We start from the raw sequence: 57,671 nt of genomic DNA on the forward strand, positions 1-57,671 counted from the left end.
TTTTTGCTATAAGGAATAATTGCCAAAAATCGATTGGGAATATTTGCAATTAACAATTTACTGTTATCTTCATTTTCCGCTTTACAGTATATTCCTTTCAGCAATTTGATAATCTTTTCAAGACAATCATTTTCGTCTTCAAAAGTTTTATAAAGCCATCTTTTTTCTATTAAAGGTTGCCCTCTCAAATTAGGATAAATTACAATATCAGGTCCAAGTTGGTCTATCAGAGGCTCTAAGCACTTATATGTAAGGTAAGAAAGAATGTAACTTCCTGCCCATAAATCTTGAGTTTTACGTGCTGTTGCAATAAAGCTTTGAACAGGACCAATAGTAAAAATTAAAAATGTTGGGATACTACCTACTAAATCTCCCGAGGAAAGTTTATCAACATCTACAATGGCTGTTGTGATAGCACTTGTCTGAACTAAATGGTTGTAAATTGAATGAGAAGGTATTCTACTATCTGCTGGGTGGATATTTACCCATTTGAATAAATCGGGAACATACAGCCAGAGAAGTAAAAAGGCTAATTTTGCTTTATCATCATTACAGGTTAGCACAGAACAAATATTTCCCAATAATTTGAAAAATTCTTCAAGTTCTTGATGCTTATTTTCAAAATCTTTACAAATCACATTTTCTTCAAGCTTTTCTATATAAATATTTCGAAAACAAATATCTTTATGGTCTCTAATTTTTTCTGTTTTACTTTTAAGTTTTTCACTTAATACTTCATTCATCGGGTAAGAAATTCTATCTGCAATTTTAATGATTGGTAATAATTCCTCTATACATTCTCCAGGAAGAATATAATTAAGAAATTTTTCTGCTACTATTTCGTGGATTGCTTCTTTGTGATTTTTGTTTTTTGGGCAAGTAAATTTATCTATATTGAGCTGAGCTTTAGTGTTGGGATCATCATTATCAAAGCTAAGTATCCATTGCTTATCGAGAGGGTCATGCAAGAAGGCTTTCAGTTTTAATTTCCATATGCTCATTTTGATCACCTTTCAAGCTTTAGATAAATTTCAACATGTTTGGACAGACAAAGAAAGATTTTGTATAATTATATCATATATGTGAAATAAATCAACAGAAATTATTTTACATAAAAGGGAGGATTAAGAATGAAGTTAATATATCAATTAGGTCGTTTGGATACTAATATGGAGCAACAAAAGTTTAAAATTGGTAAAGATAATGAAGATTATACTGAAAAAGCCGAGCTGAGCTCTCTTTTTTTAAAAAAGTATTTCAAAGAGAAGAACAATGATGAAGTAAAGGTAATACTTCTCTACCCAGTTAGTTTACCTTTTAATCCTAATTTGATTAGAGATAATTCTAAACTACATGAAATATCTAAAAAAAAGATTGAAGAGATTTGGGAAAGAGAGGATGAATACTTTAATAATCCATATAACTATTTTGAAAGTTATTTTCCTTATTGTAATGAGAAAGATGACTTTAGAATTATTCATTCGTTGGGTAGCTATTCATATGGTAAAAAAAGAGATGATGCTAAAAAAGTTCAATTTGATACCACTTATGGAGACATTGTGCTTGAGATTTTTCTTGACATGATAAAAAGATACCTCAAAATGAATAATTCGATTTCAGAAATTTACATTGATATTTCAAGTGGTCACAATATTTACATTTCCGCAATGCTTGAGGCGTTTAGGCATTTTGCTACATTTACAAGTTTAAGACACTGGGTAGATAAAAGAAAAAGGCCAAAATTTTTCATCACAATCTGTGACCCTATTTTACCTGGAAGTGAAAATATCTATCAGGTGTATATTGAAGAGCAGAGATTTAATGTTTTTTTGGAGTCTCCTATAAAAAGGTGGGAGTTTGAAGATATAAAAAGTGAGAATTTTGAAGACATGAAAAAGATGTTATTTGATAAGCAGACCTGTGAACTTCTGGTAGCTGTTTTAGAAAGATTTCTAATGACTTTTAGTGCTATAAAAAACAATATACCTCTTTATCTATTTGATACTTATACTATTATTGATGAACCAGATGAAATTCAGAAGTTACTGGATGAAATAATTGAATACTTGCATGTTGAAATAGCAAAAAACTACAAAAATTCGCCGAAATTAGACAAAAATAAATGGATTAAAATAATAAATACTCTTGGATTTTATTTAGGGATAATTGATGTGATAAATCATGCAAACATTTTAAAATATAAAAAACAAAAAGGTGTTAAAAAAGATGATATAAAGAATATAATGAAGAATATATATAATAAATTTGGTCTTACTAATAACATTGATATTCTATCTGTTGAACTAGATAAACTTAGTCCTCCAGACAGAAGAATAGCCGCAGATATCTTGAGGAGCAATTTTAGGAACCTTCTTAATAGAAAAAATAGAGATAGAATACAACGTAATTTTTTTGCTCACTGTGGCCTCGAAGAAAATTTTGTTATTGTAAATGAAGAAAATGGAGATATTTATGTAGAATACATAGATGATTTGCCCGAATTAAGAGAAATGGTGGGAAAGATGCTTCTTGAACGAATATAAAAAAGCGGAGCAGATGTTAACTCTAAAGCTGTGTTACATCTTTCTTTCCTGCTCTTATAATGTCTAACTCTTTTGTGTTTTAATTTTTTAAATAACATTTTAATAAGCATTAGCGTTGTTAAATATAAAAAGCGTATCACTTTTAATAGCAATATTGTAAAAGTAATGGCAATATGATATTATTAAATGGTAATTAATACAGCAAAATTTGTAGATAACACAAAAAGTCGAATTTTGTCGAAAAATGAAAGAAAGTAAAAGTAAAAAAGAGGGGTGAAACGGATAAGATGATAGAATTGTTATTCATGCTGGGTATTTTACTTATTTTGGTTTATCTTTTATTAAAACTTATAGGGCTCAGAGTTATTCCAAACGACAAAGTGGGTATTGTTGAAAAGTGGTGGTCTTTCAAAGGTTCGCTGAATGAGCAGATTATAGCCTTGAGGGGTGAAGCAGGGTTTCAGCCAGAGGTTTTAAGAGGTGGTATTCATTTTAGGACTCCGCTTATGTACAAAGTCCACATTGTTCCACTTGTTACAATTCCACAAGGGCAAATTGGTTATGTTTTTGCAAGGGATGGTAAACCCCTTGAACCTACCCAGACGCTTGGCAAAGTGATTCCGGAATGTAATAATTTCCAAGATGTCAGGGCTTTTTTGGAAAATGGCGGGCAAAGAGGTCCGCAGCGGGCGATCCTTCGTGAAGGAACATATGCATTTAACCTTGCGCAGTTTATAGTTATCACAGAAGATAAGATTTACTATCTTCCAATGGGTAACAAAGAAGAAAAAGAGATGATAGAAAAGATGGTCCAGACTTTAAAGTCGCGAAATGCTTTCAGACCAATTGTGATAACAGAAGATAAGGTTGGTATTGTAACAGTTCATGATGGACCATCACTTCCAAGTGGAGACATAGTTGCACCAACTGTTGGGGATGACCCATCCAATCCTGAGACATACCATAATAACTTCCAGGACCCAGAAAAGTTTTTGAAAGCAGGAGGGTTCCGTGGAAGGCAGCTTCAAGTTCTTGTTGAGGGAACATATTTTATAAACCGGTTGTTTGCAACTGTAGAGCTTATAGACAAAACGGTCATTGAAGTTGGATATGTCGGAGTTGTTGTATCGTATGTAGGACCAAAAGGGCAGGATACATCAGGTGAGGACTACAAACATGGTGAGCTTGTTGAAAGGGGATTTAGAGGTGTGTGGAAAGATCCTCTGATGCCTGGCAAATATGCGTTTAACACATATGCTGGAAAGATTGTAAAAGTGCCAACAACAAATATCATACTAAAATGGATAAGTAACCAGACAGGCACTCACCGCTATGATGAGAATCTTAAAGAGGTAAGTCTTATCACCAAAGATGCATTTGAACCATCGCTGCCGCTGGCAGTTGTTCTTCACATAGATTACAGAAAAGCTCCGCTTGTTGTGCAGAGGTTTGGAGATTTGAAAATGCTGGTTGAACAGACTCTTGATCCGATGGTATCTGCATACTTTAAAAACATAGGGCAAAGGAAGACGCTTATTGAGCTAATTCAGCAGAGAGATGAGATTCAAAAGATAGCATCAGAAGAGATGAAAGAAAGGTTTGCGCATTATAATTTAGAGCTTGAAGAGGTTTTGATTGGAACACCTATGTCATCTCCAAACGATAACAAGATAGATGCAATTTTAGAACAGCTTCGAGACAGACAAATTGCCCTTGAGCAGATAGAGACATACTCACGCCAGCAAAAAGCGGCAGAAAAGGAAAGAGAGCTCAGAGAGGCTGAGGCAAGGGCTGCTCAACAAAAACTTCTTACAGAGTCTGAGATAAACATTCAGATTCAGACAAACCAGGGTAAAGCAGAGTATCAGCGTTCTATTCAAGAAGCTCAGAAGATAAAAGCTTTGGCAGAGGCAGAAGCAGAGAAAGAAGCACGAATTGGTATTGGACGGGCAATTGCCATAGAAGAGCAGGTAAAAGCATACGGCGGACCTCAATATCAAGTTCTGCAGGATGTCATGGGCAAATTTACGCAGGCTTTAGAAAAGACAGGCATAGATATTGTTCCAGAAACTGTTGTTGCAATGGGCGAGAAGGCTTCTTCTGCATCTTTCAATGCGTTTGAAATGCTATTAACTTTGCTTTTGACAAAAGAACTTGGTGTTGAGTTCAAAGGAAAAGAGACAGAGGATGAGAATGTCAAAAAGATAAAGCAGGAGATACTAAATTCAATACTTCTTGCAAAGGAAAGTGATAAGAAGGAGAAAACTGAAGAGATTTCTCAGGATTCACAACAGCAAAATGCTGTATCTTAAGCTTTAAGATTTTAAATACCCGATCCATGAAAAGTGCGGCTCTGGGAAGGAAGATTTTATAATATGTGCCAGAGCCGCTTTGCTTTTCAGAAAAAGCCACTACAAATTTTAAATTTTGTATGCTAAAATAATTTCATATAAATTGCAAACGTTTGCTCAAAATAAGCTATGGGTATAAATTAATTAGAAGCAAACTGAAAAAGGGGAGAAATAAGAAAGATGTCAGCATTAAAAGAGCTTGTTGAGATTCTGAATAATAAAGCAAAAGAGTGGGATGGAAAAAACGATTTCAGAATACCAAAGTTGTGGGACAGTTTTGGCTATGATGGGCTTGAGAAAAAAGAAAACAATGATGGCACAATATCAGTAAACCCTTATAAGTTTGTTGCAAGGGCTGTAGAAAAAGCAATTTTGCCTTATCAAAAGGAAGGAGTTGACTATCTTCAGTCGCTTTCAAAGATATTATCTCAAGACAGAAGCGTATCTAAAAAACCATATAGTAACTGGATTGAAAAGAGCAGCGTATATGGTATGCAAATAAGAACATTTTCTGCATGGGACCATGACTGTGATAGAAAACTTGAACTTGAAAATGCTTTTGGACTGAAGGATACAGGGACGTTTATAAAAACAATTGCACTTTTGCCGCTTATAAAAAAGATGGGTTTTGATGCTATCTATACCCTTCCAATTACAAAAAACAGCACAAAGTATAAAAAAGGTGAGATGGGTTCACCGTATGCAGTCAAAAACTTTTTTGAACTTGACCCTGTTCTTTATGATCCTATGGCAGACCAGCTTTCGATAGATGAACAGTTCAAGGCTTTGATTGAGGCATGCCATATTCTTGGAATAAGATTTATAATTGATATTATTCCAAGAACATCTGCCAGAGATTCAGATTTTATTCTGGAACACCCGGACTGGTTTTATTGGATTAAAATAGATGATTTAGAAGATTACGGACCACCAAAATTAACTTTGATAAAAGAGTTTACAAAAGCAAATGAAGAAAACATTGAGCTTATATACAAAGACCCGGCTGTGCTAAAGCACATAAGAAAGTTTGTTCAATCACCTGAAAAATACGCACCTGAAAAGTGGCAGAGTATAAAAGAAAGGTGTGAAAAAGACAAGAACCTTGACTTTTTTGAACTGATAGAAAAAGAGATAGGTCTTACCACTGCCCCGGCTTTTTCAGACTGTCTGAACGACCCGCAACCTCCATGGACAGATGTAACATATTTGAGACTTTATCTTGACCATCCTGTTCAATCTGCAAAGTATATCGACAGCGATCAACCACCATATATTTTGTTTGATATTATAAGAGGCAATATATTCAAAGGAAGAAAACCAAACAGTGAACTCTGGGAAAAGATTTCAAATATCATTGTTCACTATCAGAAAAACTTTGGAATAGATGGTGCAAGGATTGATATGGGGCATGCTCTTCCCAAAGAACTGGAGGATATGATAATTTCAAATGCCAGAAAAGAAGATCCACAATTTTGTTTTATTGCAGAAGAACTTTCAATGGATGCACATAAAAAAGCTAAAAAGTCAGGCTATGACATGATTATTGGTGACCTTTGGGCAAGAGAACCACGATACTATCAAGGGACTATGAAGAAGATTTTAGACATACTTGTTCAGCTTGAAGTTCCTGTTTTTGCAGCATGTGAGATTCCAGACAGTCCGCGTGCAGCTTCAAGGCTTGGAGGCAGGGATTTTTCTCGTTTTGCCACAGTATTGAATTTCTTTTTACCCAACAGCGTGCCTTTTGTCACGTGCGGGCAGGAAGTTTATGAACTTCAACCTATGAACTTGGGACTTGACCCACAACCAGATGGCAGGTTTTTACTTCCAAAATCAGACCCTCTTTATGGGAAACTTGCCTTTTTTGATAAGTACGCTCTTCACTGGACAAACCAGGGTGCTGATGAGATGATAAACTTAATTCAAACTGCAGCAGATTTGAAAAAGAGGTTTTCACAGTTTATATCAAAAGAGAACTTTTTCAAAATACCATATAATGGAAAAATGATACTGTCATTTGGCTACAAACTTATTTCAGAATCTGAAAATGAGTATTTTGTTATAGTTGCAAATTCCGACAATTTAAGAAAGAAAACTGCTAAATTGAATCTTTTTAAATCAGGTATTTTTAATGCCCAGCGAGCAGAAAATATTGATTGTCTGTTCAGTTTGAAAGGAGAGGTTGATTATCATTACTCTTATCCGAATCTGATTGTTAATTTAAATCCACTTGATATAAAAATTTTTTATTTCAAAATAGAAAATTAACCTTTCCATGCGTATATAATGGAGTAAAATTAAAATATAAACTTTATAAATTTTTGTGCATGGAAAGGAGATAAAAATGAAAAAATATATTTTTGTTTTCCCGGCGGTAGATTTAAAGCTCTGACAATGAGCTATGATGACGGGAAAAAACAGGACAGAAAACTTGTAGAAATATTCAATAAGTATGGTATTAAGGCAACTTTTAACATCAATGCAGGACTTTTGGGTAAAGATGATAGAATCGCAGCCGAGGAAATTGCAAACCTCTATCAAGGACATGAGGTTGCAGCTCATACATTTAACCATCCAACAATTGCAAGGTGTCCTCATGATCAAGTAGTACAGCAAATAATAGAAGACAGAAAGATATTAGAAGACATTGTGGGCTATCCAGTGAGAGGACTTGCTTACCCAAATGGGTCGTATTCCCCTGATATAAAAAGCTTTCTTCCTTACTGTGGAATTGAATATGCAAGGATTGTTGGAAATAGTAATGATTTTTCAATTCCAGTTGATTTTTATGAGTGGAAGGCAACCTGTCACCATAATCATAATCTTTTAAAACTTGCAGAGCAGTTTTTAAACTTTTATAAGAAGCAATATCTGTATCTTTTTTATGTCTGGGGACACAGCTATGAGTTTGACAATGACAACAACTGGGATTTAATTGAAGAGTTTTGCAAAATGGTTGGGAACCATCCAGATATCTGGTATGCAACTAATATCGAAATTGTTGACTACATAAATGCTTTTCGTAATCTTAAATTTTCTGCAAAGGGTGACTTTGTTTTCAACCCATCTGCAATCGACGTTTGGATTTCAGTAGATGATAAGATTGTCAAGGTTGATGGTGGGAAGATAACAAGGCTTTGAAATTATCCGAATAATAATATTAATACAAAGGGCTGAGGTTTTTGCCACAGCCCTGATTTTTTTATCTTATGAAATTAGTTCTTACCTTTTCTTCTTTTTCAGGTGCCACTATTTTTCCTTTTCCATTTTCAATAAGTTTCAAAAGCCATGCCATGTTTTTGCCAAGCACTCTCATAATCTGAACACCTTCTTCATCTTGCAAAACTTCACCTGGCAGAGTGCCGTGAATAATGTTCCAGTAGTTTGATGATGCAATCAGCATCTCTGCATAGTTTAGGTATTGCATAAGCTGCAAAAAAGCTTGTGTTCCACCAGAACGTCTTACTGCAACCAGAGCTGCACCTACTTTGTGGCGCAACAAATTTCCATTTGCACCAGAGACATAAAAGGCTCTGTCCAAAAATGCTTTCAGTGTAGCTGAAATTGAAGAGTAGTGAACAGGAGAACCCAAGATTATTCCATCTGCGTTTTTCATAAGCCCAATCCACTCGTTTACCTCATCATCAATTACGCATTTTTCGTTTTTGTTTTTTGCACACATACCGCAGGCAAGACAACCCTGAATCAATTTATCACCAACATGAACAATTTCAACCTCTATTCCTTCTTTCTCTAACTCATTTGCTACTATTTTAATAGCATGATATGTATTTCCTTCTTTTCGCGGGCTCCCATTGAATGCAACAACTTTCACTTTTAAATCACCTCATGCTCATAGTCTCAATCTTTTAAATATCACTATACTCCTTTGTCTTTTAGCAGTCAATATTCTTCTTCACTTTTCACAATATCATCTTATCATGTATGTGCAAATCAAACAAATTTAAACAAGAAGGCATATATTTTTTGTAAAAGGTGCTTGACAGGGTAGTTTTCATGTTTTATAATGAAATTAATCGCAAATGAGCATAAATGATTAAATTCATTCATCAAAATGAGCACAAACGAAAGGTGAATAAAATGTTTGCAGAGGAAAGAAAAAGCAAAATAGCGCAGATGATAAAAAGTGGGCAGAGCGTTAAGGTTTCAGAGCTTGCAAAGTTGTTTGGTGTATCAGAGTCTACTATAAGAAGAGATTTGGCTGAACTTGAAACTCTGGGTGTAATAAAGAGGACTCATGGAGGGGCTGTTAACAATTTTCTAACCTCTTTTGAGCCTTCATTTGCAGAGAAAGAAGACAAGTTTGCAAAAGAAAAGGAGTACATAGGGAAGCTTGCAGCAAGCTTTATTCACGATGGTGACACCATCATCCTTGATTCTGGAACAACAACCCAATACATTGCACGAAACATAAATGCAAAAAATATAACTATAATAACCAACTCAGTAAATATAGCATACGAACTTTCGAACAATGAAAATGTTGAAGTGATTGTAACAGGAGGAGTTATAAGAACAAAAACAAAAGCTCTTGTTGGAGACATAACGCAAAGCATACTCAGACAATTTAGGGTTGACAAGGCTTTTGTGGCAGCAAACGGAGTGTCGATAGAATTTGGAGTTACAACGCCAAGCCATGTTGAAGCTGCTATAAAAAGAGCAATGATAGAAAATGCAAAAGAGGTGTTTTTGGTTGCAGACAGTTCAAAATTTGGTCAGGTTACTTTTTCACTCATATGTCCTGTACAAAGGTTTGATTATATTATAACTGATAAAATGGATGAAGAAAAAAAATCTGAATATGAAAAACTGGGTGTGAAGGTCATAACGTAAAATTTTAGATTTTGAGGTGGGATAAAATTGATTTATACGATTACCCTAAACCCAGCAATGGATATGACAGTATACATCGATGTTTTAAAAAAAGGTCAAGTAAATAGAAGCCATTATTGTTTGATGGATGCTGGTGGTAAAGGTATTAATGTCTCAAAGGTTATAAAAGCACTGGGTGGGCAGTCAATCGCTCTTGGTTTTTTAGGAAATGACAACAAGGATTGGTTTTTGAAATATTTAAAAGACATGCAAATTGATTTTGATTTCATTTTTGTAGATGGACTTACACGAACAAACATCAAGATTGTTGAGACAGCGCAAAAGGTTTATACCGACCTCAATCAAAATGGTTTTGAAGTGAAGAAGAAAGACATAAGTCTTTTGTTTGAAAAAATAGATAGGATAGCAAAAACTGATGACATCTTTGTGCTCTCAGGAAGCCTCCCGCCAGGTGCAGATGAAGATGTGTATGTAGAGCTTATAAGAATGCTAAAACAAAAAGGTGCAAAGGTTATATTTGATGCTGACGGAAAAGCACTTGAAAGGGGGATTATAGGAAAACCAGATGTTATAAAGCCCAATATCCATGAGTTTAAGTGTCTTTTTGATGTTGATGAAAATGATTTAAATTCTATTGTAAATTCAGCAAGAAAGCTCATAGAAAATGGGATAAAAAAAGTTTTGATTTCAATGGGAGCAAAGGGTGCAGTTTTTGTCACAGAAAACTTGGCATTGTTTGCAAAAGCAGCTGAGGCTAAAGTAAAAAGCACAACAGGTGCAGGTGATTCAATGGTTGCAGCTATTTCTTATGGGCTTTCACAAAATATGGATGATATATCTATTTTTAAACTTTCTTTAGCATGTGCAGCAGCAAAAGTTTCAAAAGAAGGTGTGAAGCCACCTGAGAAAAATAAGATTGAAGAGTTTTTGGAAAAAACAAAATTAGAAAGGCTGGGAGAATAAAAATGGATGTAAAAGCTTTGTTTTCACCATCACGAATGAGTTTTGATTTGCAGGCAAAAACAAAAAAGCAGTTATCGAAGAGCTCATCAAGCTTCTTTATAATGATGGAAAAATATCAGATAAAGAAAAGTTTAAAAAAGCGGTTATGAAACGTGAAGAAGAATTTTCGACAGGTATAGGTATGGGCATTGCAATTCCTCATGGGAAAGATAGCTCAGTTTTAGAACCTTGTGTTGCATTTGGAGTTTCAAAAAAGTTTGTTTTTTTAAATATACATTGCCTTAGCTTTTTCTTTTCAAAATAATTAAAATGTGGTATTTTAAATATATAAGTTATTTTACAGTAAGGAGGAGAATTTTGAGTTTATTTAAAGATTTTTTGAAAGATTCCTTTTTGTTTACTAAAAAGTATTATGGCTATGTATTTGGTATCATAGCTCTATCATTTATTTTTCTTCTCATATCATTTGTAATTTTACTTATAGTTGGTATTTTACTTGCATTGATTATGGGCGTTGATATGTCAACAATTTCTTTATTAAATGATGTTGAAGTTTTTCGTTTTTTAAGTAGCAAATTTGTTTTATACCTAATTTTGATGGTAATAATTTTTATCATATGGATATTTTTAATTTTGGTTTTTATCCAGTACCCTTTTATGAAAACCTTTATTGAAATTACAAGAGATAGAGATGCAAACAAAAGTGCTTTTAAAATTTTCTTTGATACTATGAAAGAGAAAAATTTTTCGATAGCTTTGAAAATGATTGCGCTTGGATTTTTACTGGCACTCATTTTTGGTGCTATCTTTGGAATAGGTATTTTATGTATTGTTTTTGGCATAGCTTTGAAAAACCTTGTAGGACGTATATTATTGCTCATAGTTGGTGTTATTGGCATTTTGCTGGGGATTTATATATTGTTAAGATTGATGTTTGCCAATATGATTTTGATAGACAGAGATACAGGAGTTGTGACAAGTATTAAAGAAAGCGCAAGGCTTACAAAAGGCAAAGTTATATTTGTTTTAGCAGTACTAATTTATAACTCACTTATATCGGCAGTTTTCCAAATACCGGTGTATATTTTTGATACAATGTTCAACCAAAATTATCAATATAATATATTCTTTATTGTTTTAAGTTTGGCAGGATTTATTTTTTACCTTGTAGCAATTCCTTATCTTATTGTATTAAATTACCTACCATATAATGTTTTAAATGTACATTCTGCAAATATTCAAAATGGTTCGGAAAAATCTGATGATTACATCCTTGGATGATGAATTTAAATTTTGAGTTTTAAAGAATGAACTAAAAAGAGCTGTACGTTTCTCTTTTGTGCAGCTCTTTTTTGCATTCTCTATAGAATAAAACTTAAGTTTTAATTTTTTTGCAGTCTAAATTGCAATGTTAAATGTAACGTTTTTTAGAAGGAATTGAGAATTGAAAATTGATTATAACAACAATCATGTATGATATTAGTTGCCAACATATTCCAGCTTCTCTGCAGTAAGAGTGGAACTTTTATTTTGTATATTCTTTTTTTAGATAATACACTCTACACCTCTACTGTAAGTATTTCTAACATCTTTAAAATAATCTATTGCTTTAAAAGAAAATGATTGCAAGTTTTATTTTGAAGTTTTAAAATTAAAGTTGTTTTTTATAAATTCAAAAGAAAATTAAAATCAGTATGACAAATTTCGACAATCTACAAAATGGGTATTAATAAATTAGGAAAAGAAAATTAGTTAAGAGGGATAAAATATGAGTACAGAAAAATTTTTAAAAGATGAACTAATAAGTGTCATAATTCCCTGTTATAATGAAGCACAAAATATTGAACAAACCCTTAAAGAAATTTACGAATATTTCGACGAGTCTGTACCCGAATATGAAGTAATTGTAGTAGTTGAAAAAAGTACTGATAATACCTTAGAAATAGTAAACTTATCAAAAAACCAAAGAACAATTGTATTAGAGAATGCCAAAAAATTTGGTAAGGGATATAGCTTAAAAAAAGGTATATATTTTGCAAAAGGACAATACATACTTACTTGTGACGCAGATCTTCCTGTGGATATAAAAAAATATTTTCTTCCTATGTTAGAACTACTAAAGAAAAATGAAAAGGTCGGTGCAGTTTTTGCAACTGCCTTGGCTATAAAAACATGCAGGAAGGAGAGAGGTTTTGTAAGAAGTATTGTTTCACTGATATTTTTTGTTTTGAGACAGTTGTTTTTACAATTACCTGTGAGTGACACACAATTGGGTTTTAAACTGTTTAGAGCAGATGTGCTAAGAAAATGCTGTGAAAAAGTTAATGAGAATGGATTTTTGTTTGATTTGCTATTAACAGATTTGATGTTAAATGCAGGATATCAAATTGAAGAAATAAATGTAAAAGTTGTAGAAAGAAAAATCAAATCTTCTGTTTCTGTCGCTGAAATAATAAAAACTACTTATAAGTTTTGCAAGTATGTATTGTTTACGCGATCAAAATTACTTAGAGAATGTACAGATAAAGTTATGATAAATGATAAAAATAAAAGCGTAAAAGCATCAAGTATCTGAACATTATAGGTGGGGATAAAGTGAACGAGCGGAAAAAAGAAATTGTATATATTGTTCTTGACTTATTCATTGCTGCCATTCCATTTTTGTACATTACCTATCTCTATAGGTTAGGGGTTGCAAATTTGGAAAGTTTGAAGGAGGTAGTATTTGCTAATTCGCTTTTGAGTACTGTTTTTTATATTTCCAACATTGTTATGTTTCTCAAAATAGAATATAATGTCAGTTTTTGTACAACTTTTAAAGTAATAAGCATAATTTCATTAATTTTGGGAATTATATTGTATATCTTATATCCATCTTATGGATGGGCAATAAGTATACTTTTGTTAATAGACAGTTTTGTTATTTTTCTAAGAGGAACTATGTTGATTGAGAGAAATTACATAAAAGGGGCTTTAATTAATTTTTTGTTGCACACAAGTAGGTTTGGGATATTAATATTGTTTCCTTTAAATGGACTTTTGACAAGATGGATTGTATCAAATATCGGTGGATATTTGCTGGTATTGGCAGCGTATTCATATTTGATAAAATGGATTTTGAAAGGAGAAAACAAGAATAGCTTTGCAAACATAAACATTAATGAAATTAGAGAAAGAGCTTATTATTTATTTTTTGTGATGATGATTTTCGTAATTCAAAATATTGATCTATTAGCATTAAAGGGAATGAACTTTTATAACTCGCTTGTTTTAACAAGGCCGTGGGGAACAGTTACTTATGTTGTTACAGTATCGATTGGAAATCTTGTTTTGATTAATAAAAAAACATATCCCTATTGGATTTATCTAACTGTGGCATGGGCTGGAATTTTCATTGGTTATATTTCATTGGGGGGATATATAAATTACTATCTTTTCAAAATTCCATATTCATTTAATTTGAGTATATTACCAATTTTATTTTACCTTTTAATGGCTACAATATTATTTGTAAATTACTCAAATTACATAAAAAAGAAACAATTAATAATTGAACCATTGTGTTTATTCATATTAATTGGAAGTTTAAAAAATAAAGTTTCATTGGTGAGAGAATTAAAATTTGAGGTATTAATTTTGATTTTAATATTTTTAATAATTTTTCACGTGTTTATGACTTTTTTATATTCAACTTATAGTAAGTGTAAAGAAAAATATAAAATAACAAGTTAAATATTGCGAGGGGAAGAAATGAAGACTATTTTAGTGTTAACACAAAGGGATATATATCATAAAAAAGCTGGTGGTGCAGAAAGATACTTATTTAATGTGCTAAAAGGTTTGAGTAATCATTACAAAATCACGTGTCTATGTCAAAATGATGGTACTCAGAAAGATTATGAAGTGTATGATAATATAACGTTTATTCGGTTTAAAACTAATTTAATTAGCCTAATTTTCAAAGCAATGTTCTATTATAAAAAAAATAAGGAAAGTATTGATTTAGTAATTGACCATACAAACACGCATCAGTTTTTCACTTTTTTATACGTTGCGAAAAATAAGAGATTATTAATAGTTCATCAGCTTGCACTTGAGATTTGGGAATATTATTTTCCAATGTGCATTGGTAAGGTGTTCAAATTGCTCGAAAAACTCCTTTGGCGTCTTTCATCTGGAATGGCAGTAACAGTTAGCCAGTCAACCAAAGGGGATCTGCAGAGGTTTGGGTTTAAAGAAGAATTTATATGGGTTATAAAAAATTCAATAAGGCACAAGTACATTTCACTTCCACCGGCAGAGAAAGAAGACTATCTTGTTAGTATAGGAAGATTAGTCCCGTATAAAAGGTTTGAGGATGCGATTTATTTAGCAAAGAAGCTTAATAGAAGAATATATATTATAGGAGAAGGGCAAGAGAGATATAAAAGAAGATTAAAGAATTATACAAAGAAAATTAAAGCGGATGTGGTTTTCACTGGATATGTTACTGAGGAGAGAAAACAAGAAATAGTAGAGAAAGCCTATATGCACATTTTTCCGTCTATTAGAGAAGGATGGGGGCTTGTGATAAGCGAAGCTGCTAACTTAGGGACACCTTCCTTAGTATACCCTGTTCCTGGCTGCCTGGATGCAACAAATTACGGAAAAGCTGGTTTTGTGACAAAGAGGATAGGGAAGGATTATTTGTTGGAAAAGTTTCTAAGTATTGATAGGGAAGAATATGAAAGGATGAGAATTTGTGCATTTGAATTTGCTTCACAGCTAAACTATAATAAACAATGTGAAGAGTTTCTACAGGTTATACAAAGCATAATAGAAAATACATAAAGGGTTGGAGCAATTATGAAGCTGGGAATTTTAATAACAACATATAATGATGGAGATATTATCTTAAGATGTTTAGATTCTATCTATGACCAACTTGACAATTTAAATTTTCCAGTTTACGTTGTATGTGTTGATGATGGTTCAGATTCACCTCTTGCATATCCTCATTTTGATATTCTAAGGACTGAGCACAGGGGAAGAAGCTACGCAAGGATTGAGGGTCTGAAAAAAATTTTGGCTGAAAATTGCACACATTTCTTATTTTTAGATAGCGATATGGTCCTTCCACCTGGCTTTCTCAAAAAGTTGCAGACAGTGGTGGAAAATTATGACATTGATGCCTTCATTATCCCTGAAGTGGCTTTTAGTAGTTATAACAATTTTTGGACAAAAGTTAAAGTCTTTGAGAGGAACTTATATAAAGTAAATTATTGTAAAGAGAGCGGGAATATTGAAGCAGCCAGGTTATGGAAGTTATTTTCTTTTCCGGGGTTTGTTGAGGGGTTGGAAGCATTTGAAGAGATTCAGCCAACAATATTGGGTATTAAAAAAGGTTTAAAGATTATAAAGACCGAGGAGATTTTTATCTATCATGATGAAAAGAAGGTAACCTTACGAGATTTATTGAGGAAGAAAAATAGCTACTTTTGTTGTATGCTTGAATCAGGCAAATGTTCAAAATGGGATATAATAAAGAGGTATTATTTCTTCCGTCCCCATCTTTACCATAAGGAAAATTTAAAAAAATACATAAGACATCCTGTTTTAACAATTGGAGTTATATTGATGTACCTTGTATTGACACTAAATTTTCTTTGGGTGAGTATATCCCAAAATTTTATTAAAAAAAGGAATGATGAAGAAATGAGAAGAAGAGAGAGGAATATTCTATATAAGATAAAAAGAAAGAAGTTTTTGACAAAAACAATTTTAGTTGCCATAATTATAGGAAGTCTTATATTATTAGGGTGGAATACCGTTGTAAAATCAAGCAGTTGGTTTAAATCCATAATTATAGAGAACATGGACTACAACTATGGGAAAGATTCAAATAGTATCCAGCCTTATGCACCTAAAAAAACACATCCTAAAGGAAATTGAGCTGACATTTTTTAAAAGCAAATGAACGAGGGATAAGGATAAAATGAAACAAGAAGAGGTATTTCAAAGGCAAAGGAAGTTAGCAAAGGCTATTTCATTGCTTGCTGTAATAGCAATCATCCTGATAGATACAAAGAATATTTGGTTGAATAATGGCTTTATTATCTTCAGTGATCTTGACTTTAGTGGAATTAACGACAAAAGGTATATTGAAAGAATATGGGGGGTATTCAATCGACATTTTTCTTCAACTAATTTCTTCAATTTATCTCGTTTGTTTTTTATAATACCTTTTTATGTATTAAATTTTCTGTTGTCATTTTTTTATAACCAGGCAATGCTTAAGTTGATAATTTTATTTTGTTTGCTAATATCTGGCATAGGTATGTTCCTATTATGTGAATATCTATTGATAAAAACTCTCAAGGGTTTTCCCGATTATGTGCATTATTTTGGATTAATAATACCGAGTGTGTATTATGCATTAAATCCATGGGTTATATTCAGAATTCAGCATATATTTCTTTTGAGTGGGTACAGTGTATTTCCGCTTATAATAAAAGAATTTTTGAGGTTATTCGAAATAAAGATTTTTAACTTTCAAAAGGATATTGAAGAATATCAACAAAGAAGAAGAGTTACAAAAGAGCATATTATTATAGATGAGAAAATAAATCTTAGAGACTTCTTCAAAATAGTTTTGTACTCCATGATTGGTTCTGCAGCTATTCACTATTTTTTCTTCTACATCATTTTTCTTACTATACTATTTATAGGGATTATACTAAGAATATGGAAACTGAATAGGTATTCTAAAGCTATACTTTTGTTTTACACAAGAAAATACTTTACAATGATTATTTTGATGATAGTTGGAAATCTGTATTGGTTTTTGACATATTCGATAGCGCTATTATTTGTCAATATTGAACCTCAAAATGTGAATGTAGTTGATACACTTCAGTTATTTTCACGAAATAGTTCTGTACAGAATGTTCTATATTTAATTTCCTACTGGCTTCCATTTTTTAACTTAGAAATGTTTTTAGACAATATGTTTTGGATTGCTGGAGGAGTCTTCCTTCTCATAATTGCATACATAATATTTTATCGCTTTGGGTGGCATTTTTATGTAAGACTTTTCACTATAGTAACAAGTTTGGTAATTTTACTTTCTTTAGGAACAAATGTTGACCCCTTAGCTGATGTATATGTTAAGGTAGTAACAAACATTCCGGTAATAGGTCATCTCTTTAGAGATCCTAACAAAATTGTAGGTATACTGGCTTGTTTTTTAGCTATAATCCTGGGTTTTGGAGTAGACAGAATAGTATTTTTCCTGTTAAATGCAGGCTTTGGCAGAAAATTTGCAGTAGCTTTTGTTTTAGTCATGTTGCTTTGTTTCTATTACTATCAAAGACCAGTTAAAATTTTCTACATCGATAATTATTACAAGGGTGTGCCAATTCCTAAAGAATATAAAGAAATAAGCAAGTATTATACAAAAGATGGTAAAATATTGTGGATACCTACTATGGACAATATGGTACTTTTGAATGGCATATCTGCTTATAAATGGAATGTGAACAATGAAATGCCTGGTTCAATGAAGGCGGTTGGGGATTTTCATGTATATGCTTCTTCCAAAAATACAATATTTCAACATGAAAACAATGTAGGAACAGTTTCCTATTTTTATTCTTATTTACAGCATCTATTGGATAAAGGTGGAACTGACAAAATAGGCAGATTATTAGAGCTTACAGGTTTCAATCAAGTGGCTTATCACAGAGATGTCCAAAATCAAGAAGAAAGACAAAAATTTAATCTTTTTGTTCTGGAAAAACAAAAAGGAGTTAAGCTAAGAAAGAAATTAGGGTTTATTTATCTTTACGATGTAGAGAAGAATCCAAATAACACAAAATTGGATATTTACAATACCAAAGGATTAAACCATTTTATTCAGCTCTTTGATTTTGAAAATATATTAGGAACAAAAGGATATAACATAGTCTGGTCTCAGGGGAAAAGAGAAGAGTTTGACCTTAGAAAGGTAAACTTAGTGGTAGGCGATAGTAGATTTGATATTTTTCAACAGATTATCCCTGAGAAATATATAATTTCACTGTTTGACAAAATAAACACAGGAAATCCGTATGTAGGCTGGGCTAAGTCAATGTGCAAAGAGTCAGACTGGTTTTGGATTCACAAAGTAAACAGTTTAAATCGTCTGCCCTGGGATTATGATTATGGTAAGGGATTCATATTCACGTATACACCCTATACAGTGGAACTTCCTCCATATAAGTTAAATAAAAATGTTGGGGAGGTTATTCTCAACTCCAATGATATTGTGAAAACAGATTTTTTTGAAATTGACAAAGAGGAGACAAATTTTAAACTCGAGATTACAAAAGATGTAATGGGCAATAGCATCTTAGCAGCGGAAGTTGCCCCAAAAAAATTTATTGGTAATGTTTTCTGGAAAATTGCAAGGTCAAAACTTATGTCAATAAAACCTGGGTTTATAAGTCTTCGAGCAGTAGTTTCCGGTGTAAATGCTGGAAAAGTTCATTTTAAGCTCAAATTTTTCAATCAGAACATGAATGAATTAGGAGTGGTTTATGGTAGTGTTCCTGGAGAAGTAGCTGAATTTAATAAAGCACTTATAACTGCTAATGCTGTTGTACCACCTGCAACAAAGTATATGAGGGTGGAGCTTTGGTTACTTGAGGATCAAAAAACTCCGGTATATTTTTGGATTCATGACTTTGAGTTGAGATATTTTTCGAGCATTTCATCCAATGAACTGAGAATAAAAGTTCCTTCATATATTAAAGGGGAATACCATCTTTACGTGAGAGCTTTAGTGAATGAGAATGGTGGAAAGGTTAAAATCAATGATACCAAAATAAATTTAAAAGGTGATGAGAACCAGTTTAAATGGTTGTATGTTGGTAAATATACCAGAGACACAATTATTATAAAACCAGAAGAAGGGTTTGTACTTTTGAACCTTCTTTGTGTTTTACCTGATTGGTTACATAAAGAAATTCAAAACATGGATTTGAAGAGTAAACAAGCAATAGTGTTGTTTAGCAATGAATTTACATTAGAAAAAGGTTATAAAATTAAAAATTTGGAAAATTATTATCTTCATCCAAACTTTGTTGACAGTCAGTTAGACATAATAACTGAAGGGATTTATACTAAGAAAATAGATATATTAAGAAATGATCACTATAAATTATATTTTATAGGAAATATTACAAATAAAGTAGCAATAACATTGAAAAATAAAGACAATAAAGTTATGAGATTTGGATATTTGAAGTTTTTAAAACTAATTAACAATAACTTTAATGGTATAAGATTTTATGTTTCTAACAAGCCTTATTCGTATTTTTTGAATATTGAAAAAGAAGGAAATCCAAAATGGAATTCACAATTATACTATATTGATCTTGGTTTTCTGAAAAAGGGGCAATATATTTTGGAAATAAAGGTTGAAAATGGATTAAAATCTTTAACAGAACCTAATGATATCCATGTTTTACATCCAGAAGAGGTTAAGGTTAATTTAAAAGTGGATGACACTCTTTATATATTAATTTCAAATATTCTTCAAGAAGCTGTGACAACTAAGAAGAAAGAAAATAAAATTTTTAGCAGCAAGTATTCAGATATATACTCTGATAGAATTAAATACTGGCTAATTTATGGAACAAAACAAATAGAGTCAAGGAAAAATGAATTATACTATGTAGACTTTGATATTAAAACAAAAGGAATGGCAGAAGTTAGTGCTAAGATTTTATTTATGGATAAGAATAAAGTACTTTATGATAGTCAATATATAGACATATTTAACAATAAAGGACAAAGTATATTTTCAGCCAAAAAAGATGGTTTTGTGCAGATAGTGTTTTTTGTACGTAGTAATGGTAAAGAAGATGGTATGTTTGAATTGAAACAAATTAGATTTATAGAGATAAGCGAAATGAACAAATTCTCCTCGGTAGTGATTTTACCAAGTAATATACAAAAAGGTAGCAAATTGAATATATTGAATGAAGCTTATAATCCTCTATGGGAAAACAATGGTGAAAAAGCAAAACAAGTAAATATTTTCTTAAATGGTTTTTATAATCAAAGCAACAAATATACATTTGGGCAAAAAACACAGATGGCTTATGTGTTTGGTTTATTAGTATCAATTATATATATTGCAATGAATTTGTGGTTACTATTAATAAGGAGAAAATAAATACACTATTAAATATGCTTGTATACATGTATTAGAAAGTTAATTATTCAACAAGCTATTACGATAAAGAAAAGAGATATGTTGCCACCAATTCTCTTCCAGATTGTAAAATAATATTAAGTATGAGCTTAATAAAACATAACATACTCAAAAGAAAAGTGATTTGTTATCTCAAGAGTTGTATCTGTTTATCCTTTCCTTTGTGACTATAAGAGAATTTGGGAGATGGATTTAGCAAAAGATGCTTATGAAGAAATAAAAACATATTTCAGATTTAGAGACCCTCTGCACGAAAGAGAAGAAGAAATTTTTACAAAACTGGGTTACATAGATGTTCAGCACCTTGCAAAGTGGATAAAAGCAGAGGTTTTAATGGTGACAGGATTAATAAACACAATCTGCCTACCAACTACCTAGTTTGCAGTTTACAACAAGATACAATCCAAAAAACAAATGCTCATCTACCCTGACTTTGGCCATGAGACTATATTTGGGCTAAATGATAAGATTTTTATGTATTTTATGGAGATGCTAAAATGAATCAATTTCAAAAAAGATTAAAAACAAATGGCTGGGGTGCAGCTTAAGAAAAACTTGCCTCAGTCTTTTTTGTTTTCTAAAGTAGTATTTTATGGTATAATTATGACAAAATGAGGCTATAAAATGATTGTTTTGAAGCTTTTATATAAAAAGGGTGGTAGGGTTGAGATATATATTGTCGGTAAAAGACCTCTACATGGACTATGGGCAGGGTAATGTCCTCAATGGTATTAGCTTTGATGTAGAACCTGGCCAGATTGTGGGTTATATTGGACCAAATGGTGCGGGCAAAAGTACTACTATAAAGATATTCTTAGGAATTATTCCAAATTACACAGGCAAGGTAGAGATTTTTGGAGAGGACATTAGAAACAAGTATCTTTATAAAAAAAGGATTGGGTATGTCCCGGAAATCATAGAACTGTATGAAAGTCTTACTGCAATTGAATACCTGAATTTTGTCGGCCAACTTTACGGTCTTTCTGAGCGGCAGATAACAAAAAGAGCTATGAGACTCATTGAAATGTTTGATCTGCAAGAAGCAATTAATTCCAGACTTTCTACATATTCTAAGGGTATGAGACAAAAGCTTGCTATTGTCGCAAGCCTTATTCACAATCCGGACCTATTGTTTTTTGATGAACCACTAACAGGTCTTGATGCTAATTCTGCAACAGTCTTCAAAGAACTTATGAAAGAGCTCAAAAATGAAGGTAAAACCATATTTTATTCTTCACATATTATGGAAGTGGTTGAGAGAGTGAGCGATAGAATTATCCTTTTAAGTCAAGGGACAATTGTTGCAGATGGTCCATTTGAAGAACTTGCGCAAAAGCTCAAACAAAGAAATCTCGAAGAGCTTTTCAATCAGTTGACTGGCTTTACAAATCATCAGGATATTGCAAAGGAAATTGTAAGCATTATAAAGGGGGAAAGGGATGAGTAATAATAATTTTTTGGCTATAAAGATTTTAGAGATGTTCTCTGGCATGATTCGAAAATGGGGAATAAATTTTGATGTTGCAAAGACAATTCTTGTGTATAAATTCTTAATGTCAAAAAGAACTCTGCCGAGTTTTTCAAGAGCCTCTCAAATTGATAGGGTAACAAGAGTTTTTGTAGTTCTTATAGAACTAATTTTAGGTGTCATCCCGGCTATGTTTCTGCTTATTGATGCACCAATATTTATTAAATTTTCACTTAATATAGCTGTTTTAATGTTTCTCCTTGTTAGTACAATTATTTCTGACATTTCATGGTTTATATTGGACATAGCTGAAAAGAACATCATTTTATCAAAACCTGTAGATGATAAAACATACTCATTTGCTAAAAATTATTTTATTGTAGTTATGATTTTTTCAAAGACAATCCGAACCTTTATTCCATCTTTGATTTTAGTTTTATTCAAATACAATGTAGCTTTTTTCATTGTGCTTGTATTAATTTATTTTCTCCTGGTAATCTTTTCTTACTGCATCTGCCACTTACTTTATGCAGGTATTTTGGTTTATTTTGATGGTGAAAAGCTAAAGGATATAATTGTTAGTTTTCAGATAGTTTTTATGATTGTAGCAACTGCAGCTTATCAGCTTACTGGAAGAATAGTGCAGATAATCGGCAGCGTACACTTTGGAAAAGTTCAATATTTCTGGGTATATCTACTTCCTTCTTCGTGGTTTGCGGCTGTGTTTGAGGTTTTGTTTGGTAAAGGCAAGAATTTAGTATATGTTGCGTTGAGTATATTTTCGCTTATCATTACATTAGCAGTTTTGCTGCTTCAAATTTTTTACACAGGCAAGATTTTGGAAAAGAATCTTGTAAAACTCAACAGTGGGGAAGCAGAGGTAAAACCAAAAATTTACAAAGTGGGATTTTTGTCAAATCTTTTTTTGAGAAATGGTATTCAGAGAGCTTCGTATATCTTTGCAAAAGCACAACTTAAAAGAGACAGGACATTGAAAAGCATTATTTACCCTACTATTGCAACATTTTTGGTAGTTGTTATTGCACCGGCTATTCAGTTTATTTTCAATAAGTCTGATCATCAAAAGTCTTTTAACATTCAATTTTTCTTCTTGTATTCAATGTATGCTTTCATAATAGGCGTTATCAGTACCCTGCCAGCTATTCAAATTACAAGTAACAAGAATGCTTCATGGATTTACAATGCTATGCCCATTGAAAATCCATTTGATATAAAAAAAGGTGCATATTTAGCTTTTGTTTTCACAATTGTTGTTAGATTATTTATTTTGCTATCGTTTGGCATGTTCATATTTTTGAGAAATTCTTTGATAGACTATTTAATAATATTCTTTGTTCTCATATTTTTCTCAACTTTAATGTTTCCACTTGCAACTGCCCAAATGCCATTTTCACTCGATATCAAAGAAAGAGGAACAGGGAAAAAAGGCTCAGGTTTGACTTATTTGATGTATATGGCAATTGGTATAGGGTTAGGATTTGTTCACGGCTTGTTGCCGAAAGAATCCAAACCTATTTTTTTGGCGGGATTAATCGTGCTTGATACAATTTTGTGGATTTTAATGTTTGAAATGTCAGGTCTTTTCAAAAGCATAGATAATTCGGTGGCTAAACAAACATACAAAAGATTATAGTTTAAGGGGGCAATATTTGAACATGTTAAAGGCTATGAAAGAGATTTTTAAGTATATCGGCTTATTATTTCTAAGTATGTTGATAGTTTCAGTGGTAGCATTAATTTTTACATCTACACCACCAACTGCCCTGCTTTATATGGGGAGTGCTTTTTTGTTTATGGTGTTTGCTTTAATTTCTTTGAAAAGAAAAAAAGTAAATATCTTAGAGCTCTGTAGTTTTCATAAAATAACAATAAAGGATATTATTTTTTCGGTCTTATTAGCAATATCTTTTTTATTTGTGTATGGTGGAATTTCTGGACTTACAGGAATAGATAATTTAATTCCTGACGGAAATGATTATTACAATAAATATCAAAAAATGAAAAATAACGGAATAATTTCAATGAGCATATCAATTGCATTAGTAGCTCCATTTTTTGAAGAATTCATATTCAGAGGATTGATTTTTGGGGTAATGCAAAAAAGCAGATTAAATATTTTTGTAGCGATTGTTGTTCAAGCATTGCTGTTTGGTTTAATTCATTTAAATTTATATCAAGGTATATTTGCATTTTTCATTGGAATTTTTTTAGCACTTGCATTATATTGGACAGGTTCAATTTGGAGTTCAATTGTGATGCATTTTACAGTTAATTCTCTTGCTGTTATTGTAATTTTGTTTTCTGATTCGGTCTATTTAAATGAAAAGGTTCCCCAAAAGGACTTCATTTTGCCTTTAATAATTGGAGTTGTTTTGATGTACATAGCAATTAAACATTTTCTTTCTATTAAAATCAGGGCCTCAAGATAATTTAAGGTGGAAATAAGATATACTTTTAATAAAATAAATGCTGCAATAAACGTCCAATTAGAGAGTTTTTTTCGAAATCCAAAGGGGGAATATGAGGAAAGAAAAATATCATTCGGATTATCCAAACAAAAAGAAAGAGTCTAATGATTGTTTTGAGTGCTTTATTTTTCCAGACATCAAAAATTTGTTTGGATTTTCTAACTTTGAAAATAATATATATTACAGGATATAAAATTACTACCACGCACAACGGGTGGTAGTAAAATGCAGCCAACAAATTTCCTTTTAACACAGCTAATAAAGCTCTTGTCATACCACAGCCGGGGCAAGGAATTCCCCATATACTTCGAAATAGACACATTTGTTTACTCCTTGTTTTTTGAAGTATCAGTTGTTGAAATAACTGAGTCATTTTTAGAGCTTTCAAATTCCCACACTTTATTCAGGCTTGCTTGGAGAATCATAGAGCTTATAATTCCAAGACCAAGGATGCTAAGAATAAGGTTTATAACAGCATTATCTTCTGGAGGCAGACCAGCTTTTTGCTGACATTCAACGGCAATTTTGCTATATTTGTAAATCCAATAAAACCAATAAAGACCACATGTGATTATACAAAGTAAAAGTTCGAGGCCTGGGCTTAGAGTTTGTTTTCCCGAATATTCCTGAGTCTCCTTTGAAGTTGCATAAATCCAGTATAACCAATAAATACCTAATGTAATGATTGAGAATATTAACAGTCCCACAACAGATCTTTTTTTACCAGGCATAAAACTCCTCCTTTTAATTACGTATGTACTTGTAAAAAAATTATAACATTTTTTCTTGTCGAAAAATTGAAAAATATGTCGAACTTTAAGATTTGGTGGAGAATAAAATAAAATGGAGCTGCTTTTTGAAAAAGTTTTAGCAGCTCCTTTAGTTTTTTAAGAATTTATAAAAACTACACTACATTTTTGTTCCTACCATTGGCAATCCTAATTTTTTGAGTATATTTTCTAAGTTTTTCTGCATGATTTCGAAGTCTTTTTCGGTCAACTTTGTCATATCAGCACCGTTTGATATATCAATTTTTTGAACTTTAATATTTGCATTCAGAGAATTAATAACACCTTTTATATCAATCATTATTTTAAAATCATTAGAGTCTTTTAGATAAAAATATAGCCTTTCACCTTTTAAATTATTCTTATCATCTATCATCATTCTGTACTGAAGAGTAAAAGGTGGTATCTGCGGCTTTAACTCGTCAATAGAGTAAACAGCTTCATTAATAGTTTGAGTATAATTTTGGTTGATAAGCCCCATTACTTCATTTACATCTAAATCAGGGATATTTAGTTCTTCTTGACTTTGCATATTTGACTGAAGGCTTGCTTTATAATCTTCAAGTATTAGCTTTGTAAGTTGAAGTATAAATTCTTTTGTCTTAGCATCATTAGCTGCTTTTGTTAAAATAGTCTTTAAAATTTCTATACTTGAATTTTTATTAAATTCAAAAATAATTTCATCACAGCTTTGTTTTTTCCCGTTGCTAAAGACAACATCCACCTTTTTGTCAGAAAACTTAGCAGCAGCTGTGAGTTGAGGCATCAAAACTGGAGCATAACTTGCTACTAAATCCTGTAGCTGTTTATTAGCTTTTATATCAAACAACTTAGTATATTTTTCAACATCAATTTTGACAGGCATATTTTTGTAAGCATCACTGAGTTTTACATACAGTGGTTTCGAATAGATTTGTGGAAAGTTATAAACAGCTAATTCTTTATTTGCATAAATAGAACCCGTTATAATTTGTTTATTATTATAATAAAAACTTAGAGTCATATTAGCTTCTTGTTTAACAATATCTGATACAACTCTTGTTTTTATATACATTTTTTTCAAAAATTCTTCCAATATTTTATCTTCTTCCTTTGCATTCTTGCCAAGGGAAAACCTAAGATCAATTCTTATCTCTTCATCGACTGTTTTTGCATTTTGTGCCTGCAGATATGCACTTCCTGCTTTAATTAGCAGCCCAGAATTTGTTTGCGAATATGCAACACTGGAGATCACAAAGCTCAAAATAACAACAAATACAAAAAACAACTTTACTGATCTTTTTAGTTTCAAAAAAATTACCTCCTCAAGTATTCTTTGAAATTAATATATGCTAAGTATATCCAAAAAATCTTTTGCTGTCAATAATTTTTTTAAATAACAGATTAATACGACAGAATAAAAAAATGATTTGAAATCTTTCTTACAAGAAGATGAGGTGCTCAAGATTTTAAAATGTGTTATTGGCAAATGGCGAAGTATCTGGCTCTAAAAATTTAGAGGCTGCCACATGTTGCCAAAGATGCACTCTCTTCTTAAAACAAATGGCAGCCCTTTTTAATTTTTAATAATTCTCAGCTCTTATTTCAAAGAACGACTGTGGATGTTTGCAGGTTGGACATACCTTTGGAGCTTCTTTGCCAACATGAACATAGCCACAGTTTCTGCACTTCCAAACAACAACATCGTCTTTTACAAATACCTTGCCGTTTTCAACGTTTTCAAGAAGTTTTCTATATCTTTCTTCATGTTTTTCCTCAACCTTTGCGACAAACTCAAAAGCAATAGCTATCTCTTCAAATCCTTCTTCTCTTGCAACCCTTGCAAACTCTTTGTACATCTCAGACCATTCGTAATGTTCGCCTTCTGCAGCAGCTTTTAAGTTTTCTTGAGTATTACCAATTCCGTTTAAGAACTTGAAAAATAGCTTTGCATGTTCTTTTTCATTCTCAGCTGTCTCCTCAAAGATTGCTGCAATCTGCTCATACCCTTCTTTTCTTGCCTGGGATGCAAAATAGGTGTATTTGTTTCTTGCCTGAGATTCACCAGCAAACGCCGCCCACAAGTTCTTTTCTGTCTGTGTTCCTTTCAAATCCTTCATCTTAAAATCAACCTCCCATAAACTTAAGATAGATTTTTATTTTTACAATAAGGGCATACACCCTTATAGTAGACGTAAATTTCCTCAACATCAAAGCTTGGGTCTAAGGAAGACTCAATTGAATCTTTTTCAACTAAAAAGTCATAAATCTTTCCGCATACCTTACACTGAAAATGTCCGTGAACAGATGTGTCAGCATCAAACCTTGCTATATTTTCTTCAATTGTTATCATCTGTGCAAGCCCTTTTTCAACAAAAAGGCTTAAAGTGTTGTACACCGACGTTTTAGAAAGTGTTGGAATTTCCTTTAAAAGAGTACTGTACACTTCTTCTGCCGTGGGGTGGGTTTTGTGCTTTGTCAAGTACTCATAGATTTTCAGCCTTATTAAAGATGGTTTTATTCCTTTTTTCTCAAGCTGATCTTTTAAAAGTTTTAGATCATTAATCTTGGTCGCCCCCTGTGAACTTATTTTAGTATTGAACTAATTACAATTTTATTATAATTACAACTTTTAATTTTGTCAATAAGAATTTTGAAAATTACTTTTTAAAAACAAAAGGGCTGTTTTTGCAATCTATTTACAGCCCTTTTTACTTTCTCATATTTTATATACCCTCGATTCACATGGTTTTAAAACAATTTTTTGTTGAATATCATCTTCAACCTCATAATTGCTGATTAAAAGCTCAGGCTTATTAAAGAATATTTCTTTTGGTGCGCAAAATTCCACTTCTTCTTCCGAAAAGTTCATAACAACAAGAAGTTTTTCATTTCCATAGCTTCTTGTATAGGCAAAGATTTTTTCATCATTTTCATAAAGCATCTGAATATCACCATATACAACTGCCGGATGTGTTTTTCTTAGCTGGATAAGTTTTTTGTAGTAGTAAAAGATAGAATCTTTGTCAGCAAGAGCTTTCTTTACATTTATTTCTTTGTAATTTGGATTTACCTTTATCCACGGCTTTCCTGTTGTAAACCCCGCGTTTTCTGAGTCGTCCCATTGCATTGGAGTTCTTGCATGGTCTCTGCTTCTTTTGTTCAGGATTTCTAAAATGCTATCATCTGATATGCCTTTTTCCTTCATTTCACGGTAAAAGTTAAGTGTTTCAATGTCTCTGAACTCATCAATACTTTTAAACTTGCAGTTTGTCATGCCAATCTCTTCGCCTTGGTAGATATAAGGAGTTCCCTGCCATGTGTGAAGCAAAGTCGCCAAAAGCTTAGCAGACTCAACCCTGTATTCTTTATCATTGCCAAAACGTGAGACCATCCTTGGCTGGTCATGGTTGTTAAGGTAAAGCGAATTCCAGCCCTTGTCTTTCAATGCCAAATACCACTTGTACATTATTTTTTTCAAATCAGTTAATTTCCAGCATTTTACATTCCATTTGCTGCCTTCACAGTCCATGTCCATATGTTCAAAATGAAAGAGCATATTAAGCTCATTTCTGTCATACTCCACATACAGCTTTGCAATCTCAGGAGTTACAAATGGAGTCTCACCTACTGTCATGATGTCGTATTTGCTCAGGACTTCTCTGTTCATCTCCTGAAGGTATTCATGAACGCGCGGACCATTTGCATAGTATTTGAAACCAACAAGTCCTCCTTTTTTTTCTCCTTCTCTATCGTCTGGTAGTCCTTCCACCTTGGAGATAAGATTTATCACATCCATTCTAAAACCGTCTATACCCTTGTCAAGCCACCACTTCATCATTTTATAAACTTCCTGACGGACCTGAGGATTGTCCCAGTTCAGGTCTGGTTGCTTTGTTGCAAAAAGATGTAGGTAGTACTCTCCAGTCTGTGAGTCATACTCCCACGCAGGGCCACCAAAAAAGGATGTCCAGTTGTTAGGAGGTTTACCGTTTTTCCCCGGTCGCCAGAAATAAAAGTTTCTGTAAGGACTGTCTTTTGATTTTCTTGACTCCAAAAACCATTTGTGCTCGTCAGATGTATGGTTTACAACAAGGTCCATTACAATTTTAATTCCTCTTTTGTGGGCTTCATTCAATAATCTATCAAAATCTTCCATTGTACCAAACTCATCCATGATGTCATAGTAATCGCTGATGTCATAACCATTGTCTGCGTTTGGAGATTTGTAAATAGGGTTGAGCCAGATAACGTCTACTCCAAGCTCTTGTAGATAATCAAGTTTTTCTATTATTCCTGGCAAATCTCCAATTCCATCACCGTTTGAGTCATAAAAGCTTCGAGGATAGATTTGATATACAACAGCTTCCTTCCACCACTTTTTGTGCAAGTCCATCACTTCTCCTTTCAATAAAATATAGCATATAAATAGTATAACATAAATTTTACAAAAACAGTAGGAATTACTTGCTATACAAAACATTATCAGGACAAAAGATACTAAACTATTCTTTTGAGGAAAAATAATTTATTTTTTTATCTCATGTTGTCTATCAGTGAGCGAAATATAAAAAGAAGATAGTTTTTCCTTGTTTTTATATATCATTATAATTAGGTTTAAAAACCACAAAGTCAGAAGATAGACCGAAAAGCTATTCAAATAAAGATATGCTCCCACAATTGTAAAACCGAGTACTACCATAAAAGCATCCTCTTGTGTTGTGGTAGGGCCACCATGCTTTAGCTTTTTTGCTATTAAAAACAGCAGGGCAAGTACTACCGCATAGAAGAGAGAAACCCTAAAACGAGTTGTAGCACTCCACACTCCAAATGTAGTAGCAATTGCTTTTCCGCCTCTAAATCTTAAAAAAGGCGAGAATGCATGACCCAAGATTGGTGCAATTGCGCCAGCAATTATATACGATTTTGGAAGGTAACCTTTCTCAACAAAGTATACAAGAGGAAAATAACCTTTTAAAAAGTCTAAAGCAACACCTAAAATTCCGATTTTAAAACCGACTGCTTGTATCAAATTAAATGCACCGGGATTTCCATCTCCGACAGCTGTTATATCCTTTTTGAATAACTTTCCAAGCCAGTAAGAGAACATAAGAGATCCGCAGAAAAACTCTAAAAGTACAATAAAAACAAGCATTCTACTTACCCCCTACTTCTATTTGTCTTCCTTTCCACCATACACTTCCTGTAAATTTGAGCTGGTAAAATGAGTATAAAACCATGAACAGAAAAAAAGCTGTAGATACAAAATGGAAAAGAGGCATCACAATTCCAAAATTTCCTATGTATCTTTGAAGGTAGAGTATCTGGACAAAATAAAGTAGATATGCTAACAAAAATATTTTCAGCAAAGGATGGCGAATAAAAAACAAAAAAGGTGTCAAAAATCCTGATAAAGTAAGTCCTAAAACCCACAGAGCAATTAGGAGTATAGTCTTTCTTTGTAGAAGCTGCATTGAAAGCGCTGCACTTTTTGCAATGCCATGAATCTGGCTTTTTATACCATTTGGATACATTCTGAAAAAGACTTTGTCAATACCAAGATAATTTTCTATATTGATGTTGAAGCTGCTCAAGCGTTTGCCGAGACTCAAATCATCTGTCACTTTGCTGCAGATGCTTTTGTGCCCACCTATCTTTTGATAATCCTCACGAAAAAGTGCAATGCATGAACCATAAAGTCCTTTTTGTTTGCTTTTTCTTTCATATGGCGATGTAAAAGCAAAAACACCAAGTATGTTGACAATCATGCACAGCTTTTCGTAAAACTTTTCAGTTTTGTGATATGGAATTACAGAGATTGCTCCTTTGGATTTAAAAAGTGCTTTTGTGAGCTTTTCAATGCCATCTTCAGAGAGCCGAACATCAGCATCTAAAAAAATAAGAATCTGTCCTGATGAGTGCAAATACCCGTTCCACAAAGCCCAGTTTTTTCCTGTCCAGCCGACCGGGATTGGTGGATTGTCAATTACCTTTACGTCAAAACTTTTTGCAATCTCCTTTGTTTTGTCTTCTGAAAAGTCGTTTACAACTATTACTTCATAGGGCTTTAAAGATTGTCTTTTGAGCGACTCAAGTAAGAAAGGAAGGTTCTTTTCTTCATTTCGAGCAGGGATGATAACTGAGACTTTCACATCGGGCATTTCAGTAGTTTCTTCTTGATCTAAGGAGATTTTTGCAAAGAGGATAAAACCTACTGCCCAGCATATCAAAAGTAAAAATAAAAAGGTCATTTTATTCCAGCTCCTTTTTAACTTTTTTGTTGTTCTATACTTACTTTCATTATATCATATCATATCATATACTGTTGTTTGATTTGAAATAAAAAAGATAATTTTACTTGACGAACGAAATAGTATTTCAATTTACTAAAAAATATGTTATAATATTAACAAACTAAACATTTGCTCCTGACTTAGAGGGCAAAATGGCCTGATAAGGAGGGGATTGGATTGGAAACTGCAAAAATAAGGTTTGTATCCACCTCTTTTGACTAAATAAGGTTAAGAAGTCAGGAGAGGTGGATTTATTTTTTTAAAGAGGGAATGGTGTTTTTATGGAAAGACGAATTGGCGTTATTGGGATTGTGGTTGAGAACAGGAAAGAGGTTTCGGATAAGCTCAACAAGATTCTAAGTGACCATGGTGATATTATTGTTGGAAGGATGGGTATACCATATAAAGAAAGAGGGCTTTGTGTGATTTCGCTTATAGTTGATGGGACAACTGATGAGATTGGTGCGCTCACAGGAAAGCTTGGGTCTTTGAGTGGTGTAAAAGTAAAAAGTGCTCTTACTAAATAATAAATTTGGAGTGTGATTTTGATATGTTTAGAAAAGATGAGTGGGAAAGAGCTGAGTTTATAAATGACCAGATGGTTTATGATATCCTTGAAGAGGGGAGCAAAAATGTTGATAGAGCGGAAGAAATAATTGAAAAAGCTTTGCAGCTAAATGGACTTGAACCTCATGAGGTGGCAACACTTCTTTATATAGAGGACAAAGATCTTTTGGAAAAACTTTTTAAGGCGGCAAGGCAGGTAAAAGAGAGGATTTATGGTAAAAGAATTGTGCTTTTTGCACCTCTTTATATCAGCAATTTTTGTGTAAATAACTGTCGATACTGTGGTTATCACAGATCGAATACGAAGATGAAAAGAAGAAAGCTTACAATGGATGAGATACGAAAAGAGGTTGAAATAATTGAATCTCTTGGGCACAAAAGAATTGCTCTTGAGCTTGGCGAAGACCCAAAAGAAGCGCCAATTGAATATGTAGTAGATAGCATAAAAACAATATATTCGGTATATAAAGAAAAAGGAAACATAAGAAGAGTGAACGTCAACATTGCTGCAACAACCATTGAAGAATACAGAATGCTAAAAGAAGCAAAAATAGGCACATATGTACTTTTCCAGGAAACATACCACAGGCCAACCTATGAATACATGCACCCCGAAGGGCCAAAATCAGATTACGACTGGCATGCAATGGCAATGGACAGAGCAATGCAGGCAGGAATTGACGATGTTGGGCTTGGAGTGCTCTTTGGGCTTTATGACTATAAATTTGAGGTTGTTGGGCTGATTCTGCATGCAAAGCATCTTGAGGAAAGGTTTGGAGTAGGACCACATACAATCTCTGTGCCAAGGATTAGACCTGCCGAGGGTGTTGAGGTGACAAAAGAAAGGTATCCTTACATTGTTTCTGATGACGAGTTTAAAAAGATCGTTGCAATAATTCGGCTTGCTGTGCCCTACACTGGCATGATTTTATCTACCCGTGAAAGACCAGGTTTTAGAGAAGAAGTAATTGACCTTGGGATATCGCAAATCAGCGCTGGGTCCTGCACAGGTGTTGGTGGCTACACACTTGAATATGAAGGAAAATCCACGGGTGATTTAGATGAAGATCTTGCACAGTTTGAAGTAGAAGATAAAAGAAGTCCAGATGAAGTAATAAGGACACTTTGTGAGGCAGGTTATATTCCAAGCTACTGCACAGCATGTTATAGAAAGGGAAGAACAGGGGATTTGTTTATGCAGTATGCAAAGACAGGTGACATTCAGGACTTTTGCACACCAAATGCGCTTTTGACTTTTATGGAGTATTTAGAGGACTATAGCTCTGAAAAGACAAAAGAGGTTGGAAGACGCTTGATATATGAGAGCTTAAATCAAATAAAAGATGAGAGAATGCGCAAAGAGACAGAAAAAAGACTTGAGATGATAAAAAGTGGAGTAAGAGATTTGTATTTCTAAGATCAATCAAAAAATGGGGCTAACGCACAGCCCCATTTTTGCTATTTTGCTCTTTTTCAATTTGTTTTATAACATGCTCAATGGCAAGTTTTGAAAATGGCTTTCTTATAAACTCAAAAGCACCACATTTTTTTACTTCTTTTTCAATGTCTGGCTGAGAGATTGCGGAGATTATGATAACATGTGTTTCTGGCAGTATATTTTTAATTATACGCGTCGCAGTAAGACCGTCAATATCAGGCATAGTTATATCAAGAGTTATAATATCCGGCTTTAAGTCTTCTATCTCTTCTATGAGTGGCGATGCTGAAGGAAATTCGGCAACAACCTGGTGCCCAAGTGATGTGAAGATGTCTTTTAGCATGATCCTAATAAACTGGGCGTCATCTACAATACAAACCTTCATAACAAATCTCCTCTTTTTGAGATTGTCAGATATTTTCAAGGGCACTATAATATATTATAATGCTTTTGTTGAAAAAAACAACACCAATAAAATAGAATTTTTTCAGTTAAATAATAACTTTGTTATATTATCAATTTTGCAGGCAAAGAGGTAGAAGTATGCTCAGGAAGGAAAATTTAAAGATAGGCAACTACTCAATATATCAAGATACAGATTTTTTCCTGTATGGGACAGATGCTGTTGTTTTGAGCGATTTTATACAGCTTAAGAAAAATGACATTGTGGTTGAGTTTGGTACAGGGAATCTAATAATCCCCATTTTGCTGTGGGCAAAAGGTAAAAAGTTCAAAAAACTCTATGCTTTAGAGATACAGAAAGAAGTTTGTGACCTTGCTATTTTGAATAGGAATATAAACAATCTTCAGGACAGGATTGAAGTGATAAATGCTGATTTAAAAGACGCACTTAAGATTTTTGGCTCTGAATTTGCAAATGTAGTTTTTACAAATCCACCTTACAGAAAGGTAAGCAGCGGAACAATAAATCCAAACATCAGAAAAGCCATCGCAAGACATGAGATTATGTGCACCATTGAAGATGTTGTGAGAAGCGCAATGCAGATCTTGAAATTTGGCGGGCGTTTTTACATGGTCTACAGAAGTGACAGGCTCACAGATGCACTATATTATCTGAGACTTTACAAGTTAGAACCAAGTCTAATACGATTTGTTCACCAGAACAAGGAAAAAGAGTCTTCACTTGTGCTGATAGAGGCAAAAAAAGGAAAACAGTGTTTACTGAAAGTTGACAAGCCACTGTTTATAGATGAGATGGAATATTACCTTGAGAGGCAAAATGGCAGCGAGGGTGAAATTATATGAGCGGGAAGTTATTTATAGTTGGAACGCCAATTGGAAATTTAGATGACATGTCGAAACGTGCTATAGACACTTTAAATTCGGTAGACTTTATTGCATGTGAGGATACACGGGTCACCATAAAGCTTTTGAACCATTTTGGGATAAAAAAGAAACTTGTTTCTTTTCATGAGTTCAGCCCAAAAGAAAAAGAAGAGAAAATTATATATGAGCTCAAAAGCGGCAAGAAGATTGCGCTTGTGTCTGATGCGGGAATGCCTCTTATTTCAGACCCTGGGTATGAGCTTGTTCGAAGGTGTATAGATGAAGGTATAGAGGTTACAGTGGTACCAGGACCTTCTGCTTTTGTATGTGCGCTGGTGTTATCTGGACAGAATACTTACAGTTTTGTGTTTGAAGGTTTTTTGCCGAAAAATAAAAGAGCCAAAAGGGAAAAGCTTGAAAGTTTAAAGTATGAAAAACGGACCCTCATATTTTATGAAGCTCCTCACAAGCTTTTAGATACGCTTTGCCAGATGGCTGAAATTTTTGGAGAAGAAAGAGAGATAAGTATTGTCAAAGAGATAACAAAAATGCATGAGAGTGTCATGCTAACAACTTTGGGCAATGCGGTTGAATTCTTTAAACAAAATTCACCCAAAGGAGAATATGTGCTTGTTGTAAAAGGCTATGAAGATGTTGAAGAAAAAATGCAAGATGACGTTGAGCTTATAAGAAAAAGGCTCAAGGAAAAGCTTTTGCGGGGATTTTCTAAGAAAGAGGCAGCAAAGATGGTTGCAGATGAGCTGAATTTGCCTAAAAACAAGGTATACAAAATTGTGATTGAGAACAATGAATTTAAGTGAAAAATAATAGAGGACAGAAAGATTTTCCTGCCCTCTATTATTTTAAGTTTTTTGTTTAATTACCCTTACACAATTAGCTCTTTTTAAGTTCTTCCATGCAATCTTTGCAGATGTTTTTACCTTTATAGTAGATAACATCCTTTGCATTGCCACAGAAGATGCAAGCTGGCTCGTACTTTCTGAGGATTATTTTGTCGCCATCAACGAAGATTTCAAGAGCGTCCTTTTCAGCAATGTCAAGTGTCCTTCTGAGCTCGATAGGAAGAACTATTCTGCCAAGCTCGTCAACCTTTCTTACAACACCTGTTGATTTCATTTCAAATCTTCCTCCTTTCAACAAATTTCGACATTTTTTTTACACTGCTATTGTACCATAGTTGCAATTTTATGTCAAGAATTTTTTAAGACTTTTTACAATATATTGCGTACAAGCAAACAATCGCTTCTGCAGGGTTTAAGTGAACGAATTTGTATAATGCTTTTTTTCGCTGAGTTTTTGTGATATCCAAGATAACTTATCGAAATATTTTATTCTTTTAATTGTATTTGAAGTGAATTTTAAACTGTAAATCGTAGAGGAAATTCTTGATTCAAAAAATCGACAAAATTCGACTTTCTAGGCAAGAAAATTCGACAGGTTAATTTAAGAGATGGAGTTAAAAGTATAGAAGCTAAGGACTTCTTTTGATTTGTGAAGAAGAACTGCTATTATGCACGGTAAATTGTAAAAATAATGTGCATATAAATAGCATTTAAGTTTACATATTTGAATTGAAAAACAACTATTAGCAAAAGCTTTTTTGATAATATGAACAAACTTTGATATTAATTTAGAATAAAAATATCAAAACTTAATAAATATTTTAAAAAGTTGTGCATACAAAAAATATTTTTAGGAGATTAGAAAATACTAAAAAACAGTGCATTCTAATGTACAAAAAGTTATCAAATAGGTGTTGACTTTTTTGAATAATATTATAGAATGATAAGTGAAATGACTTATTACTCTTTTCTATTATAAATTTCACATTTCATAAGTTAATACAAAACATTGTAAAAAAGGAGGATTAAAAGCAATGAGGAAGAGACTCACCAGTATTGTGATTCTTTTGACGTTTCTTTTTGGTATTATTGTTTCCAATTTAGTTTTGAGTAATAAAGTATTTGCAGATGTTCAACCATTAGTGTATGACTTCAATCAACCAGATTCATTGGAAGGTTGGGGAGAAGCGTGGCAAGGGTCGTTATCTGGCAGTGGGATAGGGAAAATTAAGGTGGCAGAAGGTAATTATGCATTGTCGTTACAGGTGAAGTTTGATGAAACCAATGGCTGGGACAAAAGGGATATAGGCAAGTGGTTATCTGGGCAGGAAGGCAGCGATGTTGACCTCAGTAACTATTGTAAGGTATATTTAGATGTATATTTTGATAAGGCAAAATTTGAGAGTATGAGTGGACAGATAGGAATAAAGATAGCTGTAAACAGCTGGAACAATGGCTGGGCAGAGATAGGTGCGCAGTATGGCATTGATAAGAATACCATTGGATTAGAGGATGTAAATGTGAGTGAGGCGGTGTATAGGAAGCTAAGTTTAAGATTTGATAGAGACTTGTCAAGAATTTTGTGTTTCCAATTTATAACGTAAGTTGTAAAGTTGGGTTATGTTGTTAATGCATTTTCTAATGCTGGGAACTCCATTTTTCCATTTTGTACGGCGTAAGTTCTCTCGCTGTAAGTAAATATTAATTTCTAAGACACAGGCAGCTTAAAGTATCCACCTGAATTTACTCTAATCTTCTCAATCATGCTATTTACACATAAAGCGGCGTTTGTGGTATAGATATGCTTTCTTAATTCCTCAGGGTATTTCATATGTGCAAGATAAAACTCTGCTTTTTCTGATATTGCTTTAATAACTCGAGGATATTTTGCAAAGTATTCATCACAAAGTTCTTTAAATTTCAATACAGCTTCATCGAAATCAGAAGAAGAGATTTTGATTTTGTCCAAACTTTTGTTAAAAGCTGAAGCATCCTCTTTTGTCATATGTTTTCTGACATTACGTTGGAGGTGGACAAAAGCAAGCTAAAGGTCAGCAAGAGGGTAAGCAAGTTTGACAGCATCTATAATACCAGGGAAGTCATCGCTTATGACAATTAAAACTTCTTTAAGACCTCTTGTAATTAAATTGTCAAAAACTTTCATCCAATCAGCCTTATTTTCTTTGCCGAAGAAAGTGTAGATACCAAAAATATCTTTTTTACCTTCTAAGTCGATGCCGAGGACAACATAACAAGTAGCTTGTTTAACCTTAGAATTATCCTTAACTTCACAATGATAACCATCGATGATAAGAGCAAAAGCACTTGTTGGTAGTTCTCTTTGTTTGGGAAACTCAAGCTCATTTTTAAGGTCTTCTTTGATTTTTAGTATTTCATTTTCGGAATATGGAAGATTCAAAGCTTTCAAAGTTTGAACAAGGGAACGCTCAAGAATAACCATTGGCATACTTGCGACATAAGCAGGTAAGTAGGAAAACTATCAACTCTTTTGTAGCGGGAAGAAGAGGATAGAAGGTCGGAAATTGGAAGTAGCGTGTGCGAGGGACAGAGATTTCAAGACTGCCCACAGGTGTTGCAAGTTTTACTTCAATAAAAACCATTGCCTTTGTCATTTTCGTTTTTAGCAAGGCTACTTATCTTTCCGACAACATAAAGCAATCGAGCAAGTTTTCTAAGAGTTGCTTTAGGGCTGGGCGATTAGGATCATCTTTGGAGCAATACATATTTAATACTTGCTTCTTTTGCCATGTTTTTAGCAGTCTCAATAATTTTGTTTTTATTCATTCTTAAATAACCCCCTTTGATGATTATTTCAATACTAATTATACAGTGGACACAATTTTATTTTAACTCCCATTTGATATTCCTGATGAGGCAAAAAGTAAACCTAGGGGACAGCTTGTTATAGAAATTGCAGGTCAGAATTCTACCTATGATGGCTTGATACTTATAGATAACGTAAGGATTAAATGCATATCTCAAAATTCAGAACAAGGTGCTTCTCAAAATCCAGAACAAGAACAGACAGTTATTTCGAAAGAAGATGTTGTATTCGATTTTGAAGATCCAGAAAAAGGCACAATGGGCTGGCAAAATGGATGGGGATCTGCTCTTGAAGGGCAGCCGCAACCACAGAGGACAGAAGACTTAAAAATTTCTGGAAACAGCGGTTCACTGAAGATATTCCCGAATTATAAGATTGGGACTGATTGGACATGGGAAGAAGCTGCTGTGCAGGTGTGGATATATGGGCAGCAAGATACCAAGTTTGATCTAACTGGATATAAATATGTGGAATACGATGTCTATATTCCAGATCCTACCCAGTGGCTGGACGGAGGAAAAATAACTATTGGTTCTGCATTTAATTCGGATTGGTTTGAAATTAAAACAGTTGGTTATATGATAGAAGACATCAAATCATATCCTATTGTAACTATAAACGGGAAAAGATATACTGTTATTCATCGTTCAGATGCTTTCAATGGGAATAATTTGGGACGGAATCATGGACAATTAGTGATAAGAATTGCTTGTCAAAATGCTATTTATAAAGGCCCAATATATTTGGACAATATTTCAATCAGACAAAATCCAACAGCCTATGTTCCACCTACAAGTGAAGGATATGATAATCCTGCATCTCAAACATCTTGCAGTACAAGCAATACAAGTAGCAGTACAATAATTTACTGGCAATGGGTTGCACCAACTGTTACTCAACAGTCTAATCAAGAAAATAACACCAACATTGTTTTTGACTTTTCAAAACAAGATGATCTGATGGGCTTTAAAGAGCCTTGGAGTGGTGCACTGAAATCTGCAAAAAATTTGAGATGGTCAAATGACATTTCAGAAAATGGCCTTGATGGAGCTATTAAATTAGATGCTGCTTTTGATCCTAATAATGGATGGCATGATTTTAATGTTGGTAAATGGTTAGGACCAACTGAAGGAAGTCCAGTGGATCTCAAAAATTTCGAGCAGTTAGAATTCGATGTAATTGTTGATAAACTTCTCTTTGAAAAATCAGCAGGTGGAATTGCTATTAAAGCAGCGCTGAACGGGGACCCAGGTGGTTGGGCAGATATTGATGAGGAGTTTAATATCACAAAAGATACCACCTCTTCTTCAAAAGTTGTTTTGAGTAGCTTTAAAATTAAGGACAAGGAATATACAAAAATTCATGTTACGTTCAAACTAAAAGAGAGCTTAAAAACCAATACCAGAGGGCAACTGGTAATACAAATAGCCGGTCAAAATTCAAATTACACTGGTCCAATTTATATTGACAATGTAATTTTAGTTGTTTCAGGCGGCAAGATTAGTACATCAACTCAGCAAAATGAAACACAGCAAGCATCTGATCAAAAAACTGCAACTGAACAAAAGTCGACAGTTTCCAGTAGTCAACCAGTTTCGGTCAATAAAAATGATAAAGTGTTTGATTTTTCTAATAAAAACGATTTGATGGGTTTCAAAGAACCATGGAGTGGTGCTCTGAAAGCAGCAAAAAGTATAGGCTGGTCGTCAGATGTGTCTACAGATGGTAAAAACGGCGCTTTAAAATTAGATGTGAAATTTGATCCTAACAATGGTTGGCATGATACTAATATTGGTGTTTGGCTTGGAACAAAAGAAGGTGAGGTCTTTGATTTTTCACCCTATAAGGTTGTACAATTTGAGATGTATTTGCCAAAGGCATTGTTTGAAAAGGCAAGTGGAAGTTTGGCTGTTAAAGTTGCTTTAAATGGAGAACCTGGTGGTTGGGCTGATGTAGGGGAAGTATTTGGAATAGATAAGAATAAGCAAAATGATGATGTAGTTACTTTGACGACTGTTAAAGTTGGAGCAAATGAGTACGTGAAGGTTTTGGTTAATTTTACCATCAAACAAGAGCTTAGAAATAACAAACGTGGGCAAATTATTTTGCAAATAGCTGGACAGAATTCTAACTATGAGGGACCGATTTATATAGATAATTTTAAATTGATTAGCGATAGTAAACCAAATACACAAGACACAGGTATACCGCAACCTAAAACCCCAGTTGAATTTAAGGATATCTCTAAACACTGGGCGAAAAACGAGATTTTGTTTGTTTCATCGCTTTCAAATGTATTTAGAACTACAGAAATGTTTGAACCAGACAAAAAGATACGACGTTCAGAGATGATTGATTGGCTTGTAAATTGTTTAGGTATAAATGGTAGTATAAGTGATGTAAGATTTAATGATGTAAGTAAGCTGAGCAAATATTATAATAGTATTGCTATTGCTTATAACAAAGGATTGATAAAAGGTGATGGGAAAGGGAATATAAAACCAAACGATGCTATGACCCGTGAACAGGTGATAGTTGTTTTAATAAGGACAATAGAATTGTTGAAAGGTAAAATTAATATTAATGAAAATAAAATTGCACAATTTCAAGATGCAAATTTGGTGTCTGAGTGGGCAAAAGAAAGCTTTGAAAAAGCATTACAAATTGGTTTGATTTCAGGGTACAGAGATAATACTATAAGGCCGCAGAATGCATGCTCAAGAGCAGAAGCGGCAGCTTTAATTTACCGGGTGTACAATTACATTTTGCAAAAATAAATAGAACCCAAGAGCAGGCTTTATTTAAAAGCCTGCTCTGTTCTATAATAACCTAAATGTGTGCATGTTTCGACAATAAGTTAATAAAATTAATGTAAAAAATATTGACAATTTTAATTTGCTATTGTAAAATTTAAATAAGCAATGAAGCAAATTAGAACTTTTAAAATCATAATTGTAGTAGGGGATAGGAATGAAGAGAGTAACAATCACCGATATTGCAAGAAGTCTCAACATTTCGAGAAATACCGTGTCTAAGGTTTTGAATGGCAGCAGCACTGTTTCAGAAGAGACGACTATAAAGGTCATCAAAAAGGCAATTGAGCTGGGGTATCCCAAGATAAAGCCAGAGTTAATTGAAAAAGTAAGGTCGGCAAGAGAAAACAAAAAAGTAGCTATTTTGATAAAGGCTGCTCTTTCTGAATTCTGGATTGACATTATAAACGGCATTTCGAACGAGCTTGGAAAGTATGGTTATAGCCTATTTTACAATTACATAAGTGATGAAGATGAAAAAAATTTGGTAATACCTTTGAACATAGCAAATCATGAGGTGGATGGGCTTATTGTGCTCAGCGTGTTTGAAGATGAGTATATGAACAGAATAAAGGAGTATAAACTTCCAACTGTCTATTATGACGCACCTTTGAATGCTGATCTTGAAGATTTGCAGGGTGATGTCATCTTTACAGAGTGTGAGGCAAGTGTTTACAAGCTCACAAAGATTTTAATTGAAAAGGGACTCACTCCAATTGGATTTATCGGAGATACCAACTACTGCAAATCTATTTATGAAAGATGGCTTGGCTTTGAAAAGGCTCTAAAAGACAGTGGTTTGGATGTACAAAAGGAATATTGTATAACAGAACATGTGCCTTTCAGGTACTATGTTCAGGAAGAGATTGATATGGGCTTGGAGAAAATGAAAAAGTACCCCCGTGCTTTTGTATGTGCAAATGATGACATTGCCATTTTTGCTATGAGGTACTTAAAAGAAAAGGGATACAAAATACCCCAAGATATAGCTATTGTAGGTTTTGACAATTTAAAGAGGTCTGTGCTGGTAGACCCCCCGCTGACAACAGTTAACATAGATAAAGAAGCAGTTGGAAGAAGGCTTGCGCAAGCCATTGTAAGAAGAATAGAAAATAATACCCCCATTTTTGAGACAGTGAGATTATCAACTCAAATTATAATAAGAGGCTCGTGCTAAGGTCAACGTCAATTGTATCCAAAAAGGCAGCAGAAAAGAGGTGTACAAAGTGGTTAGTCTTAATGGTAAATTTTTAACAAAAAAACAAATGTTTGCAAGGTTGTTGGTTGTATTTGTTATTCAAATTCTATTTTTGTGGGCTGTGGCTTTTTCACAGCAGGGAAAGGTTTTGTCTCTTCAGCAGTATCTCAATAAGTATAAGGATGTACCAAAGCCAAAGCGCACTATTATTATTCCGGCAATTAGCTTTAGTAGCTATGGAGAAACAACGGTAAAAAAGAAAATAGAACTGGCAGGTCAAAAGGATGTTCTTGCTTGGGAGAAGGAAGGCGGATATGTTGAGTGGAAGGTAGATATTCCGGAAAGCGGTCTTTATAACATGGCAATGTTATATTTACCGCTTCCGGGCAAGGGTCTTGGCATTGAGCTTTCTGTTCTGATTGACGGCGAGTTTCCGTTTGACCAGGCGCAGAAGATTACATTCCCAAGAGTTTGGAAGGACACAACAGGTATCAGGAAAGATAAAAAAGACAATGACCTGCGCCCCAAGACAGATGAGTATCCAATCTGGCAGGAAGAAGATTTTAAGGATACAGAGGGGTTTTATAATAGAGCGTATTACTTTTACTTTGAAAAAGGTGAGCACACTATAAGACTTGTGAATATAAGAGAACCATTTGCAATAAAGTACATAAAGATTTATAACAAAGACGAAGTTCCAAACTATTCAGAGGTTTCAAAGAACTACTCAAGCTTGCCAAAAGCAAAAGATATTCTTGTCAAATTCCAGGCAGAAAAGACATATCTCAAATCAGACCCAATTTTGTATCCGATGTATGATAGAACCGACCCTGCAACAGAGCCGTTCCATGTGTCAAAAATAAGACTAAACACGCTGGGTCAGTGGAACTGGAAATATCCTGGCATGTGGGCAAGCTGGAAGTTTGAGGTACCACAAGACGGTCTTTACAAGATTGTGATAAAGGCAAGACAGAATTTCCAGAGGGGAATGTCCACGCACAGGATTTTGTACATCGACGGCAAGATTCCTTTCAAAGAAGCCCAGGATATAGAGTTTCCGTACAGTATAAGATGGTATATGAAAGTAGTAGGCAGCAAAGATAAGCCTTATCTTGTGTATCTCACAAAAGGTGAGCATGAACTAAAGCTTGAGGCAACACTTGGTGAGCTTTCACCCATACTTACAGAAGTTGAGGAGCTGACAGTGCAGCTTAACAACTTGTATAGAAAGATAATAATGATAACAGGCAGAGACCCTGACCTTTACAGAGACTATAACTTGGATGAGCAGATACCTGATTTGATTGACAGTTTAAATTCAATCAGAAAAGGGCTTTTAAAACAGGCTCAGGACTTTGAAAAGTACACAGGTCAAAAAGGTGGAGAAGCAGAGCTTTTGAAAAGAGTTGCAGAGCAGCTGAAAAGCATGGCGCAGGAGCCAGAAACAATTCCGGCAAGAATAAAAAATCTTAGAGATAGTTTGAGTGGTCTTTCATCCTGGCTTGTGTACAGGAAAGAACAGCCGCTTGAGATTGACTATATACTTGTAGCATCACCGGATGCCAAGATCCCGTCGCCAACAGCTAATTTCTTTCAAAAGATTGTAAAGGAGATAAAAGCGTTTTTGTATTCGTTTGTTGAGGACTACACAAACGTGGGTGAGACTTATCAGGGTCAAAAGGTAATAAAGGTATGGGTAGGCGGTGGCCGCGACCAGGCACAGATTATTCGAGACTTGATAAACGACTCATTTACGCCAAGAACAAACATAAAAGTAAATGTGAGTTTGGTTCAAACTGGTGTAATAGAAGCTATTTTAGCTGGTAAAGGTCCTGATATTGTGCTGACAGTGTCAAGAGGCCAGCCTGTGAACTTGGCGGCAAGAGGAGCTTTGGTTGACCTTTCAAAGTTTAAGGACTTTGATGAGGTTAAAAAGAGGTTTAACCTGACAGCGCTAAAGCCTTACGAGTACAATGGAGGCTGCTTTGCGCTTCCTGTGACCCAAGACTTTTACATGATGTTTTACAGGAAGGATATATTTGATGAGCTTAACATAAAACCGCCACAGACATGGGATGAGATGTACGCAGTCATTGCAAAGCTTCAAAGATACAACTTAGAGGTTGGCCTTCCATATCAGAGAATTGATGCCCAGGAAGCGATTGATGCAGGGCTTGGAACAAGAAATTTGTTCCCTACGCTTTTGCTTCAGCTGGGAGGAAGTTTTTACAACAAAGAAAAGACAAGATCAATGCTTGATAGCAGTCAAGCTGTTGCAGCATTTAAACAGTGGACAGATTTTTACACAAAATATGGGCTTGAGCTCATATACGACTTTTACAACAGGTTCAGGACAGGTGAGATGCCGCTTGGAATAGCACCGTACACAACATACAATCTTTTGGCAACCGCTGCGCCGGAAATCAGAAACCAGTGGGAGATGGTGCCAATTCCAGGCATCAAAAGACCTGATGGGACAATTGACAGGTCAACTGCAGCGTCAGGTACAGCCACGATAATTTTGAGCAGGGCAAAGAACAAGCAAGCTTGCTGGGAGTTTTTGAAATGGTGGACATCTGATGAGGTTCAGACACAGTTTGGAAAAGAACTTGAGATGCTCATGGGCACTGCTGCAAGGTACAATACAGCAAATATAAATGCTTTTCAGAAACTTCCCTGGAGTAAGAAAGAGATGCAAAATTTGATGGAACAGTGGAAATATGTAAAAGAGATTGAAGAAATTCCGGGAAGCTATTATGTGATAAGAAGCTTGGATAGTGCGTTCTCAGCAGTTATTTATGATGGTATGAACCCGAGAGAGAGTTTGTGGAGATACACAAAGGATATAAACGACGAGCTTGAGAGAAAGAGAAAAGAACTTGCTATGTACAACAAATAAAATTCACTTTTAAGCGAGGTATTGGGAAATGGGCTTGATTGAAGATATAAAGAAAAATAAAGCAAGTTATCTCATGATAGCACCGTATATGCTTCTTTTTACTATATTTACTTTAATACCAGTTATAAGCTCAATATTTTTAAGTTTTACAAACTACAACATGCTTCAGCCACCCAAATGGGTTGGCTGGGCAAACTACATAAGATTGTTTTTAGCAGACAAGATATTCATAAAGGTTTTAAGAAACACATTCATATTTGCTTTTTTGACAGGACCTTTAAGTTACTTTATGTCTTTTTTCTTAGCGTGGTTTATAAGCGAGTTTAATCCTAAGATAAGAGCAATTCTGACACTCATATTTTACTCACCTTCGCTTGCTGGCAATGTATTTTTCATCTGGGCATTTATATTCAGCGGAGATGCGTATGGTCTTATAAACGGCTGGCTTATGAGGCTTGGGATTTTGAAAGAGCCAATCAACTGGCTTCAAGACCCAAATTATGTTCTGTGGGTGATTATCATTGTTCAGCTTTGGCTTTCGCTTGGAGCAGGTTTTTTGGCTTTCGTTGCTGGGTTTCAAAATCTTGACAAGGAACTCTTCGAAGCTGGTGCGATAGATGGTATAAAAAATAGATTTCAAGAGCTGTTTTACATCACAATTCCACAAATGGCACCACAACTGATGTTTGGTGCTGTCATGCAGATTGGTGCGTCGTTTGGTGTTAGCACAGTTGTAATAGCCCTTGGAGGTCTTCCAACCAGACAGTACAGTGCTGACACTGTTGTGACATACCTTATTGACTATGGAACTGTCAGGTTTGAGATGGGCTATGCATCGGCAATTGCTGTTGTGCTCTTTATTGCGATGCTTATTACCAACAAAGTAATTGCAGCTATACTGAAGAGATATTCCACAGAATAAAAAGTTATTTTAATCATAATTTTGCGAAAGTGTAGGTGAAATATAAAAAATGGCTAAGCTCAATGCACCTTCTCATAAAAAAATTAACAGAAGCGTTTATGGAAATGCAGTGATATTTGTAATTCTGTTCATCCTTGGGATGTTTACTGCTCTTCCGCTGTGGTACACGTTGGTATCAGCATTCAAACCGTTTGACGAGATATTCATATTTCCACCCAGACTCTATGTCAGAAGACCAACACTTGACAACTTTATTTTGATGTTTCAGCTTGCAACAAACATGTGGGTGCCGTTTTCAAGATATCTTTTCAATAGTTTGTTCATTTGTGTTGTAGGAACAGTTGGGCATATACTCATTGCATCGCTGGCAGCTTATCCTTTGGCTAAACACAGTTTTGCTGCCAAAAAAGCAATAAATGAGATAATTGTGCTTGCCCTGCTTTTCACACCGCAGGTAACATACATTCCACTTTACATTGTAATGTCAAGACTTCACCTCTCTCAATATACCTTTGATTTTCTCAAAATATCTTTCGTTTTCTTCAAATTTCGTAGTTATAAAAATTTATTTAGTGCTTGTTATTTCTATTATTGCTTTATTCTACCACATGAAGATTAGATTCAACCTGCTTTTTGTATTAATTTAGATATTATACCATATTGCGGCGGGTATCCGTCCACAATAACCATGGTGTTTACCCTCTCATGTCTCTCAGGGTCTTTCTTACCTTGCCCTCAATTCCCTCGTCCCATCTACCATGGCGTGGATGTCGGTTATGCTCGTATGCAGGGTCTTCGCCCTTATGGTGATTGTACTCCGACTAACCCGCTCTCATTTTCCAATCGTCCTATAAAAATTCATTTAATTTAATCTAATTCTTCTTCCCTTCTATTCTTAACCTTAACATACTTTCTATGATTTGAATCCCTAATAAAAGGGGCGCTTTGCTACTCGACATGTCTTAACTCTTCTCGCAAAGCTAAGAAACTTTTACCCCCTCAAGATGTGTATTCTGCTAATCTTTCGCTCCTACTTTAAACTAAAATTTCTTAACTTATTTTTTATTTCTTTTACGCTGTTGTTGCTAAAGCCTCTCTCTTTATATCGCTCAACATCTTGTTCCCATCATATTTTATCCCTTTTTTTAAAATCGCGTAAAATATCCTTATCAACTTACAGCAAAGCGCTATCAGTGATTGCTTCTTCTTCAATGGATTGTTCTGCCGCATAGTGTAATACATATGCAACTTCTTAAATTCTTCATTCTTTGCTACTATTGTAATCATAGCCTTAAATAAACTACTTCGAAGCCTCCCACGCCCTCTTTTGCTTATACACGTCTGTCCCTTATGCTTGCCAGAACTATTCTCAACTATATTCAGTCCCGCTAATTTCTGTATCTGCTTAGCATCTTCATATCTCATTATATCCCCAACCTCAGATATAAAACCAACTGCTGTCTTTACTCCAACACCTTTTATCTCAAGCAGCTTTTCTCCATTCGGAACATCTTTCAAAAGTTTTGCCATTTCATCTTCTATTCCTTCCAGCTGCTTTCTTAAAAGCTCATATTCTTCAAGCAAATATCTCATCTCTTGCCTTGCCAGCTTCCTACCTTCTTTCTTACCTATACTCCTTTTAGCAGCTTCCACTAATTCCATAGCCCTTTTGCGACTTATCGCTCGCTTGTCTACTTTGTCACGCCAACATTCTATAATCCCTTCCACTCCCTTTTCTACTACATCACAAGGCAATGGCATCTCTTTTAAAGTCAGTAGCGCTACCTTGCCTTCCCAATCAGAAAATACTTCTAAAAACTCTGGAAAATAGATATCCAGCCAGTTGATTATTTGATTTTTTAAAACACTCAAGCGCTTTTGTAGCCTTTCATATATGTTCATCGCTACTCTCATCTCAGCATATATACCCGCGGGTATATTTGGCTCTGTATATCTTCCATCCTTCACAAGCATCGCTATTGTTTTCGGATCCTTTATATCGCTCTTTGTTGGTGTATTATCATCGAGTTCTTTGCTCCTTTTTACGTGAAAAGGATTCACTAAAACCACTTTTATGCCATTCTCTCTTAAGTACTGCTCAAAGCACAGCCAGTAATGCCCTGTAGGCTCTATCCCTACTATCACGTTCTCTTTGCCATGGGCTTTCATTATCTTATTTGCCCAATCCAAAAATTTTCCCATACCTTCTTTTCTATTCTCAAACTCTATTCTCTTGCCAAGCTCCACTCCTCTAAAATCAAATGCTCTGCCAACATGTATCTCCTTTGCTATGTCTACTCCTACAACTAAAGTTTTCTCTGTCACTTGTAATATCTTCTCATTTTGTGTATACTTCAAAGAGGGTACCTCCTTTGTTGTGTTTTGTCGTAAGTTGTACAACTTACATTCTATATTTTATCAGGAGGTACCTTTTCTTTTCAAATCTCATTTCTCGTCATTTTCGCTCATTTTCGTTCATTACAGGAATGCTTATAGACACATACTGGGCACTGATTCTGCCAGCATGGCAGATGACGCTGGGGCTTTATCTTATGAAACAGTTCATGACACAGATTCCAGACTCTCTTTTGGAAGCTGGAAAGATTGATGGTGCAAACGAGCTTATGATCTGGTGGAAAGTTGTCATGCCAAACGTAAAACCTGCTTGGCTAACACTTACAATACTTTCTTTCCAGCAGTTATGGAATCAAACAGGCGGTTCTTTTATATTCAGTGAAAATTTAAAGGTCTTGCCAACACTTTTACAGCAGATTGCTGCTGGTGGTATTGCACGTGCAGGTGTTGGGGCGGCTGTTGCTCTTTTCCTCATGATTCCACCGATAATACTTTTCATAATCTCTCAGAGCAGTGTGATGGAAACAATGGTTTCAGCAGGAATTAAAGGTTGAAAAATAAAGAAAATAGCACAAATTTCAACAAAACATGGAAAGAAAAGGTGGTAGCAGGTGAGAATAAAAAAAGTAAAAAGAATAATAGGATTTGCACTAATGACCCTGCTTATGGTAGCTATTCCCGGGTATAGTTTTGCGAATATGATAGAGGTGCCGTACTATCAATACAACTATGACATATATAATTGGGACATACCAAGCGCAGCAGGGTATTACCCTTACGAGGTGCTCAGCGGAAAAGACCTTGGGGTTGGAAACTTTTCGTCTCCGCGTGATATGTTTGTAGATAGCAATGACAACATTTACATATTGGATGCCGGGAACAACAGGATAGTGAAGCTGAATAAAGATTTTAAGTTTATAAGTGAAATAAACACGTTCACGCAAAACGGTAAAGTGTTCAAGTTTTCTGACCCGAGCGGTATTTGTGTGGACAAAAACGGTGTTATATATATTGCTGACAAAGGCGCAAAATGCGTGTATGTTATAAACCAAAATGGGCAGCTTCTAAGAAAGATAACAAAACCAAAGTCTGACCTTGTTGCAGCAAACAAGGATTTTGTTCCGCTCAAAGTGGCAGTTGACAATGCAGGGGTTGTGTATGTTCTTTCGCTTGGAAGCTATGAAGGTGCGTTCATGTTCGACAGCCAGAACAACTTTCTTGGATTTTTTGGTAGCAACAAGGTTGTTTTAACACTGCAGCTTCTTATAGACAGAATATGGAAAAAGATACTCTCAAAACAGCAAAGCGCATCTATGGTGAGGTACCTTCCTACTGAGGTTACTAGTATTGACATAGGAGATGATGGGTTTATTTACACATGTTCAAACTACGCATCAGTCAGTGTGGGTGAGCTAAAAAAACTCAATTTCCTCGGCAAGAACATACTGTGGTACAAGAAAAAAGACCAGACGCGTGATTTTGGTGACCTTCCAAAGTATTACGGTAAAAGACTTGAAGATTCCTATTTTGTGGACATAAACGTGACAAAGGATGGGTTCATAAACGCTCTTGACTATGAAAGGGGAAGAGTGTTCCAGTACGACCAGAACGCAAATCTTCTTTTCATAATGGGCGGCAAAGCTGACCAGGCAGGAACGTTTAGAGAACCTGCCGCTGTTGAGAGCATTGGAAACACCATACTTGTTTTGGACCAGCAAAAGGCAACAATAACTGTGTTTAAAGAGACGAAGTTTGGCGAGCTTGTTCACAGGGCAACAGTTCTTTACAACGATGGGAAGTACGATGATGCAAGAAAGCTGTGGGAACAGGTAAACAAGATGGACGTAAACTTTGCACTTGCACATGTTGGGCTTGGTAAGGCACTTTTGAGGATGAACAAATACAGTGAGGCGCTTTATCATTTCAGGCTTGCAAACGACAAGGAAGGGTATTCTGAGGCAAAAGAAGTTCTAAGAAACGACTTTCTCAAGAGAAATTTTGGAGTGATTGCAACAGCGCTTGTACTTGCCATAATTGTAATATACATACTTCAAAGAAGGCTCAAGAAGCAAAAGGGCGTTGATGAGGAGTATACAAGGAAGATAAGTAAAGAAAAGTACCCTCTGTATGTTATGCTTCATCCTTTTAAGGGATATGAAGAACTTAAAGATGAGAAAAAAGGTTCAGTGCTTATTGCTACAATTATAGTTTTACTCTTTTTTGTAGTTTCAATTCTGCACAGGCAGTACACAGGTTTTATATTCAACCCGTACAGACAGGATAGGATTAACGTTATATCAATTTTCTCAGCGACAGTTGTGATGTTTTTCTTATGGGTACTTTCAAACTGGTCTGTATCAACTCTCACAGAAGGTGAAGGGACATTCCAAGAGATTTGGATCTTCTCTGCATATGCTTTACTTCCATACATCATCTGCAGGCTTTTATATGTGATTTTAAGCAATGTGCTGATAATGGAAGAAGGAATGTTCTTGGCGTTTATAAACATCATAGGCTTGATATGGCTTATAATTGGTATGCTCTGTGCTATCAAGGCTGTCCATCAGTTTAGCTTTGGCAAAACTGTGGCAACCATGGTTGCAAGTCTAATTGGTATAGTAGTGATACTATTTATCATGATTCTGGTATTTACGCTGTTTGCACAGCTGTTTGGCTTTATCCAGAGTATTTACAACGAGCTCATACTCAGGATGTAGTAAAGGTCTTAAGGAGGAAAGCTTAAAATGAGCTTTAACAAATTACTGAAAAAAGCAGTGTTGTTTTTGCTTGCTATGTCAATGTTGCTTGAACAGATGATGTTTTTGCAGGGGAATACGGCATTAGCTGATACAAACTCTTATCAGCTTGTTGCAAAAAATGGGATTTTAGAGCTATATGTCAATCCAAAGTATGGATATTTCAAGGTTGTTGATAAAAGAAGTGGCAGTGTATGGTTTTCAAATCCTGAAAAGTGGAGAGAAGACAAAATTGCGGCAGGCAACACACGCATGCAGATGGCATCCCAGCTTTCAATAAGGTTTACCGATGTTACCTCTACAATTCAGATTGCAAATGCCTATGTCAACTCAGTCCTCAAAAAAGGACTTAAGATAAGAAGGATAAAAGATGGGTTTATTGCGACGTATACTTTCAAGAAAGAAGGTTTCGTGATACCAGTTGCATGCACCATCAAGGATGACTATTTGAACGTGGACATTCTGGTAAACCAGATAAAAGAAACTAAAAAAGATAAATACAAGCTTGTATCAATAATGCTTTTGCCGTTTTTTGGTGCCGCGGCAATAGGAGAAAATGGTTACATGGTTGTACCGGACGGCTGTGGTGCACTCATAAATTTCAATAACAATAAAGGCCAGGAGACATATACACAGAGGATTTATGGAGCCGACTTTGGTATTGTTCCTGACTTTCAAGGATATGTGACTCAGGCTGCAAGGCTTCCTGTGTTTGGGGTGAAAAAAGAAAATAGCGGGTTTTTGGCAGTGATAACAAAAGGTGATGGAAAGGCCATTTTAAACGCAAACACAAGTGGTAGTAAGAGCAGCTACAACAACATCTTTGCAGAGTTTATCATGAGAGAATATGACATGGTGACTTTAAAAGAAAAACAGTGGGACGAGAGGTCTTTCAACATTTTTGAAGAAAAACTACCAAATGTTGATAAGTTCTCAATTAGATACTATTTCCTTGACTCAAAAAATGTTGACTATGTGGCAATGGCTAAAAAGTACAGAGAATATTTGATAAAAGAAAGAGGATTTAAAAAAGAAGTAAGTGAAAAAAGCGTTCCTGTTTACATAGAATTTTACGGGAGCATGAAAAAACCAAAATACATCCTTGGAATTCCTGTCAACGCAACAATACCTCTTACCACTTTTGAGGATGCTCAGAAGATAGTAAAACAGGTAAAAAGCATGGGAGTTTCTGATGTTGTTGTAAAGTTTGTTGGATGGATGAAAAATGGTGTATACTACAATCTTCCTCTTCTAGCTACGCCCGAAAGGGTTCTGGGGGGGAAAAAGCAGCTTGAAAATGTGCTTGAGTATTTCCAAAGAGCCAATGTAAAGACATACCTTGACGTTGACTTTGTTCTGTTTCGAACAGGTACACTTACGTATCTTCGAAACAAGGTTGCTACAAAATCAATGAAAAAAGTGCCTGCCCAGCTTTGGAGATATTCACCGCCAATATTTTATAAGGATGACTCTTACCCGGTTTTGTACCTAATTTCGCCGCGCTATACAAATGAGATAGTCCAAAGATTTTTAGCAAGCAGTAACATAAACTATTTTAACAACATATCTTTATCTAGCATGAGCACCATGTTGTATTCAGATTTTGGTACAAAACCTGTTAACAGGTATCAGACAGAAGATGTGTTTTTACAGGCAATAGGCAGTCTTTCAAAGAGGTTCAGAAATATTCTTCTTACAAATCCAAACGGGTATCTTTTACAAAAGGCAAGCGAAATTGTTGATGTGCCGATATATTCAAGCAAATTCCTGATAGAAGATGCAGAGATTCCTTTCTATCAGATGGTTATAAGAGGATATGTTCCATATTCGATGCCATCAGTGAACTTTTACACAAACGAATGGATGTGGAAATTAAAAGCTTTAGAGACTGGTTCGGCTATCAAGTTCACATGGACTGCTCGAAACGAAGATGAACTAAAAGAGACCTTACTTGAGAACCTCTACTCATCAAACTACAGGATGTGGATTGGAGACCTAAAAGAGTATTACAAGGAGCTTTACCCCACTTTGAGACTTATAAAAGACAAAGAGATAGTGGAGCATAAGATTATCAAAAAAGGTGTTGTTAAAGTTGTATATGATGGCGGGGTTGAGATTTTGCTCAACTACACCTCAAACCCGCAGAAGATAGAAAATCTTGAGGTTGCCGCGCAATCTTACCAAGTTGTTGTCAAGAGGTGAAATATAAATGAGCTTTTCAGGTGCTTTTAAAAAGGTATTTAGAAAAAGAAGACTAACTTTGAGAGAAAAAGAGGCGATGTATGGAAGGCTTTTTATTCTCCCATGGCTTATAGGACTTCTCTACTTTTTCATAATTCCGTTTATCACTGCAGTGTACTATACATTTACCAAGATAAAGATTGGTGACAGTGGTCTTGAATTTTCATTTGTTGGGTTTGAAAATTACCTTTATGCCTTTACAAAAGACCCGAACTATATACGAACACTTACATCTTCAATAGGCAGTATGCTCTATCAAGTACCTGTTGTTGTGTTTTTCAGTATGTTTGTTGCGTATGTGTTAAGAGATGAGTTTAAAGGAAGAACATTTGCAAGAACAATATTCTTTTTCCCGGTCATCATCGCATCGGGTGTTGTGATAACTATTTTAAAAGAAAATGTAATGGGGGATGTTAGCCAGGCAGCATCGAACACCACACTTTTCAGGGTTGAAAACATTAGAATGATTTTAATAAACTCAGGCGTTCCAATGTGGCTGGGACAGTTTATTGTAAACACAATAAGCCAGCTTTTTGACCTAACATGGCGATCTGGCGTACAGATACTTCTTTTGATGGCAGCACTTCACAACATTCCGAAAAGTTTTTATGAAGCAGCTGTAATTGAAGGTGCCACAGAGTGGGAGAAGTTCTGGAAGATTACTTTCCCGATGGTATCTCCAACACTTCTTGTTGCAGTCATATATTCGATCATTGACTACTTTACTGACTATGGAAACCAGGTAATGAGAATGGTTGTCACACAGCTGAACAATGGAAGGTTTGAGTACAGCACAACAATTGCAATTGTCTATTTTGCAATAATCATGGTTATTATCCTCATTGTGAATAGAGTAATTGGAAGAAGAGTTGTTTATCTGACATAAAGCCATAGAGAGGAGATACACTCAGGTTAGAAATATATTTCAAAGAAAAGAGGGTATGCAAGATGGAGGTTGCAACAAAATCTAAGAGTTCAAAGGTGGCAAGGAATTTTGAACTGTCAGGTTTTGGCATGGCAATATTTAAAAAACGACTATTTGCCTTTTTGAAAAATCTCTTTAGATACCTATTTATAATTGGCATGAGCTATGTTCTTTTGTACCCTGTTCTGTTTTTGATAAGCAACGCATTCAGAGACAAGGTAGACCTTCTTGATCCAAGCGTTGTGTGGATTCCAAAACACTTTTCAATTGAAAGTTTCAAGCTTGCAAATGAAATCTTGGGATATGTTCAATCTATCAAAAACACTTTGATAATCCTCATACCATCTGTGATTATTCAGACCTTTATATGCATGATGGTGGGCTATGGTTTTGCAAGATTCAGGTTTAAGGAAAGAGAAATTCTATTTGGCATACTCCTTTTTACTATAATCGTTCCAATGCAGACAATAATAGTACCGCTTTATGTAAAGTTCAGACATTTTGATTTCTTCTACTTTGGTAGGCTAATTGGACTTTTTACAGGAAAACCGTTGACAGTAAACCTTCTTGATACGCCCTGGACATTTTACATTTTAAATACGTTTGGAATGGGTATTCGCTCAAGCCTTTATATATTCATATTCAGACAGTTTTTTAGAAACATGCCGACAGAGCTTGAAGAAGCTGCAAAGATAGATGGATGTGGTCCATTTTCTACATTTTTGAGGGTTATGGTTCCAAATGCAACAGGTGCTATCATTACAGTGCTTCTTTTCACTATTGTCTGGCACTGGAACGACTATTATCTTTCGGCGATGTTTTTTACAGATAACTTGCCTCTTTCTGTGATGTTAACAATCTTAAATGAAAGAATGAACCTGTTGAACAATCTTGTGAATGCAAACGACATATATCTTTTGAGGTCATCAGTTTTAGAAGCGGGATGTTTATTGGTAATACTGCCTTTAATAGCTATTTACATTATTGGTCAAAGATACTTTACAGAAAGTATCGAGCGAACAGGGATTGTAGGGTAATGCGTACTGGCAACAATCCCTCACAATTCGAGGGATTTTGCAAAATAAATAAATCCAATATGAGTGGAGGAGGTATGAGTATGTTTGCATCAAAGTTATTCAAGAAGGTTTTGGCGTTTGTAGTTTCAATTTCAATGGTGTTGGGGTTGTTTGTTGTCCTAAACAAATCCCAAAACCCAGCTCAGGCTGCGACAAAGTTAGGTGATATCTCATTTTTCAGACCAGGTTTAACTCAAGAAAGTTTCAAAAATACTAGTGATCTCTTTGCACAAGCTGTTAAAAAAGCAATTGATACTTACCAGAAGAATTATGGTGGGAAAATTAAGTTGGTGTATAGTGATTGGAACAATTGGGACACAAAGATTATAACCAGAATGGCTGCAGGCGACCCAATTGACGTTGTATTTGGTGGGTCAGGCAACTTCCCGCGATTTTATACAAAAGGTTATCTACAACCCATCAACAACTATGTTGATCTCAAAGCGCCATATTTGAACTTAAGAGCGATGGATCAGATTTTTAAATATGAAGGAAAATACTATTTGGCAAGCCAGTATGGTTCTAACCACTTCTGGGTTGTTCTTTACAACAAAGACCTCATGCTTGAAGAGGGCATTGACGAGAGCGAGATGCCGCTTGCACTTTATAAGAATGGAAAATGGAACTGGGATACATTTGTTGCTCTGGCAAAGAAACTTACAACTGATACAAACGGTGATGGCAAGGTTGATAGATACGGTGTTGGTTGCTGGTATCCACAGATATTTGTATATTCCAACGGTGTGACATATGTAAATGTGGATAAAAGTGGTAATGCGAAACTCAACTTTGACGATCCAAGAGTACAAAAGGGACTTAACATTGCTCAAAAAGGTATCAAAGAAGGCTGGATGATTACTGACTGGAACACTGCAAGTACAGGGTTAGCTCAAAGAAAGATAGCAATGTATATTGAAAGATGGTACAACTATGATGATCAGAAGTTCAACCAAAAGGTAGAAGATGAAATTGAAGTTGCTCCGATTCCTTTGGGACCAGACAATAAGAATAAACTCTATCCATTTGAATGTGATGGATATGGAATTTCAAAAGGTGCAAGAAATCCGAAGGGTGCTGGAAAGTTTATAAATATTTTGTTAGAAAGCATTCAGAAATACTGTGATGACCCTGGTATCAAGAGAAGACCAAAATATCTGCAGGATTTCCATACACAACTTGCAAAATACTCGTTCTATCCAGGCTCACCAGACTCTGTTTTGGGCAACCTTGTATGGGATATAAATGGAGCTCTTTCAAACGCAGCATCAGTTTCATCGGCATTGGCGGGCTTGAAACCACAGGCACAGCAGGCTGTATCTGAAGCTAACGCAAAGCCTGAAAAACCAGTGTTCAGACCGTTCAAGCCGTTTACCATCGACTTTGAAAATGGCAAGATGGATATGTTCACAGTACTTGACACAACAAAGAAGAGCGTAAAACTTTCAATTGTGTCTGGCAAAGAGGCAATCAAAGGCAAGTCGCTCAAAGTTGCATGCGACTCTAAAAAAGACGGTGAGTGGA

44 protein-coding genes and 3 pseudogenes (2 of these 47 running past the window's edge) are annotated in these 57,671 nt (G+C 34.7%); 33 read left to right on the forward strand and 14 right to left on the reverse strand.

Annotation, left to right across the window (positions count from 1 at the left end):
• Positions 1-1,001: the beginning of a type III-B CRISPR-associated protein Cas10/Cmr2 gene (gene cas10, locus COB47_RS00655; RefSeq protein ID WP_013289505.1), read on the reverse strand. 1,957 nt of this gene lie to the left of the window's left edge; only the first 1,001 of its 2,958 coding nucleotides appear in the window; the start codon lies at positions 999-1,001; its stop codon lies off the left edge, out of view.
• Positions 1,002-1,130: 129 nt separating this feature from the next.
• Here cas10 and csx1 point away from each other — a divergent pair, with 129 nt between their 5' ends.
• The 4 genes from csx1 (at position 1,131) to COB47_RS00675 (ending at position 8,035) form a co-directional block, all read left to right on the forward strand.
• Positions 1,131-2,543 (forward strand): CRISPR-associated CARF protein Csx1, encoded by a 1,413-nt coding sequence (csx1, locus tag COB47_RS00660; protein ID WP_013289506.1) that lies wholly within the window; start codon positions 1,131-1,133, stop codon positions 2,541-2,543.
• 287 nt (positions 2,544-2,830) lie between these two features.
• Positions 2,831-4,855, forward strand: coding sequence for an SPFH domain-containing protein (locus tag COB47_RS00665; protein ID WP_013289507.1), 2,025 nt, complete (start codon positions 2,831-2,833; stop codon positions 4,853-4,855).
• A 219-nt stretch (positions 4,856-5,074) separates the two neighbouring features.
• Complete coding sequence (locus COB47_RS00670; RefSeq protein WP_013289508.1) at positions 5,075-7,162, forward strand: alpha-amylase family glycosyl hydrolase; 2,088 nt, start codon at positions 5,075-5,077, stop codon at positions 7,160-7,162.
• A gap of 126 nt (positions 7,163-7,288) precedes the next feature.
• Positions 7,289-8,035, forward strand: a complete 747-nt coding sequence (locus COB47_RS00675) for a polysaccharide deacetylase family protein (protein ID WP_013289509.1) — start codon at positions 7,289-7,291, stop codon at positions 8,033-8,035.
• Positions 8,036-8,096: 61 nt separating this feature from the next.
• Here the strand turns inward: COB47_RS00675 and COB47_RS00680 are convergent, their stop codons facing one another.
• Positions 8,097-8,729: a flavodoxin family protein gene (locus tag COB47_RS00680; RefSeq protein WP_013289510.1), complete on the reverse strand. Its 633-nt coding sequence runs from the start codon at positions 8,727-8,729 to the stop codon at positions 8,097-8,099.
• Positions 8,730-8,995: 266 nt separating this feature from the next.
• On the opposite strand from COB47_RS00680, the gene COB47_RS00685 reads away from it, so the two are divergent.
• The 13 genes and pseudogenes from COB47_RS00685 to COB47_RS00745 all read left to right on the forward strand — a co-directional run bounded on the left by COB47_RS00685 (position 8,996) and on the right by COB47_RS00745 (position 24,866).
• Positions 8,996-9,748, forward strand: a complete 753-nt coding sequence (locus COB47_RS00685; RefSeq protein WP_013289511.1) for a DeoR/GlpR family DNA-binding transcription regulator — start codon at positions 8,996-8,998, stop codon at positions 9,746-9,748.
• A gap of 27 nt (positions 9,749-9,775) precedes the next feature.
• Positions 9,776-10,711: a 1-phosphofructokinase gene (gene pfkB, locus COB47_RS00690; RefSeq protein ID WP_013289512.1), complete on the forward strand. Its 936-nt coding sequence runs from the start codon at positions 9,776-9,778 to the stop codon at positions 10,709-10,711.
• Between the two features lie 2 nt (positions 10,712-10,713).
• Positions 10,714-10,973, forward strand: a pseudogene (locus COB47_RS12945) (PTS sugar transporter subunit IIA); the annotation flags it as partial.
• 95 nt (positions 10,974-11,068) lie between these two features.
• A complete protein-coding gene (locus COB47_RS00700; protein ID WP_013289513.1) occupies positions 11,069-11,992 on the forward strand; it encodes a hypothetical protein in 924 nt (307 codons plus the stop codon).
• A gap of 487 nt (positions 11,993-12,479) precedes the next feature.
• Positions 12,480-13,286 carry a glycosyltransferase family 2 protein gene (locus COB47_RS00705; protein ID WP_013289514.1) on the forward strand — a complete coding sequence of 269 codons (807 nt, stop codon included), beginning with the start codon at positions 12,480-12,482 and terminating at the stop codon, positions 13,284-13,286.
• A 125-nt stretch (positions 13,287-13,411) separates the two neighbouring features.
• On the forward strand, positions 13,412-14,443 hold the full coding sequence (locus tag COB47_RS00710) for a hypothetical protein (RefSeq protein WP_237698939.1): 1,032 nt from the start codon (positions 13,412-13,414) through the stop codon (positions 14,441-14,443).
• 18 nt (positions 14,444-14,461) lie between these two features.
• Positions 14,462-15,541 (forward strand): glycosyltransferase family 4 protein, encoded by a 1,080-nt coding sequence (locus COB47_RS00715; RefSeq protein ID WP_013289516.1) that lies wholly within the window; start codon positions 14,462-14,464, stop codon positions 15,539-15,541.
• Positions 15,542-15,556: 15 nt separating this feature from the next.
• Positions 15,557-16,642 (forward strand): glycosyltransferase family 2 protein, encoded by a 1,086-nt coding sequence (locus COB47_RS00720; RefSeq protein ID WP_013289517.1) that lies wholly within the window; start codon positions 15,557-15,559, stop codon positions 16,640-16,642.
• A gap of 1,054 nt (positions 16,643-17,696) precedes the next feature.
• The gene (locus tag COB47_RS00725; protein ID WP_237698940.1) at positions 17,697-20,909 is read left to right on the forward strand and encodes a hypothetical protein; all 3,213 of its coding nucleotides are present in this window, start codon (positions 17,697-17,699) and stop codon (positions 20,907-20,909) included.
• Between the two features lie 168 nt (positions 20,910-21,077).
• A pseudogene (locus COB47_RS12415) lies at positions 21,078-21,449 on the forward strand (acetylxylan esterase); the annotation flags it as partial.
• A 163-nt stretch (positions 21,450-21,612) separates the two neighbouring features.
• Positions 21,613-22,395: an ABC transporter ATP-binding protein gene (locus tag COB47_RS00735; protein WP_013289519.1), complete on the forward strand. Its 783-nt coding sequence runs from the start codon at positions 21,613-21,615 to the stop codon at positions 22,393-22,395.
• A complete protein-coding gene (locus COB47_RS00740) occupies positions 22,388-24,070 on the forward strand; it encodes a hypothetical protein (protein WP_013289520.1) in 1,683 nt (560 codons plus the stop codon). Before COB47_RS00735 ends, COB47_RS00740 begins: the two co-directional genes overlap by 8 nt.
• Positions 24,071-24,092: 22 nt before the next feature.
• Complete coding sequence (locus COB47_RS00745) at positions 24,093-24,866, forward strand: CPBP family intramembrane glutamic endopeptidase (protein WP_013289521.1); 774 nt, start codon at positions 24,093-24,095, stop codon at positions 24,864-24,866.
• A gap of 25 nt (positions 24,867-24,891) precedes the next feature.
• Here the strand turns inward: COB47_RS00745 and COB47_RS11850 are convergent, their stop codons facing one another.
• The 8 genes from COB47_RS11850 to COB47_RS00780 all read right to left on the reverse strand — a co-directional run bounded on the left by COB47_RS11850 (position 24,892) and on the right by COB47_RS00780 (position 31,923).
• Positions 24,892-25,278, reverse strand: coding sequence for a DUF2752 domain-containing protein (locus tag COB47_RS11850; RefSeq protein WP_307189120.1), 387 nt, complete (start codon positions 25,276-25,278; stop codon positions 24,892-24,894).
• On the reverse strand, positions 25,232-25,636 hold the full coding sequence (locus tag COB47_RS00750) for a DUF4234 domain-containing protein (protein WP_013289523.1): 405 nt from the start codon (positions 25,634-25,636) through the stop codon (positions 25,232-25,234). Before COB47_RS00750 ends, COB47_RS11850 begins: the two co-directional genes overlap by 47 nt.
• Positions 25,637-25,814: 178 nt before the next feature.
• On the reverse strand, positions 25,815-26,984 hold the full coding sequence (locus COB47_RS00755) for a hypothetical protein (RefSeq protein WP_013289524.1): 1,170 nt from the start codon (positions 26,982-26,984) through the stop codon (positions 25,815-25,817).
• A 271-nt stretch (positions 26,985-27,255) separates the two neighbouring features.
• On the reverse strand, positions 27,256-27,792 hold the full coding sequence (gene rbr / locus COB47_RS00760) for a rubrerythrin (RefSeq protein ID WP_013289525.1): 537 nt from the start codon (positions 27,790-27,792) through the stop codon (positions 27,256-27,258).
• Positions 27,793-27,815: 23 nt separating this feature from the next.
• Complete coding sequence (locus COB47_RS00765) at positions 27,816-28,238, reverse strand: Fur family transcriptional regulator (RefSeq protein ID WP_013289526.1); 423 nt, start codon at positions 28,236-28,238, stop codon at positions 27,816-27,818.
• A gap of 153 nt (positions 28,239-28,391) precedes the next feature.
• Complete coding sequence (locus COB47_RS00770; protein ID WP_013289527.1) at positions 28,392-30,068, reverse strand: glycoside hydrolase family 13 protein; 1,677 nt, start codon at positions 30,066-30,068, stop codon at positions 28,392-28,394.
• 132 nt (positions 30,069-30,200) lie between these two features.
• Positions 30,201-30,827, reverse strand: a complete 627-nt coding sequence (locus COB47_RS00775; protein WP_013289528.1) for a glycerol-3-phosphate acyltransferase — start codon at positions 30,825-30,827, stop codon at positions 30,201-30,203.
• Position 30,828: 1 nt separating this feature from the next.
• Entirely contained in the window at positions 30,829-31,923 is a 1,095-nt protein-coding gene (locus COB47_RS00780) for a glycosyltransferase (RefSeq protein WP_013289529.1), read from the reverse strand.
• A 323-nt stretch (positions 31,924-32,246) separates the two neighbouring features.
• Here COB47_RS00780 and COB47_RS00785 point away from each other — a divergent pair, with 323 nt between their 5' ends.
• Positions 32,247-32,492, forward strand: a complete 246-nt coding sequence (locus COB47_RS00785) for a TM1266 family iron-only hydrogenase system putative regulator (protein ID WP_013289530.1) — start codon at positions 32,247-32,249, stop codon at positions 32,490-32,492.
• A 23-nt stretch (positions 32,493-32,515) separates the two neighbouring features.
• On the forward strand, positions 32,516-33,949 hold the full coding sequence (gene hydG, locus COB47_RS00790; RefSeq protein WP_013289531.1) for a [FeFe] hydrogenase H-cluster radical SAM maturase HydG: 1,434 nt from the start codon (positions 32,516-32,518) through the stop codon (positions 33,947-33,949).
• A gap of 19 nt (positions 33,950-33,968) precedes the next feature.
• Here hydG and COB47_RS00795 read toward each other — a convergent pair whose 3' ends face one another.
• Positions 33,969-34,355, reverse strand: a complete 387-nt coding sequence (locus tag COB47_RS00795; RefSeq protein ID WP_013289532.1) for a response regulator — start codon at positions 34,353-34,355, stop codon at positions 33,969-33,971.
• A 158-nt stretch (positions 34,356-34,513) separates the two neighbouring features.
• On the opposite strand from COB47_RS00795, the gene COB47_RS00800 reads away from it, so the two are divergent.
• Both COB47_RS00800 and rsmI read left to right on the forward strand, forming a co-directional pair.
• A complete protein-coding gene (locus COB47_RS00800; protein ID WP_013289533.1) occupies positions 34,514-35,236 on the forward strand; it encodes a tRNA1(Val) (adenine(37)-N6)-methyltransferase in 723 nt (240 codons plus the stop codon).
• Positions 35,233-36,078, forward strand: a complete 846-nt coding sequence (gene rsmI, locus COB47_RS00805; protein WP_013289534.1) for a 16S rRNA (cytidine(1402)-2'-O)-methyltransferase — start codon at positions 35,233-35,235, stop codon at positions 36,076-36,078. Before COB47_RS00800 ends, rsmI begins: the two co-directional genes overlap by 4 nt.
• 73 nt (positions 36,079-36,151) lie before the next feature.
• Here the strand turns inward: rsmI and COB47_RS00810 are convergent, their stop codons facing one another.
• On the reverse strand, positions 36,152-36,394 hold the full coding sequence (locus COB47_RS00810; RefSeq protein ID WP_011917919.1) for an AbrB/MazE/SpoVT family DNA-binding domain-containing protein: 243 nt from the start codon (positions 36,392-36,394) through the stop codon (positions 36,152-36,154).
• A 760-nt stretch (positions 36,395-37,154) separates the two neighbouring features.
• Here COB47_RS00810 and COB47_RS00815 point away from each other — a divergent pair.
• Positions 37,155-37,724 (forward strand): hypothetical protein, encoded by a 570-nt coding sequence (locus COB47_RS00815; protein WP_041742324.1) that lies wholly within the window; start codon positions 37,155-37,157, stop codon positions 37,722-37,724.
• Here COB47_RS00815 and COB47_RS00820 read toward each other — a convergent pair.
• Positions 37,692-38,925 (reverse strand): annotated as a pseudogene (locus tag COB47_RS00820) (IS256 family transposase). The gene COB47_RS00815 and the pseudogene COB47_RS00820 overlap by 33 nt on opposite strands.
• Before the next feature lie 156 nt (positions 38,926-39,081).
• Here COB47_RS00820 and COB47_RS00825 point away from each other — a divergent pair.
• The 5 genes from COB47_RS00825 (at position 39,082) to COB47_RS00845 (ending at position 47,416) form a co-directional block, all read left to right on the forward strand.
• Positions 39,082-41,742 (forward strand): S-layer homology domain-containing protein, encoded by a 2,661-nt coding sequence (locus tag COB47_RS00825; RefSeq protein WP_013289535.1) that lies wholly within the window; start codon positions 39,082-39,084, stop codon positions 41,740-41,742.
• A 193-nt stretch (positions 41,743-41,935) separates the two neighbouring features.
• On the forward strand, positions 41,936-42,955 hold the full coding sequence (locus COB47_RS00830) for a LacI family DNA-binding transcriptional regulator (protein WP_013289536.1): 1,020 nt from the start codon (positions 41,936-41,938) through the stop codon (positions 42,953-42,955).
• A 49-nt stretch (positions 42,956-43,004) separates the two neighbouring features.
• The gene (locus COB47_RS00835; RefSeq protein WP_013289537.1) at positions 43,005-45,875 is read left to right on the forward strand and encodes an extracellular solute-binding protein; all 2,871 of its coding nucleotides are present in this window, start codon (positions 43,005-43,007) and stop codon (positions 45,873-45,875) included.
• 28 nt (positions 45,876-45,903) lie between these two features.
• Positions 45,904-46,797: a carbohydrate ABC transporter permease gene (locus COB47_RS00840; RefSeq protein ID WP_013289538.1), complete on the forward strand. Its 894-nt coding sequence runs from the start codon at positions 45,904-45,906 to the stop codon at positions 46,795-46,797.
• A gap of 49 nt (positions 46,798-46,846) precedes the next feature.
• Positions 46,847-47,416, forward strand: coding sequence for an ABC transporter permease family protein (locus COB47_RS00845; RefSeq protein WP_013289539.1), 570 nt, complete (start codon positions 46,847-46,849; stop codon positions 47,414-47,416).
• A gap of 452 nt (positions 47,417-47,868) precedes the next feature.
• Here COB47_RS00845 and COB47_RS00850 read toward each other — a convergent pair whose 3' ends face one another.
• Positions 47,869-49,155, reverse strand: a complete 1,287-nt coding sequence (locus COB47_RS00850) for an IS110 family RNA-guided transposase (RefSeq protein WP_013289540.1) — start codon at positions 49,153-49,155, stop codon at positions 47,869-47,871.
• On the opposite strand from COB47_RS00850, the gene COB47_RS12420 reads away from it, so the two are divergent.
• The 6 genes from COB47_RS12420 to COB47_RS00880 all read left to right on the forward strand — a co-directional run.
• On the forward strand, positions 49,059-49,706 hold the full coding sequence (locus tag COB47_RS12420; RefSeq protein WP_237698945.1) for an ABC transporter permease subunit: 648 nt from the start codon (positions 49,059-49,061) through the stop codon (positions 49,704-49,706). The two genes, COB47_RS00850 and COB47_RS12420, sit on opposite strands and share 97 nt — an antisense overlap.
• 57 nt (positions 49,707-49,763) lie before the next feature.
• On the forward strand, positions 49,764-51,869 hold the full coding sequence (locus COB47_RS00860) for a YIP1 family protein (RefSeq protein ID WP_013289541.1): 2,106 nt from the start codon (positions 49,764-49,766) through the stop codon (positions 51,867-51,869).
• 27 nt (positions 51,870-51,896) lie between these two features.
• Complete coding sequence (locus COB47_RS00865; protein WP_013289542.1) at positions 51,897-54,110, forward strand: DUF5696 domain-containing protein; 2,214 nt, start codon at positions 51,897-51,899, stop codon at positions 54,108-54,110.
• 7 nt (positions 54,111-54,117) lie between these two features.
• Positions 54,118-55,035 (forward strand): carbohydrate ABC transporter permease, encoded by a 918-nt coding sequence (locus COB47_RS00870; protein ID WP_013289543.1) that lies wholly within the window; start codon positions 54,118-54,120, stop codon positions 55,033-55,035.
• A 62-nt stretch (positions 55,036-55,097) separates the two neighbouring features.
• Positions 55,098-56,111 carry a carbohydrate ABC transporter permease gene (locus tag COB47_RS00875; protein ID WP_013289544.1) on the forward strand — a complete coding sequence of 338 codons (1,014 nt, stop codon included), beginning with the start codon at positions 55,098-55,100 and terminating at the stop codon, positions 56,109-56,111.
• Between the two features lie 80 nt (positions 56,112-56,191).
• Positions 56,192-57,671, forward strand: the 5' portion of a protein-coding gene (locus COB47_RS00880; protein WP_013289545.1) for an ABC transporter substrate-binding protein. 326 nt of this gene lie beyond the right edge of the window; 1,480 of the gene's 1,806 nt are visible here — the first part of the coding sequence; it begins with the start codon at positions 56,192-56,194; its stop codon lies beyond the right edge, outside the window.

This window comes from Caldicellulosiruptor obsidiansis OB47, assembly GCF_000145215.1.
GTDB classification, from domain to species: Bacteria; Bacillota; Thermoanaerobacteria; order Caldicellulosiruptorales; family Caldicellulosiruptoraceae; genus Caldicellulosiruptor; species Caldicellulosiruptor obsidiansis.

What these genes read in the sequence shown, in the direction of transcription:
- COB47_RS00750 (WP_013289523.1), bottom strand. Translation starts at nt 25,636, where the DNA reads ATGCCTGGTAAAAAAAGATCTGTTGTGGGACTGTTAATATTCTCAATC.
- COB47_RS00665 (WP_013289507.1), top strand. Translation starts at nt 2,831, where the DNA reads ATGATAGAATTGTTATTCATGCTGGGTATTTTACTTATTTTGGTTTAT.
- COB47_RS00770 (WP_013289527.1), bottom strand. Translation starts at nt 30,068, where the DNA reads ATGGACTTGCACAAAAAGTGGTGGAAGGAAGCTGTTGTATATCAAATC.
- COB47_RS00845 (WP_013289539.1), top strand. Translation starts at nt 46,847, where the DNA reads ATGGCTAAGCTCAATGCACCTTCTCATAAAAAAATTAACAGAAGCGTT.
- COB47_RS00875 (WP_013289544.1), top strand. Translation starts at nt 55,098, where the DNA reads ATGGAGGTTGCAACAAAATCTAAGAGTTCAAAGGTGGCAAGGAATTTT.
- COB47_RS00685 (WP_013289511.1), top strand. Translation starts at nt 8,996, where the DNA reads ATGTTTGCAGAGGAAAGAAAAAGCAAAATAGCGCAGATGATAAAAAGT.
- COB47_RS11850 (WP_307189120.1), bottom strand. Translation starts at nt 25,278, where the DNA reads ATGACTCAGTTATTTCAACAACTGATACTTCAAAAAACAAGGAGTAAA.
- COB47_RS00670 (WP_013289508.1), top strand. Translation starts at nt 5,075, where the DNA reads ATGTCAGCATTAAAAGAGCTTGTTGAGATTCTGAATAATAAAGCAAAA.
- rsmI (WP_013289534.1), top strand. Translation starts at nt 35,233, where the DNA reads ATGAGCGGGAAGTTATTTATAGTTGGAACGCCAATTGGAAATTTAGAT.
- COB47_RS00840 (WP_013289538.1), top strand. Translation starts at nt 45,904, where the DNA reads ATGGGCTTGATTGAAGATATAAAGAAAAATAAAGCAAGTTATCTCATG.
- COB47_RS00865 (WP_013289542.1), top strand. Translation starts at nt 51,897, where the DNA reads ATGAGCTTTAACAAATTACTGAAAAAAGCAGTGTTGTTTTTGCTTGCT.
- COB47_RS00795 (WP_013289532.1), bottom strand. Translation starts at nt 34,355, where the DNA reads ATGAAGGTTTGTATTGTAGATGACGCCCAGTTTATTAGGATCATGCTA.
- COB47_RS12420 (WP_237698945.1), top strand. Translation starts at nt 49,059, where the DNA reads ATGCTCTGCCAACATGTATCTCCTTTGCTATGTCTACTCCTACAACTA.
- COB47_RS00725 (WP_237698940.1), top strand. Translation starts at nt 17,697, where the DNA reads ATGTTTTGGATTGCTGGAGGAGTCTTCCTTCTCATAATTGCATACATA.
- COB47_RS00705 (WP_013289514.1), top strand. Translation starts at nt 12,480, where the DNA reads ATGAGTACAGAAAAATTTTTAAAAGATGAACTAATAAGTGTCATAATT.
- COB47_RS00715 (WP_013289516.1), top strand. Translation starts at nt 14,462, where the DNA reads ATGAAGACTATTTTAGTGTTAACACAAAGGGATATATATCATAAAAAA.
- COB47_RS00800 (WP_013289533.1), top strand. Translation starts at nt 34,514, where the DNA reads ATGCTCAGGAAGGAAAATTTAAAGATAGGCAACTACTCAATATATCAA.
- COB47_RS00745 (WP_013289521.1), top strand. Translation starts at nt 24,093, where the DNA reads ATGTTAAAGGCTATGAAAGAGATTTTTAAGTATATCGGCTTATTATTT.
- COB47_RS00740 (WP_013289520.1), top strand. Translation starts at nt 22,388, where the DNA reads ATGAGTAATAATAATTTTTTGGCTATAAAGATTTTAGAGATGTTCTCT.
- rbr (WP_013289525.1), bottom strand. Translation starts at nt 27,792, where the DNA reads ATGAAGGATTTGAAAGGAACACAGACAGAAAAGAACTTGTGGGCGGCG.
- COB47_RS00675 (WP_013289509.1), top strand. Translation starts at nt 7,289, where the DNA reads ATGAGCTATGATGACGGGAAAAAACAGGACAGAAAACTTGTAGAAATA.
- COB47_RS00780 (WP_013289529.1), bottom strand. Translation starts at nt 31,923, where the DNA reads ATGACCTTTTTATTTTTACTTTTGATATGCTGGGCAGTAGGTTTTATC.
- csx1 (WP_013289506.1), top strand. Translation starts at nt 1,131, where the DNA reads ATGAAGTTAATATATCAATTAGGTCGTTTGGATACTAATATGGAGCAA.
- COB47_RS00785 (WP_013289530.1), top strand. Translation starts at nt 32,247, where the DNA reads ATGGAAAGACGAATTGGCGTTATTGGGATTGTGGTTGAGAACAGGAAA.
- COB47_RS00830 (WP_013289536.1), top strand. Translation starts at nt 41,936, where the DNA reads ATGAAGAGAGTAACAATCACCGATATTGCAAGAAGTCTCAACATTTCG.
- COB47_RS00815 (WP_041742324.1), top strand. Translation starts at nt 37,155, where the DNA reads ATGAGGAAGAGACTCACCAGTATTGTGATTCTTTTGACGTTTCTTTTT.
- COB47_RS00775 (WP_013289528.1), bottom strand. Translation starts at nt 30,827, where the DNA reads ATGCTTGTTTTTATTGTACTTTTAGAGTTTTTCTGCGGATCTCTTATG.
- COB47_RS00810 (WP_011917919.1), bottom strand. Translation starts at nt 36,394, where the DNA reads ATGAAATCAACAGGTGTTGTAAGAAAGGTTGACGAGCTTGGCAGAATA.
- COB47_RS00870 (WP_013289543.1), top strand. Translation starts at nt 54,118, where the DNA reads ATGAGCTTTTCAGGTGCTTTTAAAAAGGTATTTAGAAAAAGAAGACTA.
- hydG (WP_013289531.1), top strand. Translation starts at nt 32,516, where the DNA reads ATGTTTAGAAAAGATGAGTGGGAAAGAGCTGAGTTTATAAATGACCAG.
- COB47_RS00720 (WP_013289517.1), top strand. Translation starts at nt 15,557, where the DNA reads ATGAAGCTGGGAATTTTAATAACAACATATAATGATGGAGATATTATC.